Source organism: Moraxella sp. RCAD0137 (genome assembly GCF_002894025.1).
GTDB lineage: Bacteria > Pseudomonadota > Gammaproteobacteria > Pseudomonadales > Moraxellaceae > Moraxella > Moraxella porci.
Genome location: NZ_LTCC01000001.1, coordinates 115,343 through 173,013 on the forward strand (window position 1 = coordinate 115,343; position 57,671 = coordinate 173,013).

At 47.2% G+C, this 57,671-nt stretch carries 56 protein-coding genes and 1 pseudogene (2 of these 57 running past the window's edge); 27 read left to right on the forward strand and 30 right to left on the reverse strand.

Annotated elements, in window-relative coordinates; translation table 11 throughout:
• Positions 1-775, forward strand: the 3' portion of a protein-coding gene (locus AZ602_RS00465; RefSeq protein WP_103033214.1) for an L-serine ammonia-lyase. 641 nt of this gene lie to the left of the window's left edge; 775 of the gene's 1,416 nt are visible here — the last part of the coding sequence; its start codon lies off the left edge, out of view; its stop codon occupies positions 773-775.
• 77 nt (positions 776-852) lie between these two features.
• Here the strand turns inward: AZ602_RS00465 and AZ602_RS00470 are convergent, their stop codons facing one another.
• The gene (locus tag AZ602_RS00470) at positions 853-1,251 is read right to left on the reverse strand and encodes a DUF4377 domain-containing protein (RefSeq protein WP_103033215.1); all 399 of its coding nucleotides are present in this window, start codon (positions 1,249-1,251) and stop codon (positions 853-855) included.
• A 549-nt stretch (positions 1,252-1,800) separates the two neighbouring features.
• Here AZ602_RS00470 and AZ602_RS00475 point away from each other — a divergent pair.
• From AZ602_RS00475 to AZ602_RS00490, 4 genes are all read left to right on the forward strand, one after another.
• Positions 1,801-2,754 carry a glutamate/aspartate ABC transporter substrate-binding protein gene (locus tag AZ602_RS00475; protein WP_103033216.1) on the forward strand — a complete coding sequence of 318 codons (954 nt, stop codon included), beginning with the start codon at positions 1,801-1,803 and terminating at the stop codon, positions 2,752-2,754.
• A gap of 85 nt (positions 2,755-2,839) precedes the next feature.
• Positions 2,840-3,589, forward strand: a complete 750-nt coding sequence (locus AZ602_RS00480; RefSeq protein ID WP_103033217.1) for an amino acid ABC transporter permease — start codon at positions 2,840-2,842, stop codon at positions 3,587-3,589.
• The gene (locus AZ602_RS00485; protein WP_369803833.1) at positions 3,582-4,247 is read left to right on the forward strand and encodes an ABC transporter permease subunit; all 666 of its coding nucleotides are present in this window, start codon (positions 3,582-3,584) and stop codon (positions 4,245-4,247) included. Before AZ602_RS00480 ends, AZ602_RS00485 begins: the two co-directional genes overlap by 8 nt.
• A 108-nt stretch (positions 4,248-4,355) precedes the next feature.
• Positions 4,356-5,084, forward strand: coding sequence for an amino acid ABC transporter ATP-binding protein (locus AZ602_RS00490; protein WP_146025214.1), 729 nt, complete (start codon positions 4,356-4,358; stop codon positions 5,082-5,084).
• A 146-nt stretch (positions 5,085-5,230) separates the two neighbouring features.
• On the opposite strand, the gene AZ602_RS00495 is transcribed toward AZ602_RS00490, so the two are convergent.
• Positions 5,231-5,557, reverse strand: a complete 327-nt coding sequence (locus tag AZ602_RS00495) for a helix-turn-helix transcriptional regulator (RefSeq protein ID WP_103033219.1) — start codon at positions 5,555-5,557, stop codon at positions 5,231-5,233.
• A gap of 79 nt (positions 5,558-5,636) precedes the next feature.
• Here AZ602_RS00495 and AZ602_RS00500 point away from each other — a divergent pair, with 79 nt between their 5' ends.
• The 3 genes from AZ602_RS00500 to AZ602_RS00510 are packed head-to-tail and all read left to right on the forward strand — an operon-like array spanning position 5,637 to position 7,329.
• On the forward strand, positions 5,637-6,050 hold the full coding sequence (locus tag AZ602_RS00500) for a YeeE/YedE family protein (protein WP_103033220.1): 414 nt from the start codon (positions 5,637-5,639) through the stop codon (positions 6,048-6,050).
• Positions 6,047-6,475 carry a DUF6691 family protein gene (locus AZ602_RS00505; RefSeq protein WP_103033221.1) on the forward strand — a complete coding sequence of 143 codons (429 nt, stop codon included), beginning with the start codon at positions 6,047-6,049 and terminating at the stop codon, positions 6,473-6,475. The genes AZ602_RS00500 and AZ602_RS00505 overlap by 4 nt, the downstream gene beginning before the upstream one ends.
• Positions 6,472-7,329: an MBL fold metallo-hydrolase gene (locus AZ602_RS00510; protein ID WP_103033222.1), complete on the forward strand. Its 858-nt coding sequence runs from the start codon at positions 6,472-6,474 to the stop codon at positions 7,327-7,329. Before AZ602_RS00505 ends, AZ602_RS00510 begins: the two co-directional genes overlap by 4 nt.
• Positions 7,330-7,379: 50 nt before the next feature.
• Here the strand turns inward: AZ602_RS00510 and folD are convergent, their stop codons facing one another.
• From folD to AZ602_RS00535, 5 genes are all read right to left on the reverse strand, one after another.
• Positions 7,380-8,231, reverse strand: a complete 852-nt coding sequence (gene folD / locus AZ602_RS00515) for a bifunctional methylenetetrahydrofolate dehydrogenase/methenyltetrahydrofolate cyclohydrolase FolD (protein WP_078317072.1) — start codon at positions 8,229-8,231, stop codon at positions 7,380-7,382.
• A 46-nt stretch (positions 8,232-8,277) separates the two neighbouring features.
• Positions 8,278-10,602, reverse strand: a complete 2,325-nt coding sequence (gene clpA / locus AZ602_RS00520; protein WP_103033223.1) for an ATP-dependent Clp protease ATP-binding subunit ClpA — start codon at positions 10,600-10,602, stop codon at positions 8,278-8,280.
• A 114-nt stretch (positions 10,603-10,716) separates the two neighbouring features.
• On the reverse strand, positions 10,717-11,028 hold the full coding sequence (locus tag AZ602_RS00525; protein WP_103033224.1) for an ATP-dependent Clp protease adaptor ClpS: 312 nt from the start codon (positions 11,026-11,028) through the stop codon (positions 10,717-10,719).
• Between the two features lie 108 nt (positions 11,029-11,136).
• Positions 11,137-11,880 (reverse strand): hypothetical protein, encoded by a 744-nt coding sequence (locus tag AZ602_RS00530; protein ID WP_227525120.1) that lies wholly within the window; start codon positions 11,878-11,880, stop codon positions 11,137-11,139.
• Positions 11,881-12,031: 151 nt separating this feature from the next.
• Positions 12,032-14,242, reverse strand: a complete 2,211-nt coding sequence (locus tag AZ602_RS00535) for a cation-translocating P-type ATPase (RefSeq protein WP_227525121.1) — start codon at positions 14,240-14,242, stop codon at positions 12,032-12,034.
• Between the two features lie 247 nt (positions 14,243-14,489).
• Here AZ602_RS00535 and AZ602_RS00540 point away from each other — a divergent pair, with 247 nt between their 5' ends.
• On the forward strand, positions 14,490-15,263 hold the full coding sequence (locus AZ602_RS00540; protein WP_103033226.1) for a Nif3-like dinuclear metal center hexameric protein: 774 nt from the start codon (positions 14,490-14,492) through the stop codon (positions 15,261-15,263).
• Between the two features lie 22 nt (positions 15,264-15,285).
• Here AZ602_RS00540 and AZ602_RS00545 read toward each other — a convergent pair whose 3' ends face one another.
• Both AZ602_RS00545 and AZ602_RS00550 read right to left on the reverse strand, forming a co-directional pair.
• Complete coding sequence (locus tag AZ602_RS00545) at positions 15,286-16,119, reverse strand: polyphenol oxidase family protein (RefSeq protein ID WP_227525122.1); 834 nt, start codon at positions 16,117-16,119, stop codon at positions 15,286-15,288.
• 23 nt (positions 16,120-16,142) lie between these two features.
• On the reverse strand, positions 16,143-17,201 hold the full coding sequence (locus AZ602_RS00550; protein WP_103033228.1) for an RluA family pseudouridine synthase: 1,059 nt from the start codon (positions 17,199-17,201) through the stop codon (positions 16,143-16,145).
• A gap of 375 nt (positions 17,202-17,576) precedes the next feature.
• Here AZ602_RS00550 and AZ602_RS00555 point away from each other — a divergent pair, with 375 nt between their 5' ends.
• Positions 17,577-18,647 (forward strand): outer membrane protein assembly factor BamD, encoded by a 1,071-nt coding sequence (locus AZ602_RS00555; protein ID WP_103033229.1) that lies wholly within the window; start codon positions 17,577-17,579, stop codon positions 18,645-18,647.
• A 150-nt stretch (positions 18,648-18,797) separates the two neighbouring features.
• Positions 18,798-20,852, forward strand: a complete 2,055-nt coding sequence (locus AZ602_RS00560) for a DNA primase (protein ID WP_103033521.1) — start codon at positions 18,798-18,800, stop codon at positions 20,850-20,852.
• Between the two features lie 9 nt (positions 20,853-20,861).
• Here the strand turns inward: AZ602_RS00560 and AZ602_RS00565 are convergent, their stop codons facing one another.
• From AZ602_RS00565 to AZ602_RS00580, 4 genes are all read right to left on the reverse strand, one after another.
• Positions 20,862-21,026, reverse strand: a complete 165-nt coding sequence (locus AZ602_RS00565) for a hypothetical protein (protein WP_227525123.1) — start codon at positions 21,024-21,026, stop codon at positions 20,862-20,864.
• Positions 21,027-21,216: 190 nt separating this feature from the next.
• Positions 21,217-23,946: a DNA gyrase subunit A gene (gene gyrA, locus AZ602_RS00570; protein ID WP_227525124.1), complete on the reverse strand. Its 2,730-nt coding sequence runs from the start codon at positions 23,944-23,946 to the stop codon at positions 21,217-21,219.
• A 178-nt stretch (positions 23,947-24,124) separates the two neighbouring features.
• Positions 24,125-24,481 (reverse strand): hypothetical protein, encoded by a 357-nt coding sequence (locus tag AZ602_RS00575; protein ID WP_103033230.1) that lies wholly within the window; start codon positions 24,479-24,481, stop codon positions 24,125-24,127.
• Positions 24,482-24,560: 79 nt separating this feature from the next.
• Positions 24,561-25,271 carry an NAD-dependent epimerase/dehydratase family protein gene (locus tag AZ602_RS00580; protein ID WP_103033231.1) on the reverse strand — a complete coding sequence of 237 codons (711 nt, stop codon included), beginning with the start codon at positions 25,269-25,271 and terminating at the stop codon, positions 24,561-24,563.
• 266 nt (positions 25,272-25,537) lie between these two features.
• On the opposite strand from AZ602_RS00580, the gene rpsT reads away from it, so the two are divergent.
• Together rpsT and AZ602_RS00590 are read left to right on the forward strand one after the other, a co-directional pair.
• A complete protein-coding gene (rpsT, locus tag AZ602_RS00585) occupies positions 25,538-25,804 on the forward strand; it encodes a 30S ribosomal protein S20 (protein ID WP_078317058.1) in 267 nt (88 codons plus the stop codon).
• Positions 25,805-25,978: 174 nt separating this feature from the next.
• Complete coding sequence (locus AZ602_RS00590) at positions 25,979-26,620, forward strand: response regulator (RefSeq protein ID WP_103033232.1); 642 nt, start codon at positions 25,979-25,981, stop codon at positions 26,618-26,620.
• 107 nt (positions 26,621-26,727) lie between these two features.
• Here the strand turns inward: AZ602_RS00590 and AZ602_RS00595 are convergent, their stop codons facing one another.
• Positions 26,728-27,987 carry a S41 family peptidase gene (locus AZ602_RS00595; protein WP_103033233.1) on the reverse strand — a complete coding sequence of 420 codons (1,260 nt, stop codon included), beginning with the start codon at positions 27,985-27,987 and terminating at the stop codon, positions 26,728-26,730.
• Between the two features lie 32 nt (positions 27,988-28,019).
• Positions 28,020-29,582, reverse strand: a complete 1,563-nt coding sequence (gene gpmI, locus AZ602_RS00600) for a 2,3-bisphosphoglycerate-independent phosphoglycerate mutase (protein WP_103033234.1) — start codon at positions 29,580-29,582, stop codon at positions 28,020-28,022.
• A gap of 159 nt (positions 29,583-29,741) precedes the next feature.
• Between gpmI and AZ602_RS00605 the strand changes: the two genes are divergently transcribed.
• Both AZ602_RS00605 and AZ602_RS00610 read left to right on the forward strand, forming a co-directional pair.
• On the forward strand, positions 29,742-30,083 hold the full coding sequence (locus AZ602_RS00605) for a multidrug efflux SMR transporter (protein WP_103033235.1): 342 nt from the start codon (positions 29,742-29,744) through the stop codon (positions 30,081-30,083).
• Positions 30,084-30,105: 22 nt separating this feature from the next.
• Positions 30,106-30,699, forward strand: a complete 594-nt coding sequence (locus tag AZ602_RS00610; protein WP_103033236.1) for a TetR/AcrR family transcriptional regulator — start codon at positions 30,106-30,108, stop codon at positions 30,697-30,699.
• A gap of 93 nt (positions 30,700-30,792) precedes the next feature.
• Here the strand turns inward: AZ602_RS00610 and AZ602_RS00615 are convergent, their stop codons facing one another.
• Positions 30,793-32,106: an NCS2 family permease gene (locus AZ602_RS00615; RefSeq protein WP_103033237.1), complete on the reverse strand. Its 1,314-nt coding sequence runs from the start codon at positions 32,104-32,106 to the stop codon at positions 30,793-30,795.
• Between the two features lie 314 nt (positions 32,107-32,420).
• Here AZ602_RS00615 and AZ602_RS00620 point away from each other — a divergent pair, with 314 nt between their 5' ends.
• Positions 32,421-32,912, forward strand: coding sequence for a peroxiredoxin (locus tag AZ602_RS00620; protein WP_103033238.1), 492 nt, complete (start codon positions 32,421-32,423; stop codon positions 32,910-32,912).
• A 9-nt stretch (positions 32,913-32,921) separates the two neighbouring features.
• A complete protein-coding gene (locus AZ602_RS00625) occupies positions 32,922-34,088 on the forward strand; it encodes a glycosyltransferase (protein ID WP_078317050.1) in 1,167 nt (388 codons plus the stop codon).
• Here AZ602_RS00625 and AZ602_RS00630 read toward each other — a convergent pair.
• The 3 genes from AZ602_RS00630 to fumC are packed head-to-tail and all read right to left on the reverse strand — an operon-like array spanning position 34,082 to position 39,103.
• Complete coding sequence (locus AZ602_RS00630) at positions 34,082-35,803, reverse strand: amino acid ABC transporter ATP-binding/permease protein (RefSeq protein WP_078317049.1); 1,722 nt, start codon at positions 35,801-35,803, stop codon at positions 34,082-34,084. The two genes, AZ602_RS00625 and AZ602_RS00630, sit on opposite strands and share 7 nt — an antisense overlap.
• On the reverse strand, positions 35,790-37,703 hold the full coding sequence (gene cydD / locus AZ602_RS00635) for a thiol reductant ABC exporter subunit CydD (protein ID WP_227525125.1): 1,914 nt from the start codon (positions 37,701-37,703) through the stop codon (positions 35,790-35,792). Before cydD ends, AZ602_RS00630 begins: the two co-directional genes overlap by 14 nt.
• Positions 37,704-37,720: 17 nt before the next feature.
• Positions 37,721-39,103 (reverse strand): class II fumarate hydratase, encoded by a 1,383-nt coding sequence (gene fumC / locus AZ602_RS00640; RefSeq protein ID WP_103033239.1) that lies wholly within the window; start codon positions 39,101-39,103, stop codon positions 37,721-37,723.
• A 233-nt stretch (positions 39,104-39,336) separates the two neighbouring features.
• On the opposite strand from fumC, the gene AZ602_RS00645 reads away from it, so the two are divergent.
• Positions 39,337-39,927, forward strand: coding sequence for a 5-formyltetrahydrofolate cyclo-ligase (locus AZ602_RS00645; protein ID WP_103033240.1), 591 nt, complete (start codon positions 39,337-39,339; stop codon positions 39,925-39,927).
• 220 nt (positions 39,928-40,147) lie between these two features.
• Here AZ602_RS00645 and AZ602_RS00650 read toward each other — a convergent pair whose 3' ends face one another.
• The 5 genes from AZ602_RS00650 to AZ602_RS00670 form a co-directional block, all read right to left on the reverse strand.
• Positions 40,148-40,852: a hypothetical protein gene (locus tag AZ602_RS00650; protein ID WP_103033241.1), complete on the reverse strand. Its 705-nt coding sequence runs from the start codon at positions 40,850-40,852 to the stop codon at positions 40,148-40,150.
• A gap of 73 nt (positions 40,853-40,925) precedes the next feature.
• Entirely contained in the window at positions 40,926-41,228 is a 303-nt protein-coding gene (locus AZ602_RS00655; protein WP_103033242.1) for a hypothetical protein, read from the reverse strand.
• Positions 41,228-41,575: a hypothetical protein gene (locus AZ602_RS00660; RefSeq protein WP_103033243.1), complete on the reverse strand. Its 348-nt coding sequence runs from the start codon at positions 41,573-41,575 to the stop codon at positions 41,228-41,230. The genes AZ602_RS00655 and AZ602_RS00660 overlap by 1 nt, the downstream gene beginning before the upstream one ends.
• On the reverse strand, positions 41,575-42,252 hold the full coding sequence (gene rpe, locus AZ602_RS00665; protein ID WP_103033244.1) for a ribulose-phosphate 3-epimerase: 678 nt from the start codon (positions 42,250-42,252) through the stop codon (positions 41,575-41,577). Before rpe ends, AZ602_RS00660 begins: the two co-directional genes overlap by 1 nt.
• Before the next feature lie 238 nt (positions 42,253-42,490).
• On the reverse strand, positions 42,491-43,312 hold the full coding sequence (locus AZ602_RS00670) for an enoyl-ACP reductase (RefSeq protein ID WP_103033245.1): 822 nt from the start codon (positions 43,310-43,312) through the stop codon (positions 42,491-42,493).
• Positions 43,313-43,532: 220 nt separating this feature from the next.
• Here AZ602_RS00670 and folE point away from each other — a divergent pair, with 220 nt between their 5' ends.
• From folE to AZ602_RS00685, 3 genes are all read left to right on the forward strand, one after another.
• Complete coding sequence (folE, locus tag AZ602_RS00675; RefSeq protein WP_078317224.1) at positions 43,533-44,138, forward strand: GTP cyclohydrolase I FolE; 606 nt, start codon at positions 43,533-43,535, stop codon at positions 44,136-44,138.
• Between the two features lie 319 nt (positions 44,139-44,457).
• A complete protein-coding gene (locus AZ602_RS00680) occupies positions 44,458-46,080 on the forward strand; it encodes a phospholipase D family protein (protein ID WP_369803847.1) in 1,623 nt (540 codons plus the stop codon).
• Positions 46,081-46,378: 298 nt separating this feature from the next.
• A complete protein-coding gene (locus AZ602_RS00685) occupies positions 46,379-47,917 on the forward strand; it encodes an MFS transporter (protein WP_103033524.1) in 1,539 nt (512 codons plus the stop codon).
• A 46-nt stretch (positions 47,918-47,963) separates the two neighbouring features.
• Here AZ602_RS00685 and rpiA read toward each other — a convergent pair whose 3' ends face one another.
• Together rpiA and AZ602_RS10025 are read right to left on the reverse strand one after the other, a co-directional pair.
• Positions 47,964-48,629 carry a ribose-5-phosphate isomerase RpiA gene (gene rpiA / locus AZ602_RS00690; RefSeq protein ID WP_103033246.1) on the reverse strand — a complete coding sequence of 222 codons (666 nt, stop codon included), beginning with the start codon at positions 48,627-48,629 and terminating at the stop codon, positions 47,964-47,966.
• Positions 48,626-48,778 (reverse strand): hypothetical protein, encoded by a 153-nt coding sequence (locus AZ602_RS10025; protein ID WP_158077908.1) that lies wholly within the window; start codon positions 48,776-48,778, stop codon positions 48,626-48,628. The genes rpiA and AZ602_RS10025 overlap by 4 nt, the downstream gene beginning before the upstream one ends.
• A gap of 120 nt (positions 48,779-48,898) precedes the next feature.
• On the opposite strand from AZ602_RS10025, the gene AZ602_RS00695 reads away from it, so the two are divergent.
• Positions 48,899-49,813, forward strand: a complete 915-nt coding sequence (locus AZ602_RS00695; protein ID WP_103033247.1) for a lysine exporter LysO family protein — start codon at positions 48,899-48,901, stop codon at positions 49,811-49,813.
• Positions 49,814-49,819: 6 nt separating this feature from the next.
• Here the strand turns inward: AZ602_RS00695 and AZ602_RS00700 are convergent, their stop codons facing one another.
• The 4 genes from AZ602_RS00700 to AZ602_RS00715 all read right to left on the reverse strand — a co-directional run bounded on the left by AZ602_RS00700 (position 49,820) and on the right by AZ602_RS00715 (position 54,017).
• Positions 49,820-51,085 carry an FAD-dependent monooxygenase gene (locus AZ602_RS00700; RefSeq protein ID WP_103033525.1) on the reverse strand — a complete coding sequence of 422 codons (1,266 nt, stop codon included), beginning with the start codon at positions 51,083-51,085 and terminating at the stop codon, positions 49,820-49,822.
• Positions 51,086-51,256: 171 nt separating this feature from the next.
• Positions 51,257-52,666, reverse strand: a complete 1,410-nt coding sequence (gene glnA, locus AZ602_RS00705; RefSeq protein WP_103033248.1) for a type I glutamate--ammonia ligase — start codon at positions 52,664-52,666, stop codon at positions 51,257-51,259.
• Between the two features lie 514 nt (positions 52,667-53,180).
• On the reverse strand, positions 53,181-53,486 hold the full coding sequence (locus tag AZ602_RS00710; protein ID WP_103033249.1) for a DUF4149 domain-containing protein: 306 nt from the start codon (positions 53,484-53,486) through the stop codon (positions 53,181-53,183).
• A gap of 30 nt (positions 53,487-53,516) precedes the next feature.
• Positions 53,517-54,017 carry a hypothetical protein gene (locus tag AZ602_RS00715; RefSeq protein ID WP_103033250.1) on the reverse strand — a complete coding sequence of 167 codons (501 nt, stop codon included), beginning with the start codon at positions 54,015-54,017 and terminating at the stop codon, positions 53,517-53,519.
• Positions 54,018-54,180: 163 nt separating this feature from the next.
• On the opposite strand from AZ602_RS00715, the pseudogene AZ602_RS00720 reads away from it, so the two are divergent.
• From AZ602_RS00720 to glf, 5 genes and pseudogenes are all read left to right on the forward strand, one after another.
• Positions 54,181-54,960, forward strand: a pseudogene (locus tag AZ602_RS00720) (glycosyltransferase family 2 protein); the annotation flags it as partial.
• Positions 54,960-55,778, forward strand: a complete 819-nt coding sequence (locus AZ602_RS00725; RefSeq protein ID WP_103033251.1) for a glycosyltransferase family 25 protein — start codon at positions 54,960-54,962, stop codon at positions 55,776-55,778. The pseudogene AZ602_RS00720 and the gene AZ602_RS00725, both read left to right, overlap by 1 nt.
• A 1-nt stretch (position 55,779) precedes the next feature.
• Positions 55,780-56,586: a glycosyltransferase gene (locus AZ602_RS00730; protein WP_078317034.1), complete on the forward strand. Its 807-nt coding sequence runs from the start codon at positions 55,780-55,782 to the stop codon at positions 56,584-56,586.
• Positions 56,587-56,596: 10 nt separating this feature from the next.
• The gene (locus tag AZ602_RS00735) at positions 56,597-57,379 is read left to right on the forward strand and encodes a glycosyltransferase family 25 protein (RefSeq protein ID WP_158245098.1); all 783 of its coding nucleotides are present in this window, start codon (positions 56,597-56,599) and stop codon (positions 57,377-57,379) included.
• Between the two features lie 49 nt (positions 57,380-57,428).
• Positions 57,429-57,671: the beginning of a UDP-galactopyranose mutase gene (gene glf, locus AZ602_RS00740; RefSeq protein WP_103033253.1), read on the forward strand. 873 nt of this gene lie beyond the right edge of the window; only the first 243 of its 1,116 coding nucleotides appear in the window; it begins with the start codon at positions 57,429-57,431; its stop codon lies beyond the right edge, outside the window.

A 57,671-nucleotide genomic window follows, 5' to 3' on the forward strand; every position in this document is an offset into this window, starting at 1 on the left:
GATGCAGGCGTGTGTCACCCAAGGCTGCAAAGTCGATGGCATCTTGCCTGGTGGCCTGAATGTCAAACGCCGCGCCAAGGCATTATACGAACAGCTGTCCAAAGAGTATGGCTATTCGGGTAATGGCGGCCTATTGGCGATGGACTGGGTGAATCTGTACGCACTGGCTGTCAATGAAGAAAACGCTGCAGGCGGCAAAGTCGTCACCGCACCGACCAATGGCGCAGCAGGTATCATCCCTGCAGTGCTGCATTATTATCGCGGATTTATTCCCTCCTTTAATTATCAAGGGGTGCGCGAGTTTTTATTGGTGGCAGGCGCTGTCGGTGCTTTGATCAAACAAAATGCCTCAATCTCAGGCGCAGAGGTCGGCTGTCAAGGTGAGGTCGGATCTGCCTGTGCGATGGCAGCAGCAGGACTTGCGCATGTGCTTGGCGGCAGTGTCGCGCAGTGTCTAAACGCCGCGGAAATCGGGCTTGAGCATAATCTTGGTCTGACCTGTGATCCCATCGCAGGACTGGTGCAGGTGCCGTGCATCGAACGCAATGCCATGGCCTCCATCAAAGCCATCAACGCCGCCCGTCTGGCACTGCGTGGTGATGGCAGTCATCATGTATCACTGGATAAGGCCATCGCCACGATGAAAGCGACGGGCATGGATATGATGGATAAATATAAAGAAACTGCCAAAGGCGGACTTGCGGTACATGTCACCAATGCAGCCAGCAATCGCATTGAGCTTAGCAATGTTGGATCTGGCTTTAGTCAGTGTTAAGGCAACAAAAAAAACCAAATTCACGGGGAATTTGGTTTTTTGGTCAGTGCTGATTGATACTCAGCCGCTGTGTCACCTTATTCAGCTGTCTTTGAAATCACTTTATTCAAAGACCATTTTGGCACGACTTGGCCTGTTTCTTCGTTTAGCAGACGATCTTGTTTAAGATCAAGTACATAACGGAAACCTGGCTCATATTCAAAGCCTTCGATGCCACCGCTTAGGGTGTTAAAGTTACGATCGAAAGTACGGCGATATTGCAGGCATTCGGCTTGCACTTTTTCACCAGCGGTATTGGTCAGTTCGCAGACGGCTTTGCGTGGTGCGATCTCCACTTGAAAGCTGCGCAGTGCTTGTACTTGCACTTCTTGAGCTTGGCCTTCAACCATGACGACTTGCTTGTCATCCAGTTGATTTGATGCGCAGCCCACCAAAGCCACAGAAGCCAGCGCCACACCTGCAAATAATTTTTTCATATCAATCATCCTTATTAAAAATCTGTCAAAAAACTGTGTTTAAAACAATAGATTCAACACTTGGCGAAACACTTTTGTGCTGATCTAAATTCATGCTAACACAAAATATCGAACAGGTTAAGTAAAAATGATGGCACAATTTGTAAAAGTTGTGTAAATTTATTTCCCGCAGTTATCCCAAAATAACATCCAATGCGCTTTGGTGGGTTTGTCAATCCATCATCTTTAAGCCATCAATCAAAAAAGTCATCAATCACTCTTGATATTCTATCTTTTTTGCTACTCATCAATATTTGCAACTGATCAATAATAATCACATACATAGGCAGATGAGTTATAAATCTTAACACTTGGATCGACTAGGTTGATAATTAATGACTTAATCAATGGCTTGTCAGAGCCGATACTAAAATATGTATATGCTTTTTTAAATAAATTGCTTGCTTTTTAGCAAATTTTACACTATTGTAATAATGCAGCAGGATTGCGGTGATCGTGATGGCTGTGTCAGTTTTGACGATTTTTGTGTTTATTTAAAAAGGATTTCATATGTTTCAATTAAAACCGTTATCTTTTGGTTTGGCAATGGTTGCCGCTGTTGGCCTAAGCGCATGTAACAAGCCTGCAGAACAAACCGCCGCTGCAGATGCTGCCGCCGCAGCAGGCAGCACACAAGGCACATTGGATAAAATCAAGCAGTCAGGCACCATCGTGCTGGCGCATCGTGATTCCTCTATTCCGTTTTCTTATATCGCTGATAACCCAAATCAGCCTGTGGGCTATGCACACGACCTACAGCTTAAAGTCGTCGAAGCTGTCAAACAAAAGCTTCAAATGCCAGATCTAAAAGTACGCTATAATCTGGTCACCTCACAAACTCGCATCCCATTGGTGCAAAATGGCACGGTTGATCTTGAGTGTGGCTCTACCACCAACAACGAAGAGCGCGCGCAGCAAGTGGACTTTTCTGTGGGTTTCTTTGAGATCGGTACGCGCCTATTGACCGCTACTGACTCTGGCATCAATGGCTTTGATGACTTGGCTGGCAAAACCTTGGTAACCACCGCTGGTACGACATCAGAGCGCTACATTCGCCAGTTTAATGATGACAACAAGCTAAACATCAACATCATCTCAGCCAAAGATCACGGCGAATCTTTCTTGATGCTTGAAAATGGTCGCGCCCAAGCTTTCATGATGGATGATGTACTGCTGGCAGGCGAGAAAGCCAAAGCCAAAGATCCTGCCAAATGGCACATCGTTGGTGAGCCACAGTCATTTGAAATCTATGGCTGTATGATGCGCAAAGGCGATGCCGAATTTAAAGCTGTGGTTGATGATGCCCTCAAAGCCGTCTATGCCTCAGGCGAGATCAACAGCATCTACGACAAATGGTTCACCCAACCTATCCCACCAAAAAATGTCAACATGCAATTTGCCATGTCTGACAACCTAAAAGCTCTGTTGGCAACGCCAACCGACCAACCAACCCAAGCCAAGTAACCGCCAAGGTAACTTGATAAATCTACCCAAGTCAGCATCCTTTGATGTTGACTTGGCTTGCCATGTTTGAATTAAGGGGCATATCTTGAATTATCAATGGAATTGGAGCGTCCTTTGGCAATCCACAGGAATAGGCAATGAGCTGTATTGGCATTGGCTATTGACGGGGTTTAAATGGTTGCTCGTCATCGGCGGTAGCGCGTGGATTTTGGCGATGGCCATTGGCACCGTGCTTGGTATCATGCGCACCCTGCCCAATAAAACTGCACAAACGATCGCCAAAGTTTATGTCGATTTTTTTCGCAATGTGCCGCTATTGGTGCAGCTGTTTTTCTGGTTTTATGTGATGCCAAATCTGTTGACCGAAGGCTTTCGCACCTTTTGGTATCAGTCGCTTGATCCCACCACATCGGCTGCAATCTCAGCTGCCATAGGTTTGGGCTTATTCACCGCAGCACGCATCATCGAGCAAGTACGCACTGGCATCGAATCACTGCCAAAAGGCCAAGCCAATGCCGCTGCTGCCTTGGGTTTTAGCACCGCTCAAGCCTATCGCTATGTGATACTACCTCAAGCTTTTCGTACCATCTTACCGCCCTTAAGTTCTGAGCTGACCAACTGCTTTAAAAACGCCTCTGTCGCCTCATTGGTCGGTGTCACAGAACTGATTAGCCAGACCAAAACCATCAGTGAATACACTCAAAACAGCTTTGAGATTTATACTTATACCACGATCATTTATCTGATTTTTAATTTAACTTTGATTTATGGCATGACTTATCTTGAAAAAAAGCTGCGCATCAAAGGCCAAATCGATGGAGGTCAGCATGCTTAATGAATTACAAACCGCTGCCCCGATTTTGTTATCAGGTCTTAGCATCACCTTTAAAGTGCTAATTTGTGCAGTGATCGGCGGCCTTGCCTTAGGGACATTGCTTGCGCTGATGCGCTTATCTGGAAAGCCGATTTTGGCGATCCCTGCCAAACTGTATGTCAACTATTTTCGCTCAGTGCCGCTACTGTTGGTACTGCTGTGGTTTTATTTTGCTGTGCCGATGATGTACACCATGGTCACGGGCAATTATCTGACCGTCGATGCCAAATTCATGAGCTGTACCATTGCCTTTATCATGTTTGAGGCGGCGTATTTTGCTGAGATCGTTCGCGCTGGCATTCAGTCGATCGGCAAAGGTCAGGTGAATGCTGCCAAAGCGTTGGGCATGACTTATCCGCAGACCATGCGCTTGATCATCTTGCCGCAAGCCTTTCGCAAGATGCTGCCATTGGTGCTTCAGCAGTCGATCATCTTATTTCAAGATACGACGCTGGTGTTTGCAGTCGGCTTGGTTGACTTGTTCCGTGCAGCTTATGTGCGCGGTGAATTGATGGGCTTATTGGAATTTTATATTTTATCTGCCGGTGCTGTGTATTTTATCATCAGCTTAATCGCCTCAAAAGGCGTGGCACGACTTCAAAAGAATCTGCGTGTTTGACGCAACAAGGATCATAACATGGCAATCATTACCCAAATCGACGATAAATCTTATATTAATGAATTTGGTGGCCTTGTCACCGACAGCGGTCACAAATCCGATGAAATCATGATCAAAATCCGCGATGTCAGCAAATGGTATGGCGATTTTCAGGTGCTGACTGACTGCACCGCTCATGTCCACAAAGGTGATGTCACGGTGGTCTGTGGTCCATCAGGCTCAGGCAAATCCACCCTAATCAAGACTGTCAACGGCCTAGAACCCTTTCAAAAAGGGGAAATTTTAATCAATAGCACCAGTGTTGGCGATAAAAACACCAATCTACCAAAACTGCGCAGCCAAGTAGGTATGGTGTTTCAGCATTTTGAGTTGTTTCCGCATTTATCGATCATTGAAAACCTAACCATTGCCCAACAAAAAGTACTGGGCAGAGGCGCTGATGAGACCATCAAAAAAGGCATGGGCTATCTAGATCGCGTCGGTCTGGCAGCACACGCCAAAAAATATCCTGCCGAGATGTCAGGCGGTCAGCAGCAGCGTGTGGCGATCGCTCGCGCCCTATCGATGGATCCGATCGCCATGCTGTTCGATGAACCGACTTCCGCGCTCGATCCTGAGATGATCCAAGAGGTACTCGAGGTGATGGTGGATTTGGCCAATGAGGGCATGACCATGATGTGCGTGACACATGAGATGGGCTTTGCGCGCCAAGTCGCCAGCCGTATTATCTTTATGGATCAAGGGCATATCGTCGAAAACTGCAGCAAAGATGAGTTTTTCCAAAACGCCAAGTCTGAACGCGCGCAGGCATTTTTGGGCAAAATTTTGAATCATTGATCCGCATCAAAGGTTAATCTGACACCGCTTAGGCTGATTTGGCTCTAGACCATCATGGTAAAGACTGAATCGGCCTTTGTGATTGATGGCTTGATGGTTAGGTCATCTATTGATCAATGACATTGATCAGCTGTGCTGTGATCATCTCAGGCGCTGGAGTCACAATACAACTCATGCAAGCAGCCGATCAGCTGCACAAGCTTAGGATCGACCAACTGATAATACACAAATTTTCCACGCTTGTCCGTGCTTAGCACGCCATTTTTACGCAAAATGCCAAGCTGCTGCGACAAGGTGGGCTGTGTAATGTGTGTCAGCATCTCAATTTCACCCACATTCAAAGACCGCTCTGCCAGTACGCAGACGATCTTTAGCCGCTCAGGATTGGCCAAAAGTTTTAGCACAGACACCGCTTTGGGCAACTCGGTAAAATCAATATTACTCAACTTAATTCCCCAAAAAAAAGAAACCATCGTATCACAAAGCACAAAAAATTTCTATCATTATATAAAAATATATATTATAATAAAATATATTTTAATGGAGATCATTATGCATCCTTATTTATCGGCATGGCTTGGCGGGGTGTTGATTGGCATCGCCTGCGTCGCATATCTGTACACGACAGGTAAAGTGGTCGGCGTCAGCGGCATGATTGCAAGACTGCCTACTACCAAAGCCAGTCCTGCGCTTTGGTTTTTATTGGGTATTTTGCTCAGCGCCTTACTGGCGCGGCTATTTGGTTGGATAGATCATAATGCCATCAGCTTAACTGATAATCATGTTTTATTAGTCATCGCAGGCGTACTGGTCGGTGTCGGTACGCGTCTGGGGTCAGGCTGCACCAGCGGTCATGGGATATGTGGCATATCCAGACTTTCGCTGCGCTCGATGGTCGCAACTGTGACATTTATGGCAGCAGGCATGCTCATTGTCGCTGTGATGCGCGTACGGGGTCTTTTATGAATAAAGCACAGATTTATGCTCTGATGGCTGGGTTGTTATTTGGTGCAGGTTTGCTGATTTCAGGTATGGCAAATCCTGCCAAGGTCATCGGATTTTTGGATATTTTTGGGGCATTTGATGCTAGTCTGGCCTTTGTGATGATCGGCGCGATCAGCGTGGCGATTGTGCCATTTACACTTGCCAAGCGTCATATGGCAACGCATGACGACGGAAAATTTGATCTGCCGACTGCCACAAGCATCGATCGATCACTGATCACAGGTGCGCTGCTTTTTGGCATCGGTTGGGGTTTGGTGGGGATCTGCCCTGCCCCCGCGCTGTCATTGATGGGCTTGGGTAGGTTTGAGGTATTGTATTTTTTTATGCCAATGTTGGTCGCAATGTTTGGCTTTAATTGGATAAGAGGATATGGGAGTAAAGCATGAAAGTTCAACACTTTTTTGATAAAGACAGTCACACATTCAGCTATGTGGTGACTGACCCTGCAACGGATTATTGTGCCATTATCGACAGCGTGCTTGGCTTTGAGATGGCCAGCGCATCTACCAACACCAAGCTTGCCGATGAGATCATTGGCTATGTCCAAGATCACGGCCTAAAAGTACAATGGCATTTAGAAACCCACATCCACGCCGATCACCTAAGCGCCGCGAGTTATCTAAGGTCTCAATTGGGTGGTCAGATTGCCATTAGCCATCGCATCGAAGAGGTGCAAGCGGTATTTGGTAAGATCTATAATACAGATTTTAAGACAGTCAATGCACAGATGGGCTTTGATCATCTATTTGCCGATGACGACTCATTTGCCATCGGGTCGCTGTCTGCCATCGCACTTGCCACGCCGGGGCATACGCCTGCTTGCATGAGCTATGTGATCGGTGACGCAGTTTTTGTTGGTGATACTGTCTTTATGCCTGATTATGGCACCGCTCGATGTGATTTTCCCAAAGGCAGCAGTGAAGCGCTGTTTGATTCGGTACAAAAGCTCTACAGATTACCCTGTGATACCACAGTCTATTTGTGTCACGATTATCTACCGCCTGATCGACATACCTTTTGTCATAAGACCAGCATCGGCGAACAAAAGCAGCATAATATCCATCTTGCCGCCCAAACCGAGAAGGCCGATTTTGTCACTATGCGCGACGCCAAAGACAAAACACTGTCCATGCCAAAGCTGATATTACCCGCTATACAGGTAAACCTTTGCGCAGGCAGGCTGCCAGATGCTGAGGATAATGGCATCCGTTATCTAAAAATTCCGCTCAATCAATTCTAAAAAAACAGCATCGCTCACACAAGCGATGCTGGCATTGTCGGACTGTGATTTTATAGACCAGCTTCTTTTTCGGCAGCTTCGACAGTTTGGCGGATCAAAGTATTGATCGTCATCGGCCCCACACCACCTGGTACAGGTGTATAAGCTGAGGCGATGGCATCAATGCCGTCCAGCTCGATGTCACCGCAGCCGCCTTCATCAGTCGGGTGAAAGCCTGCATCAACGACGATGGCACCTGGCTTGATCCAGTCTTTTTTGATCAGCTCAGGCACACCGACAGCCCCGACGACGATGTCGGCAGAGGCCACATGCTCAGGCAAATTCTGGGTGCGTGAATGGCAAATGGTCACAGTACAGTTGGCATTTAATAGCATCATGGCCATCGGCTTGCCCAAAATCGCGCTACGACCGACCACCACAGCATGCTTGCCTTGTAGCTCGATGCCATAATCATTCAATAGATGCATGATCCCTTGAGGGGTGCAAGATCCATAAGCAGGCTCGCCCATCGCCATACGCCCAAAGCCCAAGCAAGTGACACCATCGACATCTTTGCTCAAGCTGATGCGATCAAAGCAGGCGCGCTCATCGATCTGTGATGGCACTGGATGCTGCAGCAAAATACCATGCACATCCGGATTGGCGTTTAGCTCATCGATCTTGGCTAACAGCTCATCGGTCGTCGTCTGCTCTGGCATCTCGACACGGATGCTGTCCATGCCCACACGGCGACAAGCATTGCCTTTCATGCGTACATAAGTGGCAGACGCTGGGTCATCGCCCACCAAGATGGTCGCCAAAATCGGGGTGCGGCCAGTTTTTTGTTTCAGGGCTTCTACACGCGCCAAAAGATCGCTCTCAACGCTTTTTGCCAATGCTTTACCGTCTAAAATTGTTGCCATAATCGCTCACCTAGATGCTTATAAATAAAAACCGCATTAATTATAGTCAATTTATGGCTTTTTTTCCAGTGACTTTTCGGGTTGCTAAAGCGTTGGTCTTAAGCTTTATCGCACCTTCTTGCATGACTGCTTCAACGCTGCCGCCTTCTGACAGTCCTTCAAATAAAATCAGCTGCGACAGAGGTTTTTTGAGGGTGTCTTGAATCAGTCGTGCCATCGGTCGCGCGCCCATCAATCGATCATAGCCTTTTAACGCCAAGTACGCTCGCACCTCATCATTGACAGTTAGGATGATATTTTTGTCGATGAGCTGGGCTTGTAGTTCGGTGATGAATTTATCAACCACGCCGTCAATGACTGCACTGGACAGCGGTGCAAAGTTAATGATGGCATCTAGGCGATTCCTAAATTCTGGGCTAAAAGTCTGCTCGATGGCTTTTTGGTTATCTGTGTGATGGCTTTGCTCGGTAAATCCCATCGAATTTCGGCTGATGCTTTGGGCGCCGACATTGGTTGTCATAATCAAAATGACTTGTTTAAAGGACACCGAACGGCCATTATTATCCGTCAGCGTGCCATGATCCATCACTTGTAAAAGCAGATTAAACACATCGCTGTGCGCCTTTTCTAGCTCATCAAGCAGCAGTACGCAGTGCGGATTTTGTTGGACTTTTTCGGTCAATAGACCGCCTTGATCATAGCCAACATAGCCTGGTGGCGCTCCGATCAGACGCGACGCGGTATGCGCCTCCATGTATTCACTCATATCAAATCTAAGCAGCGGCACGCCCAACTGATAAGCCAGCTGCTTGCTGATCTCAGTTTTGCCGACACCTGTCGGGCCAGCAAATAAGAAAGACCCGATTGGTTTATCAGGGTGCGTAAGACCTGAGCGCGCCAATAAAATAGCATCAGTCAGCACTTCCACTGCCGCATCTTGGCCGAAGATGACTTGCTTGAGATTTTTTTCAAGGTTTTTTAGTATCTGCTTGTCATCGCTGGTGACCGATTTGGGTGGGATGCGCGCGATCTTCGCGACCACTTTTTCGATATCACCAACATCAATCACCTCATCACCGTCATTGACACTGATTTCATCAGATGACGCCATCGGATCTTTGGCATCGGTATTGTCTTTGGTCTGAGTGGTCGCCTGTAAGCGGCGATATGCGCCCGCTTCATCGATGACATCGATGGCTTTGTCTGGCAAAAAGCGCTCATGAATGTGCTTGGCGGATAATTTGACAGCCGCTTCGATGGCCGATTCGCTGTATTTGACCTGATGAAAGGCTTCATAATAGCCTTTTAAGCCATCCAAAATGGCGATGGCATCACTGATCGATGGCTCTTTGATGTCGATTTTTTGGAATCGGCGGGATAATGCATGATCTTTTTCAAACACTTGGCGATATTCAATAAAAGTCGTCGAGCCGATGCAGCGGATCTCACCTTTTGCCAAAGCTGGCTTAATGAGATTGGAGACATCCATACTGCTGTCCATCGACGCGCCTGCTCCGATGATCATATGAATTTCATCGATGAACAAGATCGCCTCGGGCATGGTTTTTAAAACATCAATCAGCGATTTCATGCGCGCCTCAAACTCGCCACGAAACTTAGTACCAGCGATCAGTGCGCCCATATCCAGACTGTAAATCGTCGCATCAGCCAATGGCTTGGGTGCTTGACCGCTAGTGATCAGCCATGCCAACCCTTCTGCGATCGCTGTCTTGCCGACGCCGGGATCTCCGACCAGCAGTGGGTTGTTTTTGCGGCGGCGACACAGGATCTGTGCGCAGCGTTCGATCTCATCGGATCGCCCTACCAAAGGATCGATTTTGCCAGATTTGGCATGTTCGTTCAGATTTAGAGCATAAAGCTGTAATGGATCTTTGGCGCTTAAGCCTTCTTTACTGCTGTCATCCATAAGATCACTATCGGTGGCATACTGCCGATTCAGGCTTGAAATGGCACGCGTCACCGCCAAAATATCAATCCCGCTTGACTGGATCAACTCATTGGCATAGCTGTTATCTTCTTTAAAGATCGCTACCAGTGCATCGATGGGCGCAACCAGTTGATCGCTTTGACTGGCTTGCACCTGCCAAATTGCGCGCTGAAGCACTCGGTTTAGGCTTTTGGTGGGCATTGGCTCCACGCCATCACGCTTAGGGATAAAATCTTGAAGGTATTGCTTTAAGCTGGTCAAAAAATGCTGCGTGTCCGCACCGCACATCTCAAGCACTTTGATCGTCGTCTCATCTTTTAATAGGCCCAAAAACAAATGTTCGACAGTGATGAACTGATGCTGATGCTGCTTGGCATATGCTTGGATAAATTCTTGGATGCTAATAAATTCAGGACTTAACATGCTTATCCTTATCAAATGATTGGGTGGGCGCATCAAGCGCACCGTTAAAGATGGCAGTGATTTGGTAAAACCTGACAGTGATTTGGTAAAACCTGACAGTGACTTGGTAAAATCTTAGGCAGGCTCAATGGTGGTCAATAGCGGAAATTGCTCTTGTTCTGCCAGCATGGTCACCTCATCGACCTTCATCTCAGCAATGTCATAAGGCAATGTCGCCACGACCGCACGGCCTGCGTGATGAATCTGCATCATCAGCTCAAAAGCTTCATCCAACGAATGCTCAAACACCTCCATCAGCACAAATACCACAAAATCCATCGTCGTGTAATTGTCATTATGCATCACCACTGCGTACAGTTTGGGGTGCTGCACATGGGTCTGGCTTTTGGTGATGACATCGGTATCCAGATCGGTGCTAGAATCCATGTTAATTCCATGAGAAAGTTGGTTTTGGTATGATGCTCAATGATCTACAGCCATCTAAAAATCAAAAACAGGCGATGACTGAGCATTTCGCCTGCTTGATGATACGCCTTATTGAGCGTCAGATTTGACAATCGGGCGATGGCTGGTGTTCGACATCTCGGATAATGACGGCGGCGCATCAGTGATGATTTTGCCGATTTGCCAATTATACAGCTGCTGCACTTTTTGGGTGCCAGCGGCAAGCTCGATCTTCATTTGCTTAGGCTCAAAACCCTCAGGCATGATGAATCGACCGCGAATATTGGCGACACCGCGCACATCATAGCTGGCAGGATCCAATGGGATCTCAACCATACTGGTTTCGTTTAATAAGGTCAGTTTTGGGATCATGGTCACCGCCTTGCCTGAGATATCTAGCATCGCCACATCAAAGCGATATTCAAAGGTATTTTCGGGCAAAGAGATGATCTCTGAGGCGATGATATTAAGCGCCACACCACCTTGATCAGCCACCGAGGTCTTTAATAGCTCATTGACCTGCTCAAGCTGCAAATTGGTGGTTTTTAGATTTTCGATGTCGGTGCGCAGATTATCAAGGGTCGAGCGGCTGATGTCTCGTTCTTGAATGGCGGTGGCAATGTCTTGTTTTAGTTGAATATTTTCAGCAGACAACTGACTGACATTGGCGACAGCTTCGTTATTACTGGTGACCGCTCTATCAACGCTGTTTAGGCCTTGACGATAGCCAAATTTATAGCCGATCACCGCGACAATCAATGATGAAAAAATGAGCGCAATCAAGAACAGCGCCAAAATTTGGTTCGTCGAACCGCGCTGTGATTTTGATGTCAAATTTGTTGTCAAAGAGGAAACTTGCTTCACCGTAAGACCTTTGGATTGAGTGACGAATAAAATGTTTGGCTATTATAGCAAACATTGCAAAAATAAGAATATTTATTTTGGTTGACTACGAAATTTATACAAATAATTCTCATTTACCAAATCAAACTGCCGAAATTTCATCAACGACGCTATTTAGCCTCACGCGTTTTAGGCGCATGGCGTTCAATAATACCGACATCGAGCTCAGTGCCATCGCTGCGGCTGCCATCATCGGATTTAATAATCCCATCGCCGCCAGCGGAATGCCGATGCAGTTATACACCAAAGCAAAGAAAAAGTTTTGTTTGATGTTCGCAAGCGTCATCCGCGCGATGGTATAAGCATAATACACATGGCTTAATGAGTCACCAAGCAGCCTTGCAGAGGCACTGTGGCGCGCGATGTCTGTAGCACCGCCGACGGCAAAGCTGGCATTGGCTGCAGCCATCGCAGGTGCGTCGTTCACCCCATCTCCGATCATGGCGACGCGGTGGCCTTGCTGCTTGAGTGTCTCGATCGAAGCCAGTTTATCGCGCGGTGACATTTGACCCTTGGCGCGGTCAATGCCAAGATGCTTGGCCACTTCATCTACCACTGACTGTCGATCGCCACTGAGCAGCACAGTTTGGATATCGTCTTGATGGATCTGATGGACGATGCTGGCGGCTTCAGGTTTTAGCGTATCGCTTAGCCCAAAGATCGCCTTTGGCACGCCATCAATGGCTAGACCGACAATGCTGACATCCTGCCAATCCTCATCAGCCACCCAGCCATCGATACCGACAAAATCAGGCGTCCCCACTGTCAAGCGCCCCACAGCATCGATCGTACCTGACAGCCCTTGGCCTGTGGTACTGACGATGTCATCAGCTGGCAGTAGTGGCAGATTGGCGGCTTTGGCAGCATGGATGAGTGCATCAGCCAAGGGATGACTGGCGTACTGTTCGATGCTGGCGGTCAGCTGTAACGCGGTATCAGCATCCAGATCGCTGTCCATCAGCGCTATCTGACGCACGCTTGGCTTACCTGTGGTGAGCGTGCCTGTCTTGTCGAAGATAATGGTATCGATGCTGCCAGCAGACTCAAGGCTCACAGCATCTTTAAACCAGACACCGTGCCGAGCAGCAGTACCCATACCCGCCATGATGGCCGCTGGTGTCGCCAGTCCCAAAGCACACGGGCAAGCGATCACCAGTACCGCCACTGCACGCATCAGTGCCTGATCAAAACCCGTGCCTAGCATCCAATTAGCCACAAATGTCATAATCGAGATCGCAACCACCACAGGCACGAACACCGCTGCCACCCGATCGGCAAAGCGCGCGATATGAGCTTTGGTGCCTTGGGCATCTTTTAATGCTGTCATCATATCGCCCAGCTGAGTTTCCGCACCTGTGGCAGTGGCTTGATAAATCAGCGATCCATCCATCAAGGTGCTGCCTGCATAAATGGTGTCATTGCTCGTTTTTTGGATCAATAAACTCTCGCCTGTCAGATGTGATTCATCTGTCATCCCCACACCAGACAGCACCACGCCATCCACCGCGACCTTATCGCCTGTATTGACCAATAGCACATCTTTTGTTTGAATACTGTCGATGCCAACTTTGATCCATTGGCCATCGACTTGTTTGATGACTTCAGTGGGGATCAGTTTGCTGAGCAATCCCAAGCTGTCCAGACTTTGGGTTTTTGTGCGATGCTCAAGATATTTGCCCAAACACACAAAAGCAATCACCATCACCGATGCCTCAAAATACACCGCGTGCATCGCATGCGGATGGGTCAGCCAAACATAAGTCGAATACGCCCAAATCGCCGTCGTACCGAGCGCCACCAGCACATCCATATTGGCCAGTCCACCTCGGATGCTTGCCCAAGCGCCACGATAAAATCTGGCACCAAATACCAGCTGCACGATGCTGGCTAGCACAAATTGCAGCCACACAGGCACCATCAATGCATGGCTGCCGATCATCATGCCAATCATCCCCACCCAAAACGGCAACGACAGCAGCCACAGCAGCATCAGACCCCAAGGCGTCTGCGTGTCGGCCGTGGTATGCTCTGTCATCGGTGTGGCCTGAAAGCCTGTTTTTTCGACCCAAGCCATCACCTCATCAGCATCCGTACTGTCAGCATCATAAGTCACCGTCAGCGTCTCTGTGGCAAAGTTCACACAAGCCGATTCGATGGCTGGTTTTTTATTCAGCACTTTTTCGATGCGACTGGCGCAGGACTGGCAAGTCATACCAGCAATGGCAAACTGCTCGGTGTTGGTGGTTAACTGTGGATTTGGTGCGATTTGGTCAGGATGTGCAGGTTGATTCATGGGTACTCCTAGCGCCGTTGTATCATCACAAAACGGCCATGCTCATTATATGAGGCTGTGCGCCAAATTAACAAGCCGATTGATCATTTAAACAAGTTTAAAAATACTAAATCGATGACCGTGATGGCAGTGATTTGCACTTGATCCAAAAACCCACTACAATAAAAAGCCAAAGCTCATCTGCCGATGATGGCCGATGAATGATGAATGATGTATTTATTTTATTAAAAAAAGGATACCCCGAGCTATGAGCCAGACTTTGCCCACCCCAGCCGCCTTGGCAGATTATTGTGATACGCTGTTAAGCGCTAATGAATTTAAGGATTATTGCCCCAATGGTCTGCAGGTCGATACTGGCAAGCCGATTGAGCATCTGATCGCAGGCGTGACAGCCTGTCAGGCGCTGATTGATCAAGCCATCGAACATAAGGCGCAGGCGATCTTGGTGCATCATGGCTATTTTTGGAAAGGTGAAGCACAACCATTGACGGGCATGAAAGGCAAGCGCATCCAAAGCTTATACGAGCATGGCATCTCACTCATCGCTTATCATTTGCCACTCGATGCTCATCCCGAGCTTGGCAATAACCGCGCGCTTACCGATCTGTTGGATCTTACCATCACAGGCGCGCTGTATCCAGACCAAAAACATCCTGTGGGTAATATCGCCAGCACTGCGCCGATCGCCGCCGATGAACTTGCCCAAAAAATTGCCCACGCCCTAGGCCGCACACCGACGCACATCGCAGCCGATGATCCAAAGCGAACCTTAAAGAAGATCGCCATCTGCACAGGCGGCGCTCAGGATATGATCGAGCAAGCTGCGCTAATGGGCTGCGACGCCTTCATCTCTGGTGAGATCTCAGAGCGCACCACCCACATGGCGCGTGAGATGGGTGTTGATTATTTTGCTGCAGGTCATCATGCGACCGAGCGCGGTGGCGTGATGCGGCTGGCTGATCACATCGCTGATCAGTTCGGTATTAAGACGCAGTTTATTGACATTAATAACCCTGCATAAGCCATCACTTGTACAGGCCAAGCTAAGTCTTGGCTTGTTTTTTGGCGATGAGTAATGCCATTCTGCCAGTGGCTGATTTGCCTGCATGCGTCTGCGCGCGATAAGAGTATAAATTTGGCTCAAGATAACTACACGGCACGGACTGATTGACCACTTCAATGCCCAGATGCTCAAGCTCTAGCCGTGCAAGCTTGACAATATCAATATTTACTTTACCAGCATCATCCGATGGAATGACGATGCTATCATACAGATCTGATGCTGTCATATTGACAAGCGACTGCACTGCCACCTCATCGCAGATACGCTTGGCGAGTGCATCTGTGATTTGATATGAGCCTTGTGAGATACAAGCACCTATGATGGCTTTGGGCTTTTGCATCGCAGTATTCTTGGCACTTAGCTTGGCATGGCTTTTGGCGATGATGCCATTAACCAATCCCTGCCAACCTGCGTGAATACAGGCAATGCCATCATTGGCATCACCAAAAATTGCCACAGGCACACAGTCAGCTGTCATGATGGCAAGTGCATGATTAGATGACTTGGTGATGAGTGCATCAGCAGACACCGCGTGTAATGATGGCGGCATATCTGCATTAATATCAAGTACAGTATCGCCGTGTATTTGATTAAGCCAGTGGATGTCCTCGATCGCTGCATAGGCACTGATGGCATCTAACAGCATAGCGCGGCGCTGTAGCACGGATTTGGGATTATCATTGACATGCAAACCTAAGTTAAATTCACCGTACAAATCAGTATCATCAAACTTATCAAATGCCCCCGCTCGTGTCTGTACAACCAACACGCTATCATCTTGATAAAGTACGCCAACTGGCACGCCATCACTCATCATCGCATCCTTATTTTGCCAAATCAGTCGGTAAATACATCGATGAGCGCCCTAAAATCATCAGGCAGTGGCGCATGAAATTTCATCGATTCGCCAGTGACGGGATGCACAAAGCCAAGCGTATGTGCGTGCAGTGCCTGTCTTGGGAAATTTGCCACCACTTGACGCTGCTCATTTGTCAGCCCAGCTCGTGGCGATGTGCCATAGACCTTATCACCAATCAGCGGATGACCGACATGAGACAGATGCACCCGAATCTGATGTGTACGACCCGTCTCTAGCTGTACATCACACAGGCTGTAACGCTCATGTAACGCTTTTGCACTGACAATGTGCGTCACGGCAGGCTTGCCAGTATCTTTGACCGCCATCTTGGTGCGCTGTGTACTGTGTCTGCCGATGGGCGCATCGATGCGTGCATGACGCATGATTTCATGTGGTGCGCCCAGTGCGATACATTGGTATAGACGATACACGCTTTTATCTTTTAGCTGATCTATCAAATCAAGCTGTGCTGATTTTGTGCGAGCGACGACAAGTAGCCCTGTGGTGTCCTTATCGATACGATGCACAAGCCCTGCGCGTGGCAGATGCGCCACATCAGGATAATGATACAGCAGTGCATTGACAAGCGTGCCTGTGTGGTTGCCCGCCCCAGGATGCACCACAAGCCCAGCAGGTTTATTGATTACGATGACTTCATCATCTTCATAGATTACATCGATGGCGATATCCTCAGGCAAATCTTCAGAATGATTCTCAAGTACAGCGGTCAATATCAGCGCATCACTAGCCTTGACTGCGTATTTTGGCTTAACAATCGCACCATTGACAAGTAGCTCGCCATTTTCAATGAGCTTTTGGATATTAGCCCGTGAAAAGCCATCAAAGACCGTGCTAGCAAGCTTATCCAAGCGCACACCCACATCAGCTGCCTGCACAGTATAGCTCTGCACTGTGCTGTCCGCTTGGCCATCAGTCGTAACATCGTCTGCATCAAAGGCATCACCATCATCCATCATCGCATCAAATGGCGTATCGGTCAAAAGAGTGTCTTTCTGTGAAATATCATCAACTGTCATGATGGCTACTTATACTAAAAAATGGATAAACAAAAGGCGATACTTTAGCACATTTTTGGGATTGTCGCCACTTTTGGGTGCTAATTATGGGCATTGCTTGACTGAGGTTTGGCTGATTAAAGCATTGATATGAAATCGATATCAAATTGATTAATACTTGCCCATAATCAATCACCGCCAACATTTTTTCTAATCAATGTCAGCCATCACGGTCGATTAGTGCAAATCATTACCTTGCTCTAGCATTGCTTTTGGGTGTTAATTTATTGTGCCGTGATGATTTGACAGGCTTTGTGGTCTGGTTTCATTGTTTTGGTCATCAAATCATGCTAAACTAGCGAAAATTTGTCACACGACATCAAAATCGAGGATACAATGAAAGCAAATGCTCTAAAAATCGCCGTGATGGCTGTATTGTCAGGCAGTCTGATGACTGGTTGTGCCACTGTTGGTGGATTATTTGATCGTAAAGCAGAAACAATCGAAACTGCCGAAAAATCTGACGCTGCATATTATCAAGAAGCCGTCGAGGCATTGAACAAAAACCAAAACCGCACTGCGATTGAATCTTTAAATAACATTCGCACCTTTTATCCGACTGGTCAATATGCCCAACAAGCGCTACTGGATCTGATTTATGCTCAGTATCAGGCCAATGATTTTGAAGCTGTTCTAAAAAGCACTGAAGAGTTTATCCGATCTTATCCGAACAGCCGATCGGTGGATTATGCGCTGTATGTTCAGGGCGTGACCAATATGGGCGGCGCACCAAAAGCCTCGCGCCTTTTCCGCTTAGATCAGTCATCACGCGATGTGACTTATCTGCGCTTGGCGTTCCAAGATTTTCAAACTTTATTAAATAACTATCCAAACAGCGCCTATGCTGCCGATGCTGCACAACGCATGGTAGCGATTTATAATGATTTCGCTGAAAATGAGATGGTCGCCGCGCGTTGGTACATCAAGCGTGATGCCATGGTCGCTGCTGCCAACCGCGCCAAATGGGTATTTCAATATTACCCACAATCAACCGCAGTGCCTGAAGCCATTGCCATTTTGGCTCATGCCAATAGCGAACTTGGCCTGACAGACACCGCCAATCAATATAAAACCTTATTACAAATCAATTATCCGCAGTACTTAAATCGTGATGGCTCGGTCCGCCTAAACGATACAGGTGCCAAAACTCGCACCCAAAAAGTACTGTCAGCGATCAGCTTTGGTCGCCTAGGCCGTGCCAGTGATAACCAAGACAGCTATCAAGGCCAATATAATGGCGCCACGCGTGAGCAGATCATCCGCCAAGCAGGTGGCATCGTCCTACCAGCTGTTGACAGCCAAGCGCTTGAAGCGCCAGCCGCCAGTACGACGCGTCGCCCTGCCATCAGCTTAGGACTGCCCGACTCTGAGGCAGAAGCTGGGCATTTAAACGATGTGCCACGCTAATTCTAGGCTGTTTTCCAATGATCATCAGGCGGCATAAGTCGCCTGTTTTTGGTGGCATCATCGGCAAGCATAAATCATGCTGATAGACTGTGCCAGCAGTTGATGAACTGATCTTAACCATCATATGATTTGACCTTGAGCAGCGTCACCATGCAAATTCCCGAATCCCTTATCGAACAGCTAAACGCAGAAGCCGATTTGATGGAGATCATCGGCAAGCACACCACCCTTAAGCCTGCTGGGCGTGAATTTAAGGGTTGTTGTCCATTTCATGGTGAAAAAACGCCCTCTTTTTATGTCAATCCACAGACTAATCTCTACTACTGCTTTGGTTGTCACGCCAAAGGCAATGCCATTACTTTTTTAAAAGAATTTGAGCGGATGAATTTCATCGAATCGGTGAAATATCTCTCCGAGCAAACTGGCATTGAGCTGCCCAAAGATACCGCCGATCAACAAAAATTCAAATACAAAAAATCCATCAAAACCCAAGGCGCCAAACCCATTGCGCCACAACCCGACTTGCAGCCTCAGCACTCAGAGCTGGCAGTCGATAACACCAAGCCAGCTTATTTTGATCAGTCGCATCACTTAGGCTTTTATGATCATGATGCTGAGGTTATAGATCAGACCGATGATTATTTTGATGGCAATTTTGATTCATCAGCCACGACACAGCCTGATCCTCAAGGGGATTTATACAGTCTGTTAGAACAGGTGCATCGCTATTATCAATTCATGCTGCACAGCATCCCATTTGCCAAGCAGTATTTTTTGGATCGCGGGCTAAGTGATGAGACCATCGAGACTTTTGGGCTTGGTTATGCACCTGAGGGTTGGCAGCATTTGGAGCAAGTTTTTCCGCACGATGTCGAAGGGTTGAAGATTTTGGGCTTGGTGCGTGATTCCACCAAAACCGCTGGTCGCAGCTTTGATCTGCTGCGCCATCGAGTGATTTTCCCGATCAAAGACACCCAAGGGCGCATCGTTGGTTTTGCTGGCCGCAGTCTGGGCGATGAGATGCCAAAATACATCAACTCCAGCGAATCACCGGTATTCCAAAAACAGCACATCTTGTACGGTCTATACGAAGCCCGCCAACAAAAAGCCCGTGACTACCTGATGGTCGAGGGCTATATGGATGTCATCGCCTTGTATCAAGCAGGCATCTATGGCGCTGTCGCTCCGATGGGTACGGCCGCCAATGAAAAGCAAATCGATCGTTTGCTTAGATACAATCATAAGCTAACCTTGTGCTTTGATGGTGACAGCGCGGGTCAAAAAGCAGCATGGCGGACGCTTGAGATTGCAGCGCCCGTGCTTCACGATGGCCGCGAGCTGCGCTTTTTGACTTTGGCTGATGGCCATGATCCTGATACTTTTATTAAGGCGCATGGTATTGATGCCATGCAAACTGCCATCGATGGCGCGGTCAGTCTGTCGGATTATTTGTATGGGGTGCTGTCTTCTCAATTTGATTTGACCCGACCTGAACAAAAAGCACAGGCAATGGCAACGCTCAGAGCGCTCACCGAACTGTTGCCCAAAGGCTCAAGCCTAAGATGGTGGCTAAACAGCGACATTTATCAAAAATTAAAAGCCATCGGCAAAGATGGTAGGTTTACTGCACGCGTCGATACCATTAATTATAACAGCACCAATGACATCGATGCCATCACCGAAATTGCGCTGTCGATCGTACATACCCCAAGCTTGTTGACGCCCGATCCTTTGGCATACATCATTGACAGCTCACAGATGCAATCAGCGCACGAGCCTTTATTGGCGCACATGCAGCGTCAAGACTTGGCGTTGCCAGATTTGCCAACTTGGGCGAGTTTTGACAGTCCATTATTAAATGAGGTCATCGCCATCATCAAGCAGCTGCCTGAGGATGTTTTGAGTGATGATATCAGCCCCTATGCTCGCACGCATTTTATCAGTGCTGCTTTATCACACGATGCCAGACAGCAGATTCAGCAGCATTGGCAGCATTTTCAAAGCAAGTCACAGCATCCGATTGCAGATCAGCTGCCGATGTTTTTGGAGTTGTTGTCTGTTGCGCTTAAAGAAGTGCTGAACAAGCAACAAATTGCCAGTAAGAATTTGCTGCTGTCAGAGATTTATAAACGGCGTCTGCAAGCCTTGATTAACTGGGATAATGCTCATAATAAAGCCAAGCTGGCTGAGATGTTGGTGCATTAATTTTGCAGATTAGGGAGTTTGGCAAATCACCACGCTTTGGTCAACCACAAATGGCTGATTAAGGGATTTGCAATAATTCATCTGCCGTGACTGATGCGCATAAAAACCTGCCAAAAAACTGAGCAAACACAGTGCAGCCACCAAAAGCTTGACGCCCATATTTCGTAAAATCATAGGTTTTTGTAAGTTATCCATACGCATCACAGATCAAAAGCCAAAATCAAGACATGCTGCTTGACATAGACAAATGCCAAGCAGCAGCATCCAAAGCTGTTGATGACATCAGATGGCATCGATCAGCAGGCTGTGCTCATCTTTCATCATCAACAGCAATGATCATTTATGATCGTCGCAAGCTAAACAATCACGGATCCAAATCATCGACTGGCTGTGTTTGAGTCAAATCGGCCGCTTGCAGCTCGCCATTGCCAGTTTCCATATCAAAGATCGCCTCTTCAATTGCTTCTTCGATTGCTTCTTCGTGCTCGACACACGCCATACCAACGAGCACTTCTTCTTCAGCGATGCGAATCAGCTTGACGCCTTGCGCATTACGCCCTGCGGTGGCGATTTGGGCAACTGGAGTACGCACCAATGTGCCTTTGTCCGAGATCAAAATCACATCTTCATCACCAGTGACGGCAATTGCCTTGACCAACTGACCATTACGCTCAGAAGTCTTGATGGCAATGACGCCCTTACCGCCACGGCCTTTGGTTGGGTAATCGTCAATCGGGGTGCGTTTGCCAAAGCCATTTTCGCACGCACATAAGATCTCACCAGCGGTCGGTGCGACAACAAGCGACACCACACGGCTAACAGCAAAGCCATCGGTATCATCACTATCGTCTTCGACAATCTCTTCATCATCACCCAGTGCCAATAGATTGACACGCATACCACGCACACCCTTGGCAACACGGCTCATCGCACGGATGCTGTCTTCTTTAAAGCGAATCGCCTTACCTTCATTGCTAAATAGCATGATTTCTTGGTTGCCATCAGTGATTGCGACGCCAATCAGCGTATCACCTTCTGCCAAGTCAATCGCTCTTAGACCATTAGCACGCAAATTGGCAAATTGTGACAAGGCGACACGCTTAACCGTACCTGATGCGGTGGCAAAGAACACAAAGCTGTTCTCATCCTTAAGATCTGTGACAGGCAAGATGGCAGTCACTGATTCATCCGCTTCTAGATTGATTAGGTTGACAAGCGGGCGACCTTTTGAACCACGGCTTGCCAATGGAATCTCAAAACCACGCAAACCAAACACACGACCAGTATTGGTAAAGCACATGATGTGTGCATGAGTGCTAGTCACCAGTAGATGCTCAATCACATCATCTTCTTTCATAGCGGTGGCTGAACGGCCCTTGCCGCCACGCTTTTGGGCTTGATAGTCGCTGATTGGCTGCGTCTTGGCATAGCCTGTGTGCGATACGGTCAAGACAACAGTTTGTTCTGGAATCAGATCTTCACGGTTGAAGTCATGGCGCGCATCGACGATATCTGTGCGACGCCCGTCCCCAAATTCATCACGAATCTCAATCAGCTCGCTACGCACAACACCCATCAGTACATCAAAGTCATTCAAAATCAGCTCAAGACGAGCAATCTCGGCCAAGATTTCTTGATATTCGCCTGTCAGCTTATCCTGCTCTAGACCTGTCAAGCGATGTAGCTGCATATCCAAGATGGCATTGACCTGCTCAGGCGATAGGCGATAGCGTGTGTTATTGTCAATCAAGCCATAAGGCGCATTCAGATCCTCACCCTCGATATACTCAGGGCGAATCGAGCTGGCACCGGCTGCCTCAAGCATCGCCACCACACCACCTGACTGCCAGGTGCGCTCAAGTAATCTTTCGCGAGCTTCGGCTCTATTTGATGACTGCTTGATGGTCTCAATGACTTCATCAATGTTGGCAAGCGCGATGGTCAGACCTTCGAGCAAATGCCCACGAGCCAAGGCTTTATTTAATTCAAAAATGGTGCGACGAGTCACGACTTCTTGGCGATGACGGATGAATGCCGCCACCAAATCACGCAAAGTCATCAGCTTAGGCTGGCCATTATCCAGTGCCACCATATTGATGCTAAAGCTAGACTCTAGCGGTGTCTGGGTGAATAGATTGTTGACCATGACTTCTGAATTTTCGCCACGGCGTAAATCGATCACGACTCGCACGCCTTCTTTGTCCGATTCGTCACGAATCTCGCTGATGCCTTCGATTTTTTTGGCGTTGACCAAGTCGGCGATGTGCTTAATCAGATTTGCCTTATTGACCTGATAAGGAATCTCAGTAAAGACAATGCGTTCACGGTCTTTGTTTGCACCGCTATCGCTCATCGGCTCGATGTGATAGCGACCACGGATGTGCAGACGACCCTTGCCCGTGCGATACGCATCAATGATGCCGCTACGACCATAGATGATACCACCCGTCGGGAAATCAGGGCCTGAAATGTGAGTAATCAGCTCATCTGTCGAGATATTTGGGTTGTCAGCATAGGCAAGGCAGGCATTCAGCACTTCGGTGAGATTGTGCGGTGCCATATTGGTCGCCATACCCACGGCGATACCTGCCGCACCATTGACCAGTAGATTTGGGATGCGAGCAGGTAGAACGCTTGGCATCTTCATTGAGCCATCGTAGTTATCTTCCCAATCGACGGTATCTTTGTCCAAATCAGCAAGCATACGATGCGTCAGCTTCTGCATCTTCATCTCGGTATAACGCATCGCCGCTGGTGGATCACCATCCATCGAACCGAAGTTACCCTGTCCATTGACCAGCATATAGCGTAGGCTGAAATCCTGTGCCATACGCACGATGGCATCATAGACAGCGATGTCGCCGTGCGGGTGGTATTTACCGATGACATCACCGACCACACGGGCAGATTTTAGGTATTTTTTGTTATAATCGTTGCCCAGCTCATGCATGGCGTACAAAATACGGCGATGCACAGGCTTGAGTCCGTCACGCACATCTGGCAATGCACGAGAGACAATGACGCTCATGGCGTAGTCTAAATATGACCGCTTTAACTCATCGACAATACCAATCGGACTGACTGAATCACTCATAAAAATCCTTTGAAAATCACTGGGAAAGCACCCGAAAATTTAACGAGTTATTATAGCATAAATTGGCAAAAATTGTGAATTTTATTGAAATTGGCGAGCCAAAAAAAAGCCAAGCAATTAAGCTTGGCTAATACAGACGGCAACCATCAGGCAGCAGCCAAAAAAAGCAGTGCTGATACTACTGGCGGCAAATTTGCGCGGGCAGCTTTCTGGCCACCAGCCAGCGATCGCCATGCTGACCCTCACCTTCTTGATAGCTGGATGTCAATACATTGCTAAGCTTGATCATCTGCATATCTTCGATCTCCTCATCCCCAAAATCAAACATCACATAATGACCTGATGGCAGAATCTCAACACCTGCGATTTGATTAAACTGATTGTGCGTCCCAAATAATGCTGATGACACTAAGGGCATCCCCCATTTATAGTCATATCTGGCTTTGATGCACACTTCGATCTGCTGCGGCTCGGCATATGATGGCTGAGCCAGCACCAGTAGCGCGGTTAATAAGCCAAGCGATCTTCTTTTCATGACTGTCTCCTTGTATGTCATTTATCACCAAAAAACATTAACTATCAAATCTTTATGAGCCAATTAATAAGACTGTGCTTTATTTGGATTTTTTGGGTAGTCTATTTAAGGTTTTGATCATCTGTTCGTGCGTGATGATGGTTGCTTGATTTGGCGTGCGCAGCTGCGGCTGATGGTTATGCTCGTATGCCAGCAGTGCCATACAAGCAGCCACTTGTTCAGGCGTGAGCGCGCGTTTGCGCTTTAGGCGGATGGCTGTCAGCGCGCCTTGGATGCTCTGCACACCGATGCTGCCAAGTGACTTCAGCGACAGCTGCTGCTTGAGTGCGGTCAAACGATTTAAGCGAAAAATAGCCAAAGTATCAAAGCTTAGCGTGCGCAGATAATACTCCACATCCGCTTTGGCAGTCAGCTCCACATCGTGGTTTGGTGCATCAGCGCCGTCTTTTGATAGATAATAAAACTGCTGCACACCCTTTTGCTTGCAGGCTTTGGCAAATTCTAGATTATACAGCACATTGACCTGATAAAATTCATCATCGCTGGCCACCTGAGTGCGCGACACCCCCAAGCAGCTAAATGCATCAGTATCGGCACCGATCGCCATCGCCTCAATCGTCGTCGGCAATGATTGAAAATCTGGCACATGATAGACCTGCATATTGGCGCTGATGGCGCGCGGCTGAGTGCGCGTGATCAAAATCACCGTCTCATAAATGAGTGCCAGTTCGCGCGCGAGTGCTTGCCCGACTCGGCTTGAACCACCAATTATAATAGCTTTGGTTTTCATCGATCATTACTCATGCAGAACCTACCTATCGGCCAAAATCCGGGAGGATGCTTCTTTGCCCAAAAGCCTATTTTAGCATAAAATTTTTATAAATCACCCATCCAAGCGCAATTGTGAGATTTATCAATAAAAATTTTATTTTTATATTGTCGTATGTTCAATATTTTGGTATGATATGCCGTTATATTGTCCAAGTAATGCGCCTCCTCACACGCATTACACCCACTTTTTATTATTTAATTTTTTCATTTTTAAGGATTTATCCTATGGCAAACTCAGCACAAGCTCGCAAACGCGCTCGTCAAAACACCAAGCGTCGTCAGCACAATGCATCACAACGCTCAATGGTACGCACTTATATCAAGCGCGTTAATGCTGCAATCGAAGCCAAATCATACGAATTGGCGACCGAAGCTTATAACAAAGCTGTGCCAGTCATCGATCGTATGGCTGACAAAGGCATCATCCACAAAAATAAAGCTGCTCGTCATAAGAGCCGCCTAAATGCTGCTGTGAAAGCACTAAAAGGCTAATCTGTTACAGATGCCAGAGTCTAAGCATTGCTTAGGCTCTTTTTTTATGCTGTTAGCATTAAGACTTTATGCACAATCAGCATGACCATCGCCAATTTCTTATATATAATGAGCGACAGATGATTGATTATTTGTTACAATATGCACAGCTAAAAATATTCGAATAGGCAGCACATGAGCATAAAGGTTTTGGTCGCCGATGACCACGATTTGGTGAGAATGGGCATTACGCGCATGCTCGATGACGATCATGAAATCGAGGTGATCGGTGAGGCAGTTGATGGCGACAGCGCGGTGATGAAGGTGCGCGCACTGATGCCAGATGTGGTGCTTTTGGATGTCAATATGCCCAACATCGATGGCGTCGAAGCCACACGGCGCATCAAGCAGTTTAACCCTGCCATCAAAGTTTTGGCGGTATCAGGCTTATCCGCCCAGCCTTATCCCTCGATGCTGCTCAAAGCAGGCGTTAATGGCTATATCACCAAAGGCACACCGCTTGATGAGATGATCCGCGCCATCAAAAAAGTACACGCAGGCGCGCGCTATTTTAGCCACGATGTCGCCGCGCAACTGGCCGAGACAGTGCTTGGTGAGCAAGCCGAATCGCCCTTTGATGCGCTATCAGAGCGTGAAAAGCAAGTGGCGATGATGGTGGTTAATTGCCAAAGCACCCAGCAGATCGCCGATCAGCTGTTCGTTAGCGCTAAGACGGTGAATACTTATCGTTATAGGATTTTTGAGAAATTGGGCGTGGACAGCGATGTTAAGCTAACGCATCTGGCAATTCGACATGGGTTGGTACAAGCCAACTGATCTTGTTTGTTTCTTTAACCCCAAAAAGCGCATCATGCTGATAAGCTGTGCACTTTTTTTGGTTGTCATGATTTCTAATTGGTTTGACCAATAAAATTGACTCAAACTCAGCGATCTGTGCTGGATTTGGTCTGCTCCATCAAATTTAGGCTCATCTGCAGCCAGTTGGCGGTGCCTTTGTCATCTTCAGAATCCAATTTAACATCGGGTTCGACACCGATTTTATCAATCATCTCACCTTTGGGGGTCAGATAATATGCTGTGGTCAGTTTGATCCCTTGGTTGTTGCCAATTGGGATCACCGACTGCACCGAGCCTTTGCCATAACTGGTCTCACCGACAATCAGCGCTCGCTCGTGCGCTTGTAATGCACTGGCAAGCACTTCTGCTGCCGACGCCGAATAGCGATTTTGTAGGACGATGACAGGCACCGACTCCAAGAGTGGCGAACCTTGAGTTTCTAGGACGCGCTCAATGCCATTGCGGTTTTTTACTTGAGTGATGACCTGTTTTCGCATGAATAAGGATGCCACCTCAACCGCTGCATCAAGCACACCGCCTGGATTATTGCGCAGATCCAGCACCACGCCTTGAATCTGATTTTCAAAGCCGCTTAAATGATTGATGATGTCTTGGCGAGTGTTGTTCTGAAAAACAGGCAATTTGATGACTGCAATGCCATTTTGGACATACGCTTCGATATTACTTTTTTGGGGCTGGTTGCGTAGCAAATTGACCGTTTGTTTTGAGCGCCCTGCCTTGGAGAATGTGACATCGACACTGCTGCCCAAAATACCATTTAACAGCTGAGAAATGTCATTTGCGCTTTGTGCTTGGGTGACTTTGATCTCACCAATTTGATGCAAATAATCCCCGACTGCGATGCCTGCGGTTTTGGCAGGTGAGTCGCTTTGCACCTCTGTCACCACCCAGTGCGCATCTTTGGTCTCAAAGGATGCTTTTAGCCCGACGCCAGCGACGGTACCTGTAGTAAAAGAGCTCAGATTGGCAAAAGCTTCAGCATCCAAAAACTCAGCATTGCGATCGATACGACTGAGCATGCCATTGATCGCATGAAAAAACAGCATTTCATCATCCACAGGCTCAATGTACTCGCGACGCATCAGATCAACCGCCTGCACAAAGGTCTTTAGCGTGGTCGGACTGATGGTATTTAAAGGTACTCTGCCTGAGTGCAGACCATCAATGCCATACAGTGGATTCGGCTGCACCTCCAAGGCCTCTAGGGCGGGTGAGTCATGAGACTCAGCGATTTGGGTGTCTTGAGCAGGCAGCACAGGGGTATTGGCGAGCGCTGAGCTGCTCACCCCCATCACGATGGATGCGATCAAAATAAGTTTTATCATATCAATTTAATTCACCGAAATTCAATGATGGATCAATCAATCAACAGACTGCTGCCCGTCATCTCGCTTGGCTTATCAATACCCATCAGATGTAAAATGGTCGGCGATACATCGCACAGCTTGCCACCATCACGCACACTCACCGACTTATCACCGACATAGATAAATGGCACAAGTTCAGTGGTATGCTGCGTATGCACCTGACCACTGTCATAATCTTGCATCTGCTCACAGTTGCCATGATCGGCAGTGATGAGCAGATGGCCGCCCATCGCACGCACGCGCTTCACCACTTCACCGATGCAAGTATCCACCGCTTCGACGGCTTTGACCGCTGCATCAAACACCCCTGAATGCCCCACCATATCGCCATTAGCATAGTTGATAATCAGTACATCATATTTGCCTGAGTCAATGGCAGCGTTTAGTTTTTCGGTCACTTCAAAAGCACTCATCTCAGGTTTCAGATCATAAGTCTTGACATCAGGACTGTTCACCAAAATGCGATCTTCGCCATCAAACAGCGCTTCACGGCCACCACTAAAGAAGAAAGTGACATGTGCGTATTTTTCGGTTTCGGCGATGCGCAGCTGGGTTTTACCCAGTTTTTCTAAATATTCACCCAAAGTATTGGCTAGGCTTGTTGGCTCATAAGCAATGCTTGTTTTGGGGTTATTTTCAAGCTCATCTGAATATTTGGTCAACATGACAAATGCAGATAATTGGGGTGTGATGTGACGATCGAAGCCATCAAAATCAGCATCAACAAATGCCAAACTGATCTCACGCGCGCGATCAGCACGGAAATTCATAAAGACCACGCCATCATTATCACAAATCACGCCGTCTTCATCGATGAATGTCGCTTGGATAAATTCATCGGTTTCGCCAGCAGCGTAGGCCATCTCAATCGCTTGTAATGCGGTCTCTGCTGTGCGCTCCGATTTGCCCTCTGTCAATAGCTCAAAGCAGGCTTCGACCCGATCCCAACGCTTGTCACGATCCATCGCATAAAAGCGGCCAATGACGCTGGCAATTTTGGCATCGCCTTCGTATTCATTATTAATATCGGCTAAATAATTTTCAAGGTCTGCCACATAGCCTTCGGCGGATTTTGGTGGCGTATCACGGCCATCTAAGAAAGCATGGATAAAAACTTGCATCGCCCCTTCAGCCAAAGCAAGCTTAGCCATCGCCTTGATATGATCGATATGTGCATGCACACCGCCATCAGATAACAGACCCAAGATATGCACCGCACCTTCATTCTCAATCGTTGCCTGTACAGCTTCGGTTAGTGCAGGATTTTTAAAAAATTCACCCGTGTCAATCTCATTCATGATGCGAGTTGAATCTTGGAATAAAATACGCCCAGCACCCAAATTCATGTGGCCGACTTCTGAGTTGCCAAATTGGCCATCAGGCAAGCCCACATCCATACCAGAACCTGAAATTAGCCCATTTGGACAAGTGGCAATGAGCGTATCCAAATTCGGTGTATTAGCAGCAAGCACAGCATTATCTCGCGGATCTTCGCGATGGCCAATGCCGTCTAAGATCATCAGCACATGGGGGATTTTTTTATTATCAGACATTTCAAACTCCATATCAGCCAGTATATCCTTTATTGTACCATATTTTATAATTGGGTATTCCATCGATTGCAGATAAATTTACGCATCAAAAAATAAATACTTGCAAAATCGAGTTGATTTTAATAAAATACCGACCAGTTGGTTTTTATTTGAAAAATGATGAATACAACCCTAACTGCTTATGCCCTGCTTGCTTGTGCTATCGTGACCGAAGTCACAGGCTCGACTTTTTTGGCAAAATCCGATGGCTTTAGTAAGCCGATTCCGACCGCGGTGACGCTTGTATGCTTTGCCATCGCTTTTTATTTACTCTCCCAAGTGGTCAAGACCATTCCGCTAGGTATCACCTATGCCATCTGGTCAGGCGTGGGCATCGTACTGACAGCCATCATCGGCGTGACAGTACTTAAGCAATCACTGGATTTGCCAGCCATCATCGGCATCATTCTCATCATCACAGGCGTGGTGGTGATGAATGTGTTTTCAAATTCCACCCATTAATCCATCGAACTCAAGACTCCCTATGAACGATTTATTTGACATCACACACCTACAGACCGCTGACACAGACACCACCCCAAAAAAACGCAAAAACAACCCCGAACAGCTGCGTCATCAGCTCATCAGTGCCGCCAAAGATTTGATGATCAAGGATGGCATTGCCAATTTATCCATCCAAAAAGTCGCTGATGCAGCAGGCACCAGTAAAGGCGGATTGTTTCATCATTTTAAAAATAAAGATGAGCTGATTGCAGCAGTGATTGGGCTATTTATCGCACAGTTGAACACAGCGATTTTACAGCAGATTGAGCAGACAGGTCAGGTGGCAGGCTGTTTTAGCCGTGCTTATGTCAATGTGATGTTTGATAATGATGATATCGGGCTAAAAAGCGAGTGGGCAGGCTTGATTCGTGCGATCAATGGTGATGCTCAGATGCAATCACAGTGGAATGATTGGCTTGGCCAAAAACTGCGTCAATTTGCCCATACAGACAGTGATACCAAGCTTAGCATTGTGCGTTATGCGGTGGATGGTGCTTGGCTGGATACGACACTAACGGATGATGATGCCTATTATCAAGCAGTAAAGGCAGAATTGATTGGGATGATTGGTTAAGCATCACCCACTTTTATTTGGCTTAATCATCAGATAACCACAAAAAATCCCCACCGATTATTGAGTCGATGGGGATTTTGGCATTCAGGCTGATTAGATCGCATACCCAAGCGCATAAAACGCCACCAGTACAATGGCGATCAGCACCGTGCCGATATTAAGTTTATTAAACTCACCACTAATCACACGACCCAGCACCAAAGCGCCAAAGCCAAGCATAATTCCTGTCACGATATTCGCAGTCAAAACGATAAACACCGCACACACAAGACCACTCATCGCACCGACAAAGTCATCAAAGTCAAGCTTTGAGACATTGCTCAACATCAGCAGACCCACATACATCAGCGCAGGTGCTGTGGCATATCCTGGCACCAAGAACGCCAGCGGCTGGAAAAACAGCATGAGCAAGAACAGCACACCAACGACAATCGCTGTCAAGCCAGTCTTGCCACCGACAGCCGTACCTGCTGCCGACTCAATATACACCGCAGCAGGTGCAGTACCAAAGATACCTGATAGCATACTGCTCATCGAGTCAGAAGTCAGTGCCTTGCCGCCATTGATGATTTGACCATCTTTATCCAACAGATTTGCCTGACCTGCTACCGCACGAATCGTACCTGTCGCATCAAAAATCGCTGTCATCACCAGTGCAAATACCACAGGCAAAATCGCAGCGTTCAACGCACCCATCACATCCATCTGCATAAACAGTGACTCAGCGCCAAAGCTTGGCACTTTTAGGACATTGCCGTCAAATTTCACATTCGGATCAAAGATAAGACCAATGATGGTGATGGCGATGATTACCCATAGGATACTGCCTTTGATTTGCAACTTTTCAAGGCCAATGATCGCCGCCAAACCAACGAGCGACATCAGTACAGGCAATGAAGTAAATTCACCCATCTTGACAGGCAAGCCTGCATCATTACCAACGACCAAGCCCACGCCATTGGCAGCGATCAATAGCAAAAACAGACCGATACCAATCCCTGCACCATGCGCGATGGATGCTGGCAGATTCTTTAAAATCCACGCACGGATGCCCGTTACCGAAATCAAGGTAAACACCACACCCATCAAGAAAATCGCTCCAAGTGCCACAGGAATGCTCACACCCTGACCCAGCACCAAGCTAAACGCCGTAAACGCAGTCAAAGAAATCGCACAACCAATCGCCATCGGCACATTTGCCCACAGACCGATCAAAATCGAGCCCAAGCCTGCCACCAGACAGGTAGCGATAAATACCGATTCAGCAGGAAATCCTGCTTGCGACAGCATATTTGGCACGACGATGACAGAATACACCATTGCCAAAAATGTCGTCAGACCTGCGATGACTTCAGTGCGTACGCTTGAGCCACGCTCAGACAGTTGAAAAAATGAAGATAAAGACATAATCAATCCACGCAATAATCACCAATGCAGTTACCATGCGATTGGCGGTGCATTTTACCAATATTTATCAATATTGACTTTAGGTTTTATAAAAAAATAGATGTGATAATCGCTTAACACATCCTATGATAAAAATAGATAATTTTACCGTAAAATGGGTCAAAACAGCAAATAAAAGATAACAAATTTACAAAAATCTGTATCAATTATCAAAGAATTGCTCATAAATATGGCTTTTGATGGTATTTGTGGTGAAAATTTTGGTAAAATAACTGCCACTCTCATAAATTTATGATCAATGTCAAGGATATCAGATGCTAAAAAATTCCCAAGAACAAATCAACCTACCCAACGAATCGTTTGAGCTGGTCAGTGCCACAGGCGATGTGCAAAGTGTCAATCTATCCACGCTCATCAAAGATAATAATCAAGGCTTGGTGTTGTATTTTTATCCAAAAGACAGCACCGCAGGATGTACAGTACAAGCGACTGATTTTACGGCGAATTTTGATGAAATCGCCAAGCTTGGCTATCGAGTCATCGGTGTCTCACGAGATGGCGTCAAATCGCATCAAAACTTTATTCATAAGCAATCTTTGGCGATTGATCTGATCAGCGATACTGATGAGCGTTTGTGTCAGCACTTTGATGTCATCCAAGAAAAAATGATGTACGGCAAGACGCATCTGGGCGTGGTGCGTTCGACTTTTGTTTATGATAAAAACGGCGCAATGATTGGTAGTTTTCGTAATGTCAAAGCCAAAGAACATGTGGCAAATTTATTAGAATTTTTGAAAAATCAATAAGATAAGCCAATGAAAGTACTGCAGCTGTCATCATCGCTTAAGCACGATGAATCCGAACGGGGGATTTATCCGATTTCGCACGCCCTGATCAAAGCAGGTCATGAATCCATCATCATCGGTAGTGCAAATGAAGACAGCAAGCTTGTCACTCGGCTGGTGCGTGATGGTGCCAAATATTATCAGCTGCCGATGCCCAAAAAAAGCTGGTGGGCGCTTTTGCAAGTCCCAGCCCTAAGGCGGCTGATCAATAAACATCAGCCAGACATCATCCATGTGCATTCTCGCACGCCAGCTTGGGTGCTACATTGGGCGCTGCGTCCTTATCCAAAAGATAAAAGACCCAAGATCGTCTCAAGCTTATACGGGTTTTATCCACTCAATTCTTATGCCAAAGCACTGTTTGAGGCAGATTTATTCATCAGCGCCTCAAATAGCATTCACAAGCATTTTGAAAAAATATTTTTAAAATATGCAGATGAAAAAAACTTAAAAGCTGGCAGCCTACCTAAGCTGATTTGCGTACCTCGTGGCGTCGATGTGCGCAAGTATCCCTACCGCCATCACTCATCGGTACATTGGCTGCATCAGAGTTTTGCGCAGCATCCTGAGCTTGAGCATAAAAAATGGCTTGTTTTTCCCACACCCATCGGCCCTGAATACGGTCAAGAATGGCTAGTAGATATATTAGGCAATCTGCAAGAAAAATTCCCAAAACTACATGCCATCATCATGGATGATGATCCCAATTCACGCACCCAACACTGCGTAGCTTATGAAGAATTTGTCCAAAGATTGCATGCGTTATCTTTACAAGACAGGGTGTCTTTTGTTGGCAAAAATCCACCCGACATGCGCGAATGGCTGTCCTCGGCCAATGTGGTGTTGGCGCTCGCCAATCGCCCCGAAAGTATCGGGATGACCGTCCTTCAAGCCATCCACCTTGGGGCACCTGTGGTGGGCTGGGCTAAGGGAGCGTATGCGGATATCTTGGGCGATCTGTATCCTCAAGGTCTGGTCAAAGAGCAGACCGCCCTCGCCTTGTGTAAATCCGTGAAGTTTTTATTATCGAACCAAATACCGCCTGCGATGACACGCGCTTATGAAATCGATGATATGGTGAGTGGCACGCTTGCCGCTTATCAGGCATTAATCGATGGCAGTTTGTACCATCAATGATCGCTGATGTGCTTGGGTTCAATATTTAGCAGTTGAACTTCGCCCATCTCATGCCACAGCTGATGCGTTGAAATCATTAAAATACCGATTTGTCCAGAGCGCTGGGCATCCACAAGACTTTGCCAGACCTTTTGTCTGCTGAGCGCATCCAATCCTGCAAAGGGCTCATCAAGCAGTAATACAGCCTTAGGTGACAACAACAGCCGAGCCAACGCAATGCGCCGCGCCTGACCACCAGATACCGCCATGCCATACTCGCCAAGCGCGGTTGCCAGACCCTTTGGCTGAGCTTGCAGCCAGCTTGATAAATTCACGCGCTCTAGCACCGCGTACAACTCATCATCACTGGCATCGGGCTTGGCGATGCGCAGATTATCCGCCAAAGTCTGATCAAAAATATCCACCGTCTGACCCAGAAACCCCAGTCGGTTACCAAAATCCACCGTCTGCCAATCGACAGCCGCGCCATCGTTGATCAACTGCATCGAGCCTGATATCAATGCATGCTCACCTGCCAATGTCTGCAGCAGTGTTGATTTGCCAGCGCCAGAAGGCCCCACCACCAAGCATGGACGATCTGAGCCAATATGCGCCGTCAGTCCGCTGGCGCCGATCAGAGCATTTGGTGCCTTGACGCTGACTTCATCAAGCTTTAGGGCGAGGTTTTTTTCGCCAGCCAAGGGAAGCTGCACCTTGGCAGCAGATTGCTGCAACATGTCATTAAGCCGCTGTTTGGCCACCTGACTGCGACCCAATGCCAATGGCTCTGCCACAAGATTTTGGATAAATTCTGACAATCCAACCATCCCCAAAAATACCGCCAAAATCACCGCCGAACTCATTATCGGCTGATTAAGCGTATCAATGGCAAATGGCGTAATCTGACTGTGCTGCAAAAATAATCCTGCCGCCCATAATAACAGCACCAGTGACAAAGACAAACAAATCTGAATCAACAGCGCACTGACATGGCGAAGACGATGTGCAGATTCTGTCAGTGCAGACTGCGTCTCATCGAGTGTCTTAAGATGATCTGCCTGTGCATCCCAGCGATGCCAAATCAGCAAAGAAGTCAGCGCAGGTAAAGTATCTAAAAGCTTGGCTTTTCGCGTCTCAATCAGCTGGCTTTCGCTTTCGGCAAGTTTTTTGCCGCGATGGATGGCAGTGGCCGCTATCAGTAAACAGAGCATCACCAAACCCAAGCTGTACCAAGCCTGAGGCAGCACCCAAAGCACGACCGATGACACCAAGAGCAGCGACCCAACTGCCATCACCCAAGGGCTGATAAAGCGCAATACAAATTCATTTAGCACATCAATGTCTTTGACCAAGCGATGCATTTTTTGGCTGCTCGATTGGCCTTGGCTGTTGCGATCTACAAAATCAAGCCGCGCCCACGACTCAAAAAATCGCACGCGCAACTGCTTTAGCAGCCCAAAGACGGCATGATGAGACACCATCAGATCGCCATAACGCGACAAAGTACGAATGATGGCAAAGGTTCGGATTACCGCTGCTGGCACCATATAGTTGAAGGCATGACTGCCAGCCGCGACCAGTCCTGCCACCGCTGACATGGTCACAAACCAGCCTGACACCATCGACAGTCCCAGCACTGACCAAACGGTCAGCAGTCCAAGCAGCCATGCCACCATCCATACCCAAAGCTGAGGGCTGATCAGCTGCCAAAGTTTAAATGGCTCATTGGTTTTCATTGCTTACTCCCAGCTGATACACAGCGTCAAATTTGGCCTCCATGCCCTCTTCATGACTGATCCAGATCACAGTTTTATCCTGTGATAATTCAAATAATAACGCAGTGATGGCAGCGGCTGTATCTGCATCTAAATGTTCGGTTGGCTCATCAAGCAGCCAAACTTTGGCATCTTGGAGCAACAGCTGTGCGATCGCCAAACGATGTGCCTGACCGCCTGATAGTCCACTGCCGCGCTCACCAAGTACCGCCTGCATTTGTGCTGGCAGCTGCTTGATCAATGGCCATAGACCGACAGCTTGCAGCACATCGATCAGTTCATCTTCACTGGCATCAGGCTTAGCCAAGCGCAGATTATCAGCAATACTGATTGGCAATAGCGCTGGGGTTTGCGCCAAATAACCAAATTGGCGACGCAGATAGGTCAAATCCAGTGTGTGATAATCATGGCAGCCAGCAGCATCTTTGATGGCGATGGTGCCAGTGTATTGACCAAATCCGAGCAAAATCTGCAGCACAGTGGATTTGCCAGAGCCGCTTTCGCCTCGCAGCAGCGTAGATTTGCCCGCAGCAAATGAAAGTGTCGTCGGTGCCAAGCGGATGCGACCATCTTCACCAAATGCAGCAACTTTTTGCAACTCAAAACCTGCAGCACCCGTGATATCCAGCTGCTTTGTACCGCTTTGAGGCTGTTTAAAATCTAGCATCGCGACCATCGCTTTGGCAGCGCCAACGGCTTGGCCTTTGATGTGATATTCCGCACCCAACCGACGCAGCGGCGCATAAAACTCAGGTACCAAAAGCAATATCATCAGTGCAGCACCATAGTTTGTGATGACCTCGCCTGCACGCCATGGCAAAATGCCAATCAAGCCAAAGCCCAAATACACCGCAACCAAAGCGATCGACAATGCTGAGAAAAACTCCAATACCGCACTGTTTAAAAATGCGATGCGCAGTACCGCCATGGTTTTTTTGCGATAATTTTCACTGCTGTTTGCGATGTCCGACACCGCAATATCGACAGCACCCACTCGCGATAGAGTATTGATGCCGCGAATCCAATCAAAAAACCGCCCGCCAAGCTGTGCCATCGCATCCATCTGCTCGCGGCTTTTTCGTGAAGTCGCCACCCCAATCAGCGCCATAAAGATCGGCACCAAAGGCGCGGTCATGAGCAAAATCAGTGCCGCAGTGCCATTAAAAAAAGCAATACAAATCGCCAATAAAATCGGTGTGAGTACCGCCGTGGTTTTTTGAACCTCAAAACGAGCATAGCCCACCAAATGCTCAGGCTCATCAATGATCTTGCTAGCCAGCGCGCCATCAGGCCCAAAAAATCTTCGAGCCAAACCCATTTCACCCAGCTTAGTCAGCAATAACGATCGCGCACGACCAGCAGCATGCACGCCGACGCGACTTAGCTGCACATCTTTAATATAAGCGACAAACGCCCGCAGCGCCATCACCCCAACGAGTGCTACCAAATACACTGGCAATATAGATGTCGCCATCGCATCATGATTGGCAAACTGTGGCAAAAACGGCAGCAACCAGCCATCAAAAATCAACACCAAAATCCACGCCTGCACCATCAAGAGCAATACCATAATGACATCACACACTCGTGCCAGATTCAGCCTATTTTTATAGGGTTTAAAAAATGATTTTAAAAATTGGTTGGCAGCGATGTCTTCTTGGGATTGCCGTGGTTTTTTGGCTTTGGTGGCTTTGCTCTTGACAGCTTTTGGCTGGGTGGCGTGGGTCTGAGCTACCTGATTTTGGATTTTGGGCGGATGGGTTTTGGCAGTCATGATGGTTATTTCATCAACAAATAGGCTATTATCGCCAAAATGCGGTTTTTTTTCAACCTTGATATAAGCTGCGATGTGATCTGGCATCAGATCGCAGCTTATTTTCAGCGTGGTGCAGTCATCTGCTCGGGGCGAACAATGGCATCAAACTGCGCCTCATCCAATAACCCAAGCGCCAGCGCTGCTTGCTTAAGTGATTGATCATTTTGATACGCAGTTTTGGCGATCTTGGCAGCGTTTTCATAACCAATATGGCGATTGAGCGCGGTCACGAGCATCAATGAGTTTTGTAGATAATCAGCGATTTTATCAAGATTTGGGCGAATGCCGATGGCACAATGTTCATTAAAGCTATTGATGCCATCAGCCAACAGACGGATCGACTGCAGCAGATTGTAGGCGATCACAGGCATATAGACATTTAATTGAAAATTACCCGATGCGCCTGCCATCGCGATCGTGGCATCGTTGCCATACACCTGAGCGACCACCATCGTTAAGGCCTCGCACTGAGTGGGATTGACCTTACCAGGCATGATCGATGAGCCAGGCTCATTTTCAGGAATAAAAATCTCGCCAATACCACAGCGCGGCCCTGACGCCAGCCAGCGGATGTCATTGGCGATCTTATTTAGGCTGGCTGCCAAAGTTTTTAGCGCGCCCGAGGCAAACACCTCGGCATCACGCGCCGCCAAAGCCTCAAATTTATTCGGCGCAGTCTGAAAGTCAAATCCAGTCAGCTTAGCCAAAGTCTGTGCAGATAGCTTGGCATAATCAGGATGGCTGTTCAAGCCCGTCCCCACCGCCGTACCACCCAATGGCAGCTGATACAGCCCCTGTAACGCCATATGGATGCGTTCTATACCATAATCCAGCTGCATCACAAAGCCACTAAACTCCTGACCTAGCGTCAAAGGTGTGGCGTCTTGTAGGTGTGTGCGACCGACTTTAACGATGTCATCAAAAGCGTCGGCATGAGTGCACAGCATCTGTCTGAGCGATTCGATCGCGGGCAATAGATGCCGATGAATCTCAATCACCGCTGCCACACGGATGGCGGTAGGAAAGCTGTCATTGGTTGATTGCGCGTGATTGACATGATCGTTGGGATGGATGGGCTGGTAGCTGCCTTTGGGCTGACCTTGGCGCTCATTGGCCAGATTGGCGATGACTTCATTGATGTTCATGTTTGATTGAGTGCCTGAGCCTGTCTGCCACACTTTGAGTGGAAATTGGTCATCATAATCACCCGTCAGCAGCGCATCGACAGCATCGATGATCATAGCAGATTCTGCATTGGTAATGCGTCCAAGCTTGGCATTGGTGATGGCTGCGGCTTTTTTGACCAGTGCCATCGCATGGATCAAAGCGATGGGCAGTGTCTCATCACCGATTTTAAAATTCATTAAGCTGCGCTGAGTCTGTGCGCCCCAATAGGCCTCATCTGGCACCAAAACCTCGCCCATGGTGTCTTTTTCTTGGCGCATGATTCCTCCTTGTTGTCTGTGTGTTTATTATGGTTATTAACCTTAGATTATCAGCATCAGTAGTCTTTGTTGGTATGATCCTGCCTAGCCATCACCTTACTTGCGGCTGTGATGCGACTGTGGTACTCTATTCACCATCAATTAAGCCTGTGGCTGCTCGGCGGCTTATGCTATTGTGTTTAGCATAACATCCCTGCCATTAACATTCAATATCAACAGACGCTGTATTTTTCATGGAAAATTCTATCAAACCTGCGCCCAGCCCAAGTGACTATCGCAAACTGATGCGTCGCACACGCCGCGCATTGAGTGATCGGCAGCGCCATCAGGCAGCCCAAGCAGCGATGAGACAATTAATCAAACTGGATGATCTATTACCCAAAGGCGCAAACATTGGCTTTTATTTGGCTGGATTTGGAGAGCTGCCGACTGATGGGATTGTTAGTTTTTGCCAAAGACGCGGCCATCAGGCGTATTTGCCGATCACCACTTCAGAGCAGCCGCTAAGCTTTGCGCCGATTCATGGAAATCTTAACCAAACACCGCTAAAAAAACACCGCTTGGGCATGTACGAGCCTGTCACCAAGCCTATCTTGGCGGCTGCACAAATGGATGCCATCATTTGTCCTGTGGTGGTGGCGGATTTGACAGGCGTACGCTTAGGCATGGGCGGTGGCTATTATGATCGCACTTTTGCGCGCACCACCGACTGCCTAAAAGTGGCATGGTGCTATGATTTTCAAATTGTGCCAAGCCTGCCCAGACAGCCATGGGATATGGCGGTTGATGTCATTATCAGTGATCAGCGATTTATCAGGCGATAGCCCATACAGGCAAGTTCATTGATAATTTGAAAAAATGATCGCAACCAACAAAAAAGCCGCCATCACGACGACTTTTGCAAACTTTAAAATATCAGATAAATGGCCCAGCTGAAACTTGAGCTAACTCAGACTGGCAACCGATGGCATCATTAGCCAGCTAATCATACTGGCTTTATCGCAAGATTAGCTGCAAACATATACCGTCAATTTAGCACCTCGATCAGCTATAGTGCGCAGGTTCTTCATCATAGACATGCGCATGCCAAAAATTCGACTGGCGCTGCACAACGCTACTGATCGCTGCATGAATCATCGCCTGTCCCACCATGCGCACATCGTCGCCGAGCATGTCTTTGACTTGAGCAGAAAATGCGATGCTCACCAGCGGCTCATCATTGCCCACTTCGCGCAGGGTCATCGCACCCGACGGCTCTTCGATGAACTCCAGTAGAGTTTCTTGGACGAACTCACCTTGCTTGGCAGCTTTGCTTTTTGGCTTACGGCGGCGTTTGGGCTGATCGATCTTTTCTTCATCTGTCGTGGCACTTTTACGGATGCGACGTTTTTTGGGGGGATTGGTCGCAGGTTCAAACTCATCGGTGGATGAGGTCTTGTGGCCAGTGATGCGCTTGGCCAGTCCATCGCTTAACTCTTCAGACAACTCAAATCCCAGCGTCTGACCAATCTGCTCAGCCAACTGCGCCACCATCTGTGGATCCATGCACTGAGAAATGGCCACTGCCAATGCATCGATGACCTCTTCATCGGCGCGGCTATTCACCTCTTTAAAGAACAGCTCATGCAACACGCTCAGCGTCTCATCGTCGTCAGAGGCATGATACATCAAGTCATCGACAAACGACAGGCGCTCAGCGATGCTCATCGTTTGCCAGTTTTCAAGCGCATGGGAAATTTGATCGGTCATTGTGCGTACTACTCATTATTATGGTTATGCTATGTATATGGCATCATGTGGCTGATTTTCAAGTCATAAGCCATCAACGCCAGTAGCGCAGCTTTGCCATCATAAATAAAAATGCCACAAACATCCCCAAATAATACGCCATGCGCATATCAAAGCTGCGATCTCGCCACTTGATGGGCGCCGCCACGAGCGCCGTACACGCAGGAATGATGACAAGACTAATCAGCCAATTCTCCAGCACATGCAGCCAGCCCTCAAGACCGCCATAGCGCAGCCCAGACAGACCGATGAGTAAGCAGCAGACGATCAAAATAAAAATCAGCCCCTTTGGAATGTCCTTGGGTGTGATGGCATCGGGTATTAAGTTCTGGATCATCAGCTGTACACTCCCATGATTGACAATAACGCCACGGTGGACAGCAGCCAGCCCAGCGTCAGGGCATTTCTGGGATGAATATGCGCCTTGCCCATTTTATTAAGCAGCATCGCCCCAAGCCAAATTAGCACAGGGATGCCGATGATAAAAGCGGGCATCACCACCGCAGCATGGCGCAGCACCTCGGCTGGCGCATCACCGAATGCCAAGCGAAACACATAGCCTGCACCGCTCAGCACGATCGAGGCGATGCACAGTCCAATGGTCACCGCCATTGGCACGACACCAGATGGCTTGGCCGATGACTTAGTTGACGGGGTGTGGCTGTTGGGATCAATGACGGTCATCAGCGTGCCACCTTGGCCAATTCAGCACGCATGGCATCGATTACTGTCTGATAATCTGGCTGATTAAAGATCGCACTGCCTGCCACGAACATATCAGCACCAGCCTCGGCAATGGCACGAATGTTCGCCACATTGACACCGCCATCGACTTCTAGGCGAATATCACGACCGCTGTCATCGATCAGTTTGCGCACGGCTGTTAGCTTATCTAATGTGCTATCGATGAATTTTTGGCCACCAAATCCAGGGTTGACACTCATCAAGAGGATCTGATCCACCTTATCCAAGGTATAATCCAAATAATGCAGCGGGGTTGCAGGATTAAACACCAAGCCGCACTTAGCGCCGCCGTCTTTGATCAGCTGCAGACTGCGATCAATGTGGTCGCTCGCCTCAGGATGGAATGTGATGATGTCCGCGCCTGCCTTTAAAAACTCTTCAATCATCCGATCCACTGGCGACACCATCAAATGCACATCAATCGGCGCTTTGATGCCATAGTCCTTTAAGGCTTGGCAAATCATCGCGCCAAAAGTTAGATTTGGGACATAGTGATTGTCCATGACATCAAAATGCACCACATCAGCACCAGCATCGATGACCGCCTGCACCTCTTCGCCAAGTCGCGCAAAATCTGCCGACAAAATCGACGGTGCAATCAAAAAAGGTTTATTCATAATCAAGTCTCAAGGCCATAAGATGCGTCTATGATACCAAAAAACAGGCACAACGAAAAGCCAAGCCTGTACAATCAGGCTGATCGCAATCAATAAAACATAAAAAACCGAACGCTACCCATACGGCAACATTCGGTCTGATCCATCGCCCAATTCAGCGGTGATGGCCAAAGCTAGGTGAATTATTTACAGCATCACCGCGATGATTGGCCAGTTAAGGAATCTGATAGCAACTTGTTTATTCTTCATCAGAGGCCATCGCCATGATTTGCTCACTGATGGCGACAGTATTAAAGCCTGCATCAACGAACAAAATCTCGCCTGTCACACCGCTCGCCCAAGGTGATAACAAGAATAAGGCAGCGTTGCCCACTTCTTCTTGGCTGACATTGCGTTGTAGCGGTGCGATTTTTTCGCTGACATCGAGCATACGGCGGAATGACTTGATACCGCTGGCTGCTAAGGTGCGGATTGGGCCTGCACTGATGGCATTGACACGGATGCCTTCACCACCGAGTGATGATGCTAGGTAGCGTACTGATGCTTCTAGGCTGGCTTTTGCCATACCCATGACATTGTAGTTCGGCAGTACTGAGATGCTGCCCTCATAAGTCAGGGTCAATAGCGAACCTTGACGAGCAGCAAGCAGCTCACGACCCGCCTTGGCAAGCGCCACAAAGCTGTAGCTTGAGATGTCGTGGGCGATCTGGCTGCCTTCACGCGTGGTCGCATTGGTAAAATCACCATCCAGCTGATCTGCTGGTGCAAAGCCAATGGCGTGTACGATACCATTGACACCGCGATCATCGCCATTACCCCAGTGTTTAGCGACCTCTTCAAAGCACGCTGCGATAGAGGCATCTGATGCGACATCACACTCAATCACTGCAGTGGCATTGAACGCTTCGGCGGCCATATCGACACGCTTTTTGATTTTGTCATTTGGATAAGTCAAAATCAGCTCTGCGCCTTCGCGGTGCAAGCTCTCAGCAATCGCCCAAGCGATAGATAGTTTACTGGCGATACCAGTGACAACAAAACGCTGACCTTTAAGTAGCATGGGTATGATCCTTTATCGATGAAAAATTGGCTCATTATAACACGGAAAATCCAATTATGCGATAAAAAAGTACAAATGTAAACTTATCAATCGTCAAAGCCCATCAAAAGCACAAAAGTGATAAATTTTTCCAAAATTTATCGATTTGACTTAAGTATTGTCCAAAATTATGGTAAAGTATGCGTTTTTTACCTTTGGACAATACGGCAATACCATTCTCATGTCAAACTCCGATACCCTAAATTTTACGCCTGATTATGACGCCTTAGCTGCACACTACGCCGACATCATCGCTGCATCCGGTGAGGATTTGAGCCGTGATGGCTTGCTTGATACGCCGATGCGCGCTGCCAAAGCATTTGGCTATTTGACTCGTGGCTATCATCAAGACCTAGTGACTGTCGCCAACGATGCGGTGTTTGACTCAGATAATCCTGAATTAGTCTTGGTGCAAAATATCGAATTTTATTCACTGTGCGAACATCATCTGTTGCCATTTTATGGCGTGGCTCATGTCGGCTATTTGCCTAATGGTAAAGTGCTTGGACTATCAAAAGTCGCACGCATCGTCGATATGTACGCTCGCCGCCTACAAATCCAAGAAAACTTGACCAAACAAATCGCCACCGCCATCGAAGAGCTGACAGGCTGCCGAGGTGTCGCTGTGGTGATGGATGCCAGCCATATGTGCATGATGATGCGTGGTGTCGGTAAGCAACAATCCACCACCCGTACGACGAGTATGCTGGGTGAATTTGTCAGCAATCATGATGCGCGCCGTGAGTTTTTGGATGCCATTCCCAGACGCTCGCCTGCATTCGGCTAATGCTCGCGCTGATGCTGATTTTGGTTTTTAATGCTTTTATATCGTGATAACAGATGCTTTGATTTAGGCATCTGTTTTTTAAAGCTGGCTTATAATATCTGTGCCAATGCTTTAAATGCACTTAAAGCCTGCTATTCATAATCGATCTGTCAGCACTGAGCATCGGATGGATAATATACCGATCCGTTCATTGGCCATCAGCTTGTACCAAAAGCATTTTTAGAATTTTGATTAATTTTCATAAATCATACAGTTTTTAGCTACTAAAATTTGCTATGATATGGCAATTTTTTATTTTATTATTGGCCACCCACATATGATGATTCATGTTCGTTTCACCGTGATGATTTGCGCCTTTGCCACCATGATGGCAATGTCTGGCTGCCAAAGCCTGCCAAATAATCCACATCTACCAAAAAGTCAGGCACTGACCGAAGAAGTCCAAAAACGCCATCAAGCGCTCAAACAAGGCACAAGCTCCAACGGGCTAATCTCAGCCATCAATGCCCAAAGCAGCGACCATCCCGAGCTGTCAGGTTACTACCCCATCGCCACTGGCGCCAATGCTTTTGCTGCGCGCAGTACCTTGAGCGACATGGCCAATCAAAGCATCGACATCCAATACTACATCTGGCATAACGACGAAGCTGGCCAGCTGATGCTAAAAGACCTGTGGGAGGCGGCCGATCGCGGCGTCATCGTGCGATTGTTATTGGATGATTTCAACAGTTCACCCGATCTTGATCAGCTCTTGCTGCGCGTGGCCAAACACCCTAATATCGCCATTCGACTGATGAATCCGATGGCATATCGCAACATCCGCAGCGTCAACTATCTGCTACACCCTGTGCGCAGCAACAAACGCATGCACAATAAAAGCATGACTTTTGATAATAAAATCAGCGTCATCGGCGGCAGAAACATCGGCAATGAGTACCTAAATAACGCCCCTGTCAATAACTTTGCTGATCTGGATGTCATGCTCATCGGCCGCGTGGTGTCAGAGATTACAGACAGTTTCGAGAGTTATTGGTCATCACCACTGTCTTATGACATCGAAACCTTGGTGGTTGACGATAAAAAACATGCCCTAAATGGCGTCAAATTCGCTGTATTTAATGAAGTCAAAGCCAGCAAAAACAGCTCAGAAAGTGAGCGCGCGCTGCGCACTTATCGTCAAGCGATGCAAAACTCCACCATCGGGCAGGATCTTTTGGCCAGTCGCGTGCCGTTTTTTTGGACAAATATCGATCTGATGGTTGATGATGTCATCAAACTAAAAGGACTGTCGCATCCTAATGATTATTTAGTGTCACAACTTCAAAATAAACTCGGTCAGCCACACGATAAATTAAGCATCATCTCATCGTATTTTGTACCCACTAAAGATGGCGTCAAGACCTTAAGCGCCCTATCCAAGATGGGCGTCAAAGTAAGCATCTTGACCAATTCCTTTGATGCCACTGATGTCGGCATCGTACATGCAGGCTATGCCCATTGGCGCAAAGAGCTGCTCAAATCTGGGGTTAAGCTCTTTGAAATCAAATCCAGCGCTCAAAGCGCTAAGGACAACGAAAATCGTTTTTGGCGGACGCGCCATCACACCACCACAAGCCTACACGCCAAAGCCTTTGCTGTCGATGACAGCCAAGTTTTTATCGGCTCTTATAATGTCGATCCGCGCTCAGCCAACATCAATACCGAGCTTGGCGTTTTGATCGAAGACAAAAAGCTGGCACAGCAGCTGCACAGCGCATTAAGTAACAGCGAGGCACTGTCACATCAAGCTTATGAGCTAAAACTCAATGATGCTGGCAACATCGAATGGCATACCATCGAAGATGGTCAAGCCGTCATCCACACCAAAGAACCACGGATGGATACCAAAGATCGCTTGGTTATCGGTATCGTTGGTTGGATGCCTATTGATTGGCTGCTTTAACTGATTCACCCTATCATCTGGCGCATGCTTGCCAAGTCTTGCATGCGTTTTTTTAGCTTGTCAACATATCCTATGGTCAATCCCCTGTTTGACATAGCCATCAATTAATCCACAATTTTTGTAATGTTTTGTAGCCTTAATACTGGTTTTTTGTATAAATTATATGTAAAATAACCATCAGGCACAGTTGACCCATTGCTGCTTAGCTTGCATATCGGCAAGCAGACTGCGCTCAGTTAAGCGCTTATAGGCACTGCTATGCGCACGAGCATGGTTTTTAATGTTAAACGAGTTTATCATGCCATCGAGTGAAATTTTTACCAAGCAGCATCGAGATACCACCATCGTTAGCAGTTTGATCGCTGCTGTTGGCTTCTTTGATTTTGCCATATTTTTGTATCTGTCAGAGCTGCTCTTGCACATCTTTTTTGGCGACACACAGCATATGTGGCTGGCACGCTTACAGCTGTTTGGGCTGTTTGCCGCAGGCTATGTGGCGCGTCCTTTGGGCGGCTTGGTCATTGGTCGTTACGGAGATGTTCGTGGGCGCAAGCCTGCACTGATGATCAGTTTGTGCGGTTTGGCCTTGATGACGCTGTTGATGGCTTTTTTGCCGCAGTATGGACAAGTGGGAATCTTAGCGCCTGTGTTGTTCGTGATCGTACGCGTAGTACAGATCATCGCCATCGGCGGCATCATGCCAAGTGTCTGGGTCTATGTCACAGAACATCTGCCGACACGGCATTTGGGCATCGGCTGCGGCGCGATCTTCGCTGGTTGTGTGTCTGCATTATTGGTCTTAATGCCGATCGTTGATTGGCTTGATCACACGCTCAGCTACGAGCAGATGATCGCTTATGGATGGCGCATTCCGTTTTTGATCGGCGGCGTGTTAAGCATCGCACTTTTAATAAAAATCCACGCTTCTTTGACTGAGACGCCGATTTTCTTAGAATCCCAGCACAGTCGCCTGTCAGCTGATGAGGATCAGAGCATGATCGGCGCGCTTGGCTTGTCTGGACTTGATGATAAGCAAGAGGCGGCACTCGATCGCATTTCTCATAGCAAACAACAAACCGAGCTGCCAGATCTGATTAACACACTGCCTTTGCAGACACCAAACTCAGATACTCACTCTGTCCCACCAAAGGTCAGCGGTATCGATCAGACCACGGTCACACCGATGATGCGTCTGGCCAATGCCATCTTAAATTTCGGCAAATCCTCGCTGTCTTTGCTGCGTTTGATTATAAGCCGTAACATGTTGGCCAGTATCATACCTGCCACTTTACTGATCAGCGTGGTGGTCAGTCTGCTGCTGTTCACGCCAGTGCTTTTGACGCCGCTTATTGATATTAATTTTGCGCTATCGCATGAGGTGCTGTGGCGTTGTAGCTTGATTACCATCTTTTTTATGGCGATCGGCTGCTTGCTGTTTGGCTTTTTTGTGGATCGTATCAATCCAGGGCTTGTGCTGACTTTTGGCAGCTTGTTTTTGGCGATGGTGACGGCATTGTTATTTAATCATTTGCGCGCAGGCGGCGATTATTTTTTGGTGTTATTTGCTTTGATGGGTCTGGCATCTGGCATCATCGGCGCCATCCCATCTGTCATCGTGCGACTGTTTTCGGTTAGGATTCGTTTGACCAGCATCGGCATCATTCATAATTTGGTCGTGGTGGTTATTGGTGGATTTTTGCCCTTTACCTTAGGCACAGCGACCATGCATTTGTCCTTTGCGCCTGCGATATTCATTGCCATCTTGTCATTGATGACGATGTTCATGAGTTTTTATATTTATTACATTCCGCGCACGGATTTTGACTTGCGTCGATGAGTGATCAAAAAAGCTGCATTGATTGCAGCTTTTATTTGGATTGATATCAGCGAAATTTCACTGTCTGCACGCCATCAGCACCTGCTTTTAGCATGAGATGTGCAGACTGTGCAGCAAAAATGCCGTTACACACCACACCAACAATGTTATTTAATCGCGTCTCAAAAGCAGCAGCATCCTCGATGATCAAATCATAAGTATCCAAAATCACATTGCCATAATCGGTGACAAAGCCCTCGCGATACACAGGTTCTCCGCCCAATTTGACAAGCTCGCGTGCCACATAAGAGCGCGCCTGCGGCAACACCTCGATGGCCACAGGGAATCTACCCAAGCGATCGACGATCTTGGAGTCATCGACCATACAGATAAACTCATCTGAGGCCGCGGCGACAATTTTTTCGCGGGTCAAAGCACCGCCACCGCCTTTGATCATATTGCCATGAGCGTCGATCTCATCGGCACCATCGATGTACAGATCCAAGCTGCCAACTTGATTTAGATCAAAAATCTCAATCCCAAGCTTGCGCAGCTGATCTTCGGTGACTTGTGAGCTTGCGACCGCGCCCTTGATGCGCACCTGTGGCAGAAGCTCGATGAGGCAGTTAACCGTACTGCCAGTACCAACACCTAAGATGATCCCTGAATCGATGTGGGAAAGTGCAGCTTTGGCGGCGGCTTGTTTTTGGGCTAATTTTGGATCTGTTGTCATAAATCACTCTTGGCTAAATCTTGGCTAATTAAGGCTAAATGATGACTGATGTCAGCTGCTGCCATTTTACGCCAAACCACTTTAAAACAAAACCATTTTTTGATAATTTTTAGTATTTTATCCTGCCAACGATGGATGCCCGCTGTCATCAGCGTACCATCTCAAGGTGGCGCTCTGACCAAAAATCAGCTCTGGCGGCTGGCACTCTGGCGTGTAAAATGTTAGAATATCACCTTTTAAATCAGCCAAGCTGTCATACAGGAGGTCAGATGCAAGGCATCATCACATTGCTGTTGATTTTAAGTCCGATGTTTGTGGGATTTGCTCTGCCGACCTCTGCGCGCATGGTAGCGATCAGTGAGCGCTTGCTTAATTATTTGGTGTATTTGATTTTGATTGTCATCGGCATTGAGCTTGGTTTGGTCGATGATCTGGCCAAAAAAGTCGGCGACATCGCCAAATACCTTTCGACACTGATGGCACTGACTTTGGGGGCGGGCTTGATCAGTTTGGCTGTCTATGATCGCTTGTATGGCAATCCCAAAGCCGACAGCGCCAAGACCCCTGCCAATCAGCCCAAAATCAGCTTGCGCGGCAGTCTTACCCAGCTGGTGTGTTTGGCGGTGGGTTTTTTTGTGGCAAAAATCTTACCAAGCCATCTGCTACCACCCGACAAGACCACAACTGTGCTGCTGATGGCGTTGCTGCTGCTCGTCGGCATCAGCCTCAAAGGCTCTGGCGTCACCCTAAAGCAGGCTTTGGTAAATAAAGCTGGCCTACAAATCAGCGCGATTTTTATGCTTTTTACCACGCTGTCAGGCGCGGTATTTGCCATGATCTTTGATGAGGTAAGTCTTTTTCAAGGTTTGGCACTGGCATCGGGCTATGGCTGGTATTCGCTGTCTGGCACCATCATGACCGACGCTTATGGCGCTGTTTGGGGCAGTGTGGCACTGCTCAATGATCTGTCTCGCGAGGTGATCGCGCTTATTTTTATTCCGCTGGTGATGCGCCATTCGAGATCTGCGGCAGTTGGCTTAGGTGGTGTGACCAGTTTGGATTTTACCTTGCCCACCATCATACAGTCTGCTGGCACGCATATCATGCCTATGGTGATTAGCTTTGGCTTTATCACCAATGTTGTCTCACCTGTTTTGATGGTACTTTTTAGCTCATTTAATTAACCGGTTTCAGCGGTTTGCTTGCTTGATGAGCAGCTGCATCAACGGTGCAGAGCGAGCGATGGCATGAACCACTTCACTGCGAGCATAGCGCACCATGCCCAAATCTGCAATGCCTGATGCGTAGGCAAAATTTATCATCGAAAAACTGTGCATCATCAGCGCATTATGTGAGCGCACCGCACGAGCGTATTTTTGTAATGATCGAGGATGCAGCTGCTTGCCCTTAGCGGTATCAAGCACCGCCAATAGCGCAGCCACATCCGACAGTCCCAAGTTCAGCCCCTGCCCTGCCAAAGGATGCACGCCATGCGCGGCATCACCGATCAGCGCCATGCGTCCGCGCGCATAGTGTTCTGTGACCTGTGCAGACAGATCAAAGCTTGCCACCGACTCAATCTCATGCACCTCACCGAGCACATAACCGCTGGCAAATGCCAATCTGCGCTGCAGCGTCTGTGGATCGCGGTGATAATCCGCCAAATAGTCATCCGCCAGCGCGCAAGGCAGCGTCCAGACGATCGATTGCCATCGTCCATCATCGCCCTGTTGTAGGTCGGCCATCGGCAGCAGCGCCAAAGTACCCGTTGGCAGCATCACCTGGCGCGCGATCTGTCGATGCGGCAGATCAGTACGAATGGCGCAGCAGATGGCCTTTTGATGATAATTCAGCTGACTGATGTCGGCACCCATCGCTTGACGCACCATGGATTTTCGGCCATCAGCCCCCAACAAAAGCCGACAGAACACTTGACGCGCCACGCCCTGACCATGGTAGCGTATGGTGATGCCATCGGATGACTCATCAAAAGCCATACCATCCTCCATAAGCTTCGCCTCATACACCACTGTCAGATTTGAGCAATAATGAGAGCGCTGCCATAAAGCTGCATCAAGTACCGATGGCTCTACCATTGAACCCAAGATCTCATGGTTTTGTGAGCCGTCAAATAACAGCTCACCATAATCATCCCTCGCCCAGACCTGCATCGTTTGATAATCAGCACGGCGTACGATATCAGACCACACACCGATCTCATCAAGCAATCGGATACTGCCTTGGCTTAGCGCATAAACACGCGCATCGCGCACTGCCAATCTATCGGCGAAACTCTTGGCGCTGGGCATGGGTTTATTATCCAAGATCACTACCTGATATCCTTTGGATGCCAGTTCGATGCCTGCCACCATCCCAACGGTGCCAGCGCCGATAATGGCAATATCACAATGCATCAAAGTATCCGACTGATCAAAATCTGCATGCCAAGTATTCATAAATTCCACAAACCAAAAAATATCATTGTAGCGCAAAACCGTATTTTTTGCGCCATTTTTTTATGCGTTAATTTTGGCCTATCAATAAGAAACAAACCCCAAGACTTCCACCAATCTTGAGGTTTGTTTCAACTGATTTTAAGTCAAGCTATATTACCTGACACAAAGCCATTAGCAGCGATAGTACAGATCAAACTCTAGTGGATGCACTGCTTCGTTTAGCTTATGCACTTCTTGCATTTTTAGATCGATGTAGGCATCAATCATCTCTTTACTAAAGACATCGCCCTTAAGTAGGAATGTATGATCTTCTTTGAGTGCTTTTAGGGCAGCTTCTAGGTTTTCTGCCACGGTTGGGATCAATGCTTCTTCTTCTGGCGGCAAGTCGTATAGGTTCTTATCTGCAGCCTCACCTGGATCGATCTTATTCTCGATGCCATCGATACCCGCCATCAATAGTGCAGCAAAGCATAGGTATGGGTTTGATGCAGGATCCGGGAAGCGAGCTTCGATACGCACCGCTTTCGGGCTTGACACATGCGGAATACGGATCGATGCTGAGCGGTTTGATGCTGAATAAGCAAGTTTAATCGGTGCTTCAAAGTGTGGTACTAGACGCTTATAGCTGTTCACTGTTGGGTTGGTGATGGCATTCAATGCACGAGCGTGCTTGATGATACCGCCAATGAAATGTAGTGCGGTGGTTGATAGACCTGCATATTCATCACCTGAGAAGGTATTTACGCCATCTTTTGAGATTGACATATGTACGTGCATACCTGAGCCGTTATCACCGACGATTGGTTTTGGCATAAAGGTGGCAGTTTTGCCAAATTGGTTGGCAACATTTTGCACCACATATTTGAACTGCTGTACTTCGTCCGCTTTTTTGACCAAAGTATTGAACGATACGCCAATCTCAAGCTGACTTGATGCAACTTCATGATGGTGCACTTCCACGCGACCCTCGCCCATGATGTCTTCGATGCGATCACACATCACCGCACGCATATCATGGTAATGATCCACAGGTGCAGTCACTGCATAGCCGCCTTTGACGTGTGGACGCTGACCGTTGTTGCCCCATGGATAGTCATTGTTGGTTGACCATGCAGCAGCTTCTGATACGATGGTGTTGCGAGCACCTGATTGGTCGATGTCCCATTTGACTTCGTCAAATACAAAGAACTCTGGCTCTGGACCAAAGAATGCAGTATCACCGATGCCAGTTGATTTTAGATAAGTTTCGGCACGACGAGCGATAGAACGTGGGTCTTTTTCATAGCCTTGCAGGGTTGCAGGTTCGATGACATCACAAGTCACCACGACAGTTGGTGCTTCAAAGAATGGATCAACATAAGCAGTCTCTGGATCAGGTAGCAAGATCATGTCAGATGCTTCGATGCCTTTCCAGCCAGCGACTGACGAGCCGTCGAACATTTTACCATCTTCTAGGGTATCTTCATCCACAGTCGATGCTGGGAAAGTCAGGTGCAGCTCCTTGCCGTGTGTGTCGGTGAAACGAAAATCTACCCACTTAGCACCAGATGATTCGATCAAGTCAAATAGTTTGTTTGACATAACTTACTCCTATTTGTTAGGGACATTATTTATCAGTCGTCAGCCAATCGCAAATTTAATCTCGAAGCTTAAAACCTTGCTTGCTAACTTGAACACTATCATACGCTAAAATTTTTGGTCGGTAAAGTATCAATTAGCAATAATTATGCTATTATCATAAAATACGATAAATATATGATGACTTATTATAAATGTCATTAAATTTAGCAAATTCCGTCATTCTTATTATATAAATCATTGATTTTAATTATTTTATATTCAGGTTGAAATTTTTATGCGTGATTTATATTGAATTTTTTATAATTTCACTCATAAAATTAATTTGATTTATAAGATTTAAATATATTAATATCATATATATTGATTAATATGGTATAAAAAACCATCGATATTAGCCATCCATAATGAACAATTTGCTAAAAATCGATGGTTTCATTTATCACAAAAAATTCAGATAAAATCGTAAATACTGATATATTGAGTTGATTGATGTCAAAATCTCAGCCAATCACCATCAGTCTGGCAAATTCATCTGCGAGGTATCTGGATTGAGCCCAAAATAAAACACGACGGTCGCCACTAGGCTATTGACCACGATAAACGCCCAATCAAAGCCATCATGATCCAGCACAAATTGCCCAAGTAGTGCCGATACGCCAAGCATGATGACAAAGCAGGCAGCAAGCCATGACAAAATAATCGGATGCGTCGCTGAATCAATCACGCCCGCTTTACGCTTGGGGCGAAGTAGCTTCATATTCACCATAAAAGCAATGACATAAACGATGCTGCCCATCAATAAATAACCCAAAAATCCCATCGCACTTCCTCTACTTATATACGCATTGCATTATTGACTGCCAAATTCCACGCGCGTCTCATCGCACGGCACCTGATAGATGGTATTCACCGCACCCATCAGCGCAACCGCATAGCCGCTGTCGATCATCGGATTGGTATTGGCTGTCGTCTCTTGCAATTTGGCCAATGCCAACACCTCATCGGGACGCACCAAAATATCAGCGCTGACATCGGCATCGGTTAGGTTGATGCTGTTGGTGGAAAAATGTTTCCAGCCCTGTGCTTTGGGCAACTGCTCAAGTCTTTCAGGCGCATCCCATACTTGTTCTTTATCTGCACCCTCTTTCATCTGCATCAGATACTGCGTGCCATCATGGCTGATCTGAATGGTGGCAGGCGCGCCCTGCTCGATGGTATAACAACCCACATACGCATCAGGTGTCGAGGCTGAGGCTGTGTCGTTGGTGTTGGTCGTGGCCACAGGCTGATCGCCACAAGCTGCAAGCACCGCAGCCAATGACAGACAGCCGATTTTAAAGGATCGTTTCATGATATGCTCTTATACTGCTTAAAATGACTATTGTACTTATAAATGAGCGTTTTGGCTAGCATCAACGCAACAAGCCATTTAATAACAATGGTATAAAATCCACTGGTAAAGCGATGAAAAGTTCAGTAAAATGAGCTGTTAATATAGATGAATGATTGCAAACATGACAACGCACACTCCCCACCGTCTCTCGGTCGTGATGATCGTCAAAAACGAAGCCCATAATTTGGCGATTTCGTTGCCGCCGCTTGTCGGACTTGCAGATGAGATTATCATCTTGGACAGTGGCAGCACTGATAATAGCAGACAGATTGCCGGGCAATACGGCGCCAAATGGTTTGTCAATACCGACTGGCAAGGCTTTGGTCGCCAGCGTCAAATCGCCCAAAGCTATGCGACAGGCGATTGGATCTTGGCACTTGATGCCGATGAAGAGATTACCGACGAATTAAAACAAAGCATTTTGAAGGTCATTCAAAATCAGCCTGACAATACGGTGTATGGCCTAAAGCGGCTGGATTTTATCTTTGGTCATCAGATCGACAACGCCCATTGGGGTGTCAAAGCCTATTGGCGACTTTATCCAAAAAGCTTTGATTTTAACAATTTAACTGTGCATGAATCTTTGGACATCACAGGCGCCAAGACCGTCAAGCTGTCTGGTTTTTTACACCATCACACCGCACCAGACCCGCTGTTTTTGTTACAAAAGCGGCTCAGCTATGCCCAAACTTGGGCGATCGAAAATGCCCAAAAAGGTAAAAAATCCAATTTATTCAAAGTCATCAGCAATCCGATTTGGCAGTTCATTAGGCAGTATTTTTTGGATGGTCGGTTCTTGCAAGGCAAATACGGTTTGATTTATTCTATTATTTTTAGTCAATATACGTTTAATAAATATTTGCTTTTATGGCAGTATAATCATCAAAAAGGTCGCCAATCATGAAAGTACTCATCATTAACTTGGCACAGTCCACTGATCGGCTTGAGTTACAAAAACAACAATTTGACCGACTGGGCATGACATTTGAGCGACTGCCGGCCACAAGCGTTGGTGACGTCAGCGAACGATTTTATCTTGATAATATCAAGCACGGCCAAAGACTGATCAAACAGACCGAGATGGCTTGCTTTTTAAGTCATAAGTCCGCTTGGGAGAAAGTGGTATTGGAGAATCAACCATGCGCCATCTTGGAAGATGATGCGGTGCTGGTCTATGATTTTAAACAAGTTTTGGATGAAATCACCAAGCTCAACGATCCTGATATTGATCTGATCAATCTTGAGGTGCAGCCTCGTAATAAGGTCGTGGCAAGCAGTCCATCGCACAGCATCTTATCGGATGAATATGCCATTTACCGACTATTATTAGAAAAAAATGGCACAGGCGGCTATGTCTTATTCCCATCTGGTGCCAAAAAGTTATTGGCAGAGGCCAAACATCGTTTGGCGCTGGCTGATGCATTCATCTTTAGCTGTCCAAATCTAAATTTATATCAGATCGAACCTGCCGCGCTGCTTCAAGATGTAATCTGCCCTGCTTATGATGTGCCGATTGAGATGCCGCCAGTGTCTTTGATTGGTGCCATCAAAAACATTGTGCCGTTTGAGCCGACATTGGCTCATCGGATGCAGTTTAAGAAAAATCGTATCATCACCCAGTTGCATCTGGGCATTCGTACACTGATCGCCCTATCCAAAGGGGTTAAAAGACAAATCGCCGTCGATCGCCAGAAGTTTATTCATCAACAAGAAGACTAATATGACCATACAAAATTTGACGCAGCAAGACCTGCCAAGCATTAACGCGCTATGGATTGGAGAGAGGCTAAATGCCATGTCCATCGCCTGCCTTACATCATTTGTCAAGCATGGGCATCAAGTCAATCTGTACACTTATGGCGAGATCAGCAATTTGCCGCCAGGCGTCAACGCGCTAGATGGATCTGCAATACTAGACAGCTCCAAGATTATCAAGCATCAAAAAAGTGGTAGCTTTGCGCTGTTTTCAGACATCTTTCGTTATGCTTTATTAAAAAAAATTAAAAATGGCATCTATGTGGACTGCGATGTATATTGTCTAAAACCGCTCACCATTCCAGAACACGGATATCTGCTCGGCTACGAAAATGACAGCTATATCAATGGTGCTGTGTTGGCTCTGCCTACTGACAGCGATATGCTAAATACCTTGATAGAGCTAAGCAATCAGCCTTATTTTACCCCTGAGTGGTATTCTGGCTACGATAAAATGCGCCTGAAAATCAAACGCCTATTTGGTTATGCCAATACGCTATCGACAATGGGCTGGGGTGTCATCGGGCCCAGCGCCATCACCCATTATGCAAAAAAACTGAATATTACACATTTGGTTCAACCTGTGGATGTGCTTTACCCAATCCAACATCATGAAACGCATAAGCTAATGGATGCTAATCTGAGTATTGACGATGTCATCACCGAAAATAGCGTGTGCGTGCATCTGTACAACGAGACCATGCGACATGTGGACTTAACCAAAATAGACCCAAATTGCATCTTGGCCAAGATGCTACGCAATGAGATATAGTGACACACTTATGAAATGTAAAGTAATCAGTTTACAGTCCAAACCTGAACGCCGCGCACACATCACCCAAGAGTTCGGCAAACAAGGCATTGACTTTGAGTTTTTTGATGCCATCACACCAGATCAAGTCACCCGATTGGCCAAGCAACATGGCTTGGCATTGGATGGTGCTTTTTTGACCGAGGGTGAGAAGGCGTGCTTTATGAGTCATGTGTGCCTATGGCAGCAGATGATTGATGAGAATCTGTCATATCTGGCAGTGTTTGAAGATGATGTTTATTTGGGTGAAAATGCGCACTTGTTTTTTGGTGATGATGGATGGCTAAAAGACAATGATTTGGATTTTGTGAAGACTGAGACTTTTTTACAGGAGCGTAAGCTTGAAAACGATGCCATTATATTAATGGATAATCGACAAGCGGCACGACTTAAAGAGCAGCACTTAGGTACAGCAGGTTATATTATTGGCTTAAAAGCTGCCACATCTCTCATAAAATATGCACAAAGCCTGCCATCTCAAGAAATATCAGCCATTGATCAATTAATGTTTAATCATTATTTGGATGTTTTAGATGGATTGCCGATTTATCAAATTTATCCTGCTTTATGCGCTCAAGAATTTGTCTTATTTCCGAATCAAAACAGCATGCCAAGCAGTATTGAGATTGCGCGCAAACAAAATAAGCAAAATAAGCCCAAGCGTTCGCTATCTGAGAAAATCAAAGGCGAGCTGTCCAATGCTGTGCGCAAAAGTTTTGGGAAATTTTATAGGACTAAAATTGATTTTCGGTAATTGATATATTATACATTTTTTTGCAACCAATCAAAAAGAGTATTTAACAATGAAAAAATATGATTATTTAATTGTTGGCAGCGGCTTATTCGGTGCAGTCTTCGCCCACGAAATGAGCAAGCAGAACAAAAAATGTCTCATAATTGAAAAAAGAAATCATATCGCAGGAAATGTATATACTAGAAACGAAGCAGGCATCAATGTACATGAATACGGCGCTCATATTTTTCATACAAATAACAAAGAAATTTGGGATTATGTGAATAGTTTTGTAGAATTTAACCGCTATACA

Coding starts and splice junctions, on each gene's coding strand:
- gpmI (WP_103033234.1), bottom strand. CDS start 29,582: ATGTCTGATAATAAAAAAATCCCCCATGTGCTGATGATCTTAGACGGC.
- cydD (WP_227525125.1), bottom strand. CDS start 37,703: ATGCCAGATCACATCGCAGCTTATATCAAGGTTGAAAAAAAACCGCAT.
- AZ602_RS00725 (WP_103033251.1), top strand. CDS start 54,960: ATGAAAGTACTCATCATTAACTTGGCACAGTCCACTGATCGGCTTGAG.
- AZ602_RS00555 (WP_103033229.1), top strand. CDS start 17,577: ATGAAAGCAAATGCTCTAAAAATCGCCGTGATGGCTGTATTGTCAGGC.
- AZ602_RS00550 (WP_103033228.1), bottom strand. CDS start 17,201: ATGACAGTTGATGATATTTCACAGAAAGACACTCTTTTGACCGATACG.
- AZ602_RS00645 (WP_103033240.1), top strand. CDS start 39,337: ATGGAAAATTCTATCAAACCTGCGCCCAGCCCAAGTGACTATCGCAAA.
- AZ602_RS00505 (WP_103033221.1), top strand. CDS start 6,047: ATGAATAAAGCACAGATTTATGCTCTGATGGCTGGGTTGTTATTTGGT.
- AZ602_RS00545 (WP_227525122.1), bottom strand. CDS start 16,119: ATGAGTGATGGCGTGCCAGTTGGCGTACTTTATCAAGATGATAGCGTG.
- rpsT (WP_078317058.1), top strand. CDS start 25,538: ATGGCAAACTCAGCACAAGCTCGCAAACGCGCTCGTCAAAACACCAAG.
- AZ602_RS00685 (WP_103033524.1), top strand. CDS start 46,379: ATGCCATCGAGTGAAATTTTTACCAAGCAGCATCGAGATACCACCATC.
- AZ602_RS00490 (WP_146025214.1), top strand. CDS start 4,356: ATGATCAAAATCCGCGATGTCAGCAAATGGTATGGCGATTTTCAGGTG.
- AZ602_RS00475 (WP_103033216.1), top strand. CDS start 1,801: ATGTTTCAATTAAAACCGTTATCTTTTGGTTTGGCAATGGTTGCCGCT.
- AZ602_RS00535 (WP_227525121.1), bottom strand. CDS start 14,242: ATGAATCAACCTGCACATCCTGACCAAATCGCACCAAATCCACAGTTA.
- clpA (WP_103033223.1), bottom strand. CDS start 10,602: ATGTTAAGTCCTGAATTTATTAGCATCCAAGAATTTATCCAAGCATAT.
- AZ602_RS00700 (WP_103033525.1), bottom strand. CDS start 51,085: ATGAATACTTGGCATGCAGATTTTGATCAGTCGGATACTTTGATGCAT.
- AZ602_RS00670 (WP_103033245.1), bottom strand. CDS start 43,312: ATGCTACTTAAAGGTCAGCGTTTTGTTGTCACTGGTATCGCCAGTAAA.
- AZ602_RS00730 (WP_078317034.1), top strand. CDS start 55,780: ATGACCATACAAAATTTGACGCAGCAAGACCTGCCAAGCATTAACGCG.
- AZ602_RS00650 (WP_103033241.1), bottom strand. CDS start 40,852: ATGACCGATCAAATTTCCCATGCGCTTGAAAACTGGCAAACGATGAGC.
- AZ602_RS00710 (WP_103033249.1), bottom strand. CDS start 53,486: ATGGGATTTTTGGGTTATTTATTGATGGGCAGCATCGTTTATGTCATT.
- gyrA (WP_227525124.1), bottom strand. CDS start 23,946: ATGAGTGATTCAGTCAGTCCGATTGGTATTGTCGATGAGTTAAAGCGG.
- AZ602_RS10025 (WP_158077908.1), bottom strand. CDS start 48,778: ATGACAGCGGGCATCCATCGTTGGCAGGATAAAATACTAAAAATTATC.
- AZ602_RS00470 (WP_103033215.1), bottom strand. CDS start 1,251: ATGAAAAAATTATTTGCAGGTGTGGCGCTGGCTTCTGTGGCTTTGGTG.
- AZ602_RS00510 (WP_103033222.1), top strand. CDS start 6,472: ATGAAAGTTCAACACTTTTTTGATAAAGACAGTCACACATTCAGCTAT.
- rpiA (WP_103033246.1), bottom strand. CDS start 48,629: ATGACAACAGATCCAAAATTAGCCCAAAAACAAGCCGCCGCCAAAGCT.
- AZ602_RS00625 (WP_078317050.1), top strand. CDS start 32,922: ATGAAAGTACTGCAGCTGTCATCATCGCTTAAGCACGATGAATCCGAA.
- AZ602_RS00630 (WP_078317049.1), bottom strand. CDS start 35,803: ATGAAAACCAATGAGCCATTTAAACTTTGGCAGCTGATCAGCCCTCAG.
- AZ602_RS00615 (WP_103033237.1), bottom strand. CDS start 32,106: ATGTCTTTATCTTCATTTTTTCAACTGTCTGAGCGTGGCTCAAGCGTA.
- AZ602_RS00500 (WP_103033220.1), top strand. CDS start 5,637: ATGCATCCTTATTTATCGGCATGGCTTGGCGGGGTGTTGATTGGCATC.
- AZ602_RS00485 (WP_369803833.1), top strand. CDS start 3,582: ATGCTTAATGAATTACAAACCGCTGCCCCGATTTTGTTATCAGGTCTT.
- AZ602_RS00595 (WP_103033233.1), bottom strand. CDS start 27,987: ATGATAAAACTTATTTTGATCGCATCCATCGTGATGGGGGTGAGCAGC.
- AZ602_RS00495 (WP_103033219.1), bottom strand. CDS start 5,557: ATGGTTTCTTTTTTTTGGGGAATTAAGTTGAGTAATATTGATTTTACC.
- AZ602_RS00695 (WP_103033247.1), top strand. CDS start 48,899: ATGCAAGGCATCATCACATTGCTGTTGATTTTAAGTCCGATGTTTGTG.
- folD (WP_078317072.1), bottom strand. CDS start 8,231: ATGGCAACAATTTTAGACGGTAAAGCATTGGCAAAAAGCGTTGAGAGC.
- AZ602_RS00735 (WP_158245098.1), top strand. CDS start 56,597: ATGAAATGTAAAGTAATCAGTTTACAGTCCAAACCTGAACGCCGCGCA.
- AZ602_RS00715 (WP_103033250.1), bottom strand. CDS start 54,017: ATGAAACGATCCTTTAAAATCGGCTGTCTGTCATTGGCTGCGGTGCTT.
- AZ602_RS00525 (WP_103033224.1), bottom strand. CDS start 11,028: ATGGATTCTAGCACCGATCTGGATACCGATGTCATCACCAAAAGCCAG.
- AZ602_RS00590 (WP_103033232.1), top strand. CDS start 25,979: ATGAGCATAAAGGTTTTGGTCGCCGATGACCACGATTTGGTGAGAATG.
- AZ602_RS00540 (WP_103033226.1), top strand. CDS start 14,490: ATGAGCCAGACTTTGCCCACCCCAGCCGCCTTGGCAGATTATTGTGAT.
- fumC (WP_103033239.1), bottom strand. CDS start 39,103: ATGCGCCAAGAAAAAGACACCATGGGCGAGGTTTTGGTGCCAGATGAG.
- AZ602_RS00660 (WP_103033243.1), bottom strand. CDS start 41,575: ATGACCGTCATTGATCCCAACAGCCACACCCCGTCAACTAAGTCATCG.
- glnA (WP_103033248.1), bottom strand. CDS start 52,666: ATGTCAAACAAACTATTTGACTTGATCGAATCATCTGGTGCTAAGTGG.
- AZ602_RS00580 (WP_103033231.1), bottom strand. CDS start 25,271: ATGAAAACCAAAGCTATTATAATTGGTGGTTCAAGCCGAGTCGGGCAA.
- AZ602_RS00655 (WP_103033242.1), bottom strand. CDS start 41,228: ATGATCCAGAACTTAATACCCGATGCCATCACACCCAAGGACATTCCA.
- AZ602_RS00680 (WP_369803847.1), top strand. CDS start 44,458: ATGATTCATGTTCGTTTCACCGTGATGATTTGCGCCTTTGCCACCATG.
- AZ602_RS00575 (WP_103033230.1), bottom strand. CDS start 24,481: ATGAAAAGAAGATCGCTTGGCTTATTAACCGCGCTACTGGTGCTGGCT.
- AZ602_RS00560 (WP_103033521.1), top strand. CDS start 18,798: ATGCAAATTCCCGAATCCCTTATCGAACAGCTAAACGCAGAAGCCGAT.
- AZ602_RS00610 (WP_103033236.1), top strand. CDS start 30,106: ATGAACGATTTATTTGACATCACACACCTACAGACCGCTGACACAGAC.
- AZ602_RS00620 (WP_103033238.1), top strand. CDS start 32,421: ATGCTAAAAAATTCCCAAGAACAAATCAACCTACCCAACGAATCGTTT.
- folE (WP_078317224.1), top strand. CDS start 43,533: ATGTCAAACTCCGATACCCTAAATTTTACGCCTGATTATGACGCCTTA.
- AZ602_RS00565 (WP_227525123.1), bottom strand. CDS start 21,026: ATGATTTTACGAAATATGGGCGTCAAGCTTTTGGTGGCTGCACTGTGT.
- AZ602_RS00605 (WP_103033235.1), top strand. CDS start 29,742: ATGAATACAACCCTAACTGCTTATGCCCTGCTTGCTTGTGCTATCGTG.
- rpe (WP_103033244.1), bottom strand. CDS start 42,252: ATGAATAAACCTTTTTTGATTGCACCGTCGATTTTGTCGGCAGATTTT.